Source organism: Kitasatospora sp. NPDC032121 (genome assembly GCF_055580145.1).
Window position 1 is genome coordinate 388,036 of sequence record NZ_JBVILX010000002.1, and the last position, 55,943, is coordinate 443,978.

General features: G+C 73.8%; 49 protein-coding genes, 4 tRNA genes and 1 riboswitch (1 of these 54 running past the window's edge). Of the genes, 27 read left to right on the forward strand and 26 right to left on the reverse strand.

The window, feature by feature from the left end:
* Positions 1-500: 500 nt before the first annotated feature.
* Entirely contained in the window at positions 501-1,163 is a 663-nt protein-coding gene (locus ACZ5OX_RS07585) for a response regulator (protein WP_449787783.1), read from the reverse strand.
* A 97-nt stretch (positions 1,164-1,260) separates the two neighbouring features.
* Complete coding sequence (locus ACZ5OX_RS07590) at positions 1,261-2,595, reverse strand: sensor histidine kinase (RefSeq protein ID WP_465629135.1); 1,335 nt, start codon at positions 2,593-2,595, stop codon at positions 1,261-1,263.
* 328 nt (positions 2,596-2,923) lie between these two features.
* Here ACZ5OX_RS07590 and ACZ5OX_RS07595 point away from each other — a divergent pair, with 328 nt between their 5' ends.
* The 7 genes from ACZ5OX_RS07595 (at position 2,924) to ACZ5OX_RS07625 (ending at position 9,727) form a co-directional block, all read left to right on the forward strand.
* Positions 2,924-3,484: a GlcG/HbpS family heme-binding protein gene (locus ACZ5OX_RS07595; RefSeq protein ID WP_392868506.1), complete on the forward strand. Its 561-nt coding sequence runs from the start codon at positions 2,924-2,926 to the stop codon at positions 3,482-3,484.
* Between the two features lie 158 nt (positions 3,485-3,642).
* On the forward strand, positions 3,643-4,098 hold the full coding sequence (locus tag ACZ5OX_RS07600) for a YunG family protein (RefSeq protein WP_449787780.1): 456 nt from the start codon (positions 3,643-3,645) through the stop codon (positions 4,096-4,098).
* Between the two features lie 141 nt (positions 4,099-4,239).
* On the forward strand, positions 4,240-5,124 hold the full coding sequence (locus ACZ5OX_RS07605) for an NAD(P)-dependent oxidoreductase (RefSeq protein WP_465629136.1): 885 nt from the start codon (positions 4,240-4,242) through the stop codon (positions 5,122-5,124).
* A 123-nt stretch (positions 5,125-5,247) separates the two neighbouring features.
* On the forward strand, positions 5,248-5,832 hold the full coding sequence (locus tag ACZ5OX_RS07610; RefSeq protein WP_465629137.1) for a flavodoxin family protein: 585 nt from the start codon (positions 5,248-5,250) through the stop codon (positions 5,830-5,832).
* A gap of 388 nt (positions 5,833-6,220) precedes the next feature.
* The gene (locus tag ACZ5OX_RS07615) at positions 6,221-7,360 is read left to right on the forward strand and encodes an LPXTG cell wall anchor domain-containing protein (protein WP_465629138.1); all 1,140 of its coding nucleotides are present in this window, start codon (positions 6,221-6,223) and stop codon (positions 7,358-7,360) included.
* Between the two features lie 255 nt (positions 7,361-7,615).
* Positions 7,616-8,878 carry a hypothetical protein gene (locus tag ACZ5OX_RS07620; protein WP_465629139.1) on the forward strand — a complete coding sequence of 421 codons (1,263 nt, stop codon included), beginning with the start codon at positions 7,616-7,618 and terminating at the stop codon, positions 8,876-8,878.
* Positions 8,879-8,932: 54 nt separating this feature from the next.
* Positions 8,933-9,727, forward strand: coding sequence for a MerR family transcriptional regulator (locus ACZ5OX_RS07625; RefSeq protein WP_465629140.1), 795 nt, complete (start codon positions 8,933-8,935; stop codon positions 9,725-9,727).
* A gap of 66 nt (positions 9,728-9,793) precedes the next feature.
* Here the strand turns inward: ACZ5OX_RS07625 and ACZ5OX_RS07630 are convergent, their stop codons facing one another.
* Entirely contained in the window at positions 9,794-10,801 is a 1,008-nt protein-coding gene (locus ACZ5OX_RS07630; protein WP_465629610.1) for a helix-turn-helix domain-containing protein, read from the reverse strand.
* A gap of 359 nt (positions 10,802-11,160) precedes the next feature.
* Here ACZ5OX_RS07630 and ACZ5OX_RS07635 point away from each other — a divergent pair, with 359 nt between their 5' ends.
* From ACZ5OX_RS07635 to ACZ5OX_RS07645, 3 genes are all read left to right on the forward strand, one after another.
* A complete protein-coding gene (locus tag ACZ5OX_RS07635) occupies positions 11,161-11,838 on the forward strand; it encodes an RNA polymerase sigma factor (RefSeq protein ID WP_449808681.1) in 678 nt (225 codons plus the stop codon).
* On the forward strand, positions 11,835-13,280 hold the full coding sequence (locus ACZ5OX_RS07640; protein WP_465629141.1) for a hypothetical protein: 1,446 nt from the start codon (positions 11,835-11,837) through the stop codon (positions 13,278-13,280). The genes ACZ5OX_RS07635 and ACZ5OX_RS07640 overlap by 4 nt, the downstream gene beginning before the upstream one ends.
* Before the next feature lie 276 nt (positions 13,281-13,556).
* Complete coding sequence (locus tag ACZ5OX_RS07645) at positions 13,557-14,756, forward strand: hypothetical protein (RefSeq protein WP_465629142.1); 1,200 nt, start codon at positions 13,557-13,559, stop codon at positions 14,754-14,756.
* A gap of 76 nt (positions 14,757-14,832) precedes the next feature.
* Here ACZ5OX_RS07645 and ACZ5OX_RS07650 read toward each other — a convergent pair whose 3' ends face one another.
* Together ACZ5OX_RS07650 and ACZ5OX_RS07655 are read right to left on the reverse strand one after the other, a co-directional pair.
* Entirely contained in the window at positions 14,833-16,332 is a 1,500-nt protein-coding gene (locus ACZ5OX_RS07650) for an aminopeptidase P family protein (RefSeq protein ID WP_449788529.1), read from the reverse strand.
* A 158-nt stretch (positions 16,333-16,490) separates the two neighbouring features.
* Entirely contained in the window at positions 16,491-17,942 is a 1,452-nt protein-coding gene (locus ACZ5OX_RS07655) for a PP2C family protein-serine/threonine phosphatase (RefSeq protein ID WP_465629143.1), read from the reverse strand.
* A 612-nt stretch (positions 17,943-18,554) separates the two neighbouring features.
* On the opposite strand from ACZ5OX_RS07655, the gene ACZ5OX_RS07660 reads away from it, so the two are divergent.
* On the forward strand, positions 18,555-19,217 hold the full coding sequence (locus ACZ5OX_RS07660) for a bifunctional DNA primase/polymerase (RefSeq protein ID WP_465629144.1): 663 nt from the start codon (positions 18,555-18,557) through the stop codon (positions 19,215-19,217).
* A gap of 231 nt (positions 19,218-19,448) precedes the next feature.
* On the opposite strand, the gene ACZ5OX_RS07665 is transcribed toward ACZ5OX_RS07660, so the two are convergent.
* From ACZ5OX_RS07665 to ACZ5OX_RS07680, 4 genes are all read right to left on the reverse strand, one after another.
* Positions 19,449-20,432: a DUF5926 family protein gene (locus tag ACZ5OX_RS07665; protein ID WP_465629145.1), complete on the reverse strand. Its 984-nt coding sequence runs from the start codon at positions 20,430-20,432 to the stop codon at positions 19,449-19,451.
* Positions 20,433-20,501: 69 nt separating this feature from the next.
* Complete coding sequence (locus ACZ5OX_RS07670) at positions 20,502-21,077, reverse strand: ATP-binding protein (RefSeq protein WP_449788535.1); 576 nt, start codon at positions 21,075-21,077, stop codon at positions 20,502-20,504.
* Between the two features lie 327 nt (positions 21,078-21,404).
* Positions 21,405-22,229, reverse strand: coding sequence for a glycerophosphodiester phosphodiesterase (locus ACZ5OX_RS07675; RefSeq protein WP_465629146.1), 825 nt, complete (start codon positions 22,227-22,229; stop codon positions 21,405-21,407).
* Positions 22,230-22,391: 162 nt separating this feature from the next.
* The gene (locus ACZ5OX_RS07680; protein WP_465629147.1) at positions 22,392-23,810 is read right to left on the reverse strand and encodes a purine-cytosine permease family protein; all 1,419 of its coding nucleotides are present in this window, start codon (positions 23,808-23,810) and stop codon (positions 22,392-22,394) included.
* Positions 23,803-23,947, reverse strand: a riboswitch (TPP riboswitch). (Overlaps the previous gene by 8 nt.)
* A 220-nt stretch (positions 23,948-24,167) precedes the next feature.
* Here ACZ5OX_RS07680 and ACZ5OX_RS07685 point away from each other — a divergent pair.
* Entirely contained in the window at positions 24,168-26,000 is a 1,833-nt protein-coding gene (locus tag ACZ5OX_RS07685; protein WP_465629148.1) for a S1C family serine protease, read from the forward strand.
* A 64-nt stretch (positions 26,001-26,064) separates the two neighbouring features.
* Positions 26,065-26,152 (forward strand) — tRNA-Ser (locus ACZ5OX_RS07690).
* Between the two features lie 159 nt (positions 26,153-26,311).
* On the opposite strand, the gene ACZ5OX_RS07695 is transcribed toward ACZ5OX_RS07690, so the two are convergent.
* From ACZ5OX_RS07695 to ACZ5OX_RS07765, 15 genes are all read right to left on the reverse strand, one after another.
* Entirely contained in the window at positions 26,312-27,679 is a 1,368-nt protein-coding gene (locus tag ACZ5OX_RS07695) for a tyrosine-type recombinase/integrase (protein WP_465629149.1), read from the reverse strand.
* Between the two features lie 61 nt (positions 27,680-27,740).
* Positions 27,741-27,935: a helix-turn-helix transcriptional regulator gene (locus ACZ5OX_RS07700; protein ID WP_465629150.1), complete on the reverse strand. Its 195-nt coding sequence runs from the start codon at positions 27,933-27,935 to the stop codon at positions 27,741-27,743.
* A 441-nt stretch (positions 27,936-28,376) separates the two neighbouring features.
* Positions 28,377-29,852, reverse strand: coding sequence for an ATP-binding protein (locus tag ACZ5OX_RS07705; protein WP_465629151.1), 1,476 nt, complete (start codon positions 29,850-29,852; stop codon positions 28,377-28,379).
* 2 nt (positions 29,853-29,854) lie between these two features.
* On the reverse strand, positions 29,855-30,709 hold the full coding sequence (locus ACZ5OX_RS07710; protein ID WP_465629152.1) for a bifunctional DNA primase/polymerase: 855 nt from the start codon (positions 30,707-30,709) through the stop codon (positions 29,855-29,857).
* Between the two features lie 224 nt (positions 30,710-30,933).
* The gene (locus tag ACZ5OX_RS07715; RefSeq protein WP_465629153.1) at positions 30,934-31,932 is read right to left on the reverse strand and encodes a DNA cytosine methyltransferase; all 999 of its coding nucleotides are present in this window, start codon (positions 31,930-31,932) and stop codon (positions 30,934-30,936) included.
* A complete protein-coding gene (locus tag ACZ5OX_RS07720; RefSeq protein WP_465629154.1) occupies positions 31,922-32,209 on the reverse strand; it encodes a hypothetical protein in 288 nt (95 codons plus the stop codon). The genes ACZ5OX_RS07715 and ACZ5OX_RS07720 overlap by 11 nt, the downstream gene beginning before the upstream one ends.
* The gene (locus tag ACZ5OX_RS07725) at positions 32,206-32,412 is read right to left on the reverse strand and encodes a hypothetical protein (RefSeq protein WP_465629155.1); all 207 of its coding nucleotides are present in this window, start codon (positions 32,410-32,412) and stop codon (positions 32,206-32,208) included. Before ACZ5OX_RS07725 ends, ACZ5OX_RS07720 begins: the two co-directional genes overlap by 4 nt.
* 150 nt (positions 32,413-32,562) lie before the next feature.
* Positions 32,563-34,620 (reverse strand): plasmid transfer protein TraB, encoded by a 2,058-nt coding sequence (gene traB, locus ACZ5OX_RS07730; RefSeq protein WP_465629156.1) that lies wholly within the window; start codon positions 34,618-34,620, stop codon positions 32,563-32,565.
* Positions 34,621-34,634: 14 nt separating this feature from the next.
* A complete protein-coding gene (gene traA / locus ACZ5OX_RS07735) occupies positions 34,635-35,180 on the reverse strand; it encodes a plasmid transfer protein TraA (protein WP_465629157.1) in 546 nt (181 codons plus the stop codon).
* 91 nt (positions 35,181-35,271) lie between these two features.
* The gene (locus ACZ5OX_RS07740) at positions 35,272-35,721 is read right to left on the reverse strand and encodes a hypothetical protein (RefSeq protein ID WP_465629158.1); all 450 of its coding nucleotides are present in this window, start codon (positions 35,719-35,721) and stop codon (positions 35,272-35,274) included.
* 44 nt (positions 35,722-35,765) lie between these two features.
* On the reverse strand, positions 35,766-36,077 hold the full coding sequence (locus ACZ5OX_RS07745; protein ID WP_465629611.1) for an RRQRL motif-containing zinc-binding protein: 312 nt from the start codon (positions 36,075-36,077) through the stop codon (positions 35,766-35,768).
* A 65-nt stretch (positions 36,078-36,142) separates the two neighbouring features.
* Positions 36,143-36,514, reverse strand: a complete 372-nt coding sequence (locus ACZ5OX_RS07750) for a hypothetical protein (RefSeq protein WP_465629159.1) — start codon at positions 36,512-36,514, stop codon at positions 36,143-36,145.
* The gene (locus ACZ5OX_RS07755; RefSeq protein ID WP_465629160.1) at positions 36,511-36,648 is read right to left on the reverse strand and encodes a hypothetical protein; all 138 of its coding nucleotides are present in this window, start codon (positions 36,646-36,648) and stop codon (positions 36,511-36,513) included. Before ACZ5OX_RS07755 ends, ACZ5OX_RS07750 begins: the two co-directional genes overlap by 4 nt.
* Positions 36,645-37,682 (reverse strand): hypothetical protein, encoded by a 1,038-nt coding sequence (locus ACZ5OX_RS07760; RefSeq protein WP_465629161.1) that lies wholly within the window; start codon positions 37,680-37,682, stop codon positions 36,645-36,647. The genes ACZ5OX_RS07755 and ACZ5OX_RS07760 overlap by 4 nt, the downstream gene beginning before the upstream one ends.
* Positions 37,679-37,957 carry a hypothetical protein gene (locus ACZ5OX_RS07765; protein WP_465629162.1) on the reverse strand — a complete coding sequence of 93 codons (279 nt, stop codon included), beginning with the start codon at positions 37,955-37,957 and terminating at the stop codon, positions 37,679-37,681. The genes ACZ5OX_RS07760 and ACZ5OX_RS07765 overlap by 4 nt, the downstream gene beginning before the upstream one ends.
* 454 nt (positions 37,958-38,411) lie before the next feature.
* Between ACZ5OX_RS07765 and ACZ5OX_RS07770 the strand changes: the two genes are divergently transcribed.
* The 7 genes from ACZ5OX_RS07770 to ACZ5OX_RS07800 all read left to right on the forward strand — a co-directional run bounded on the left by ACZ5OX_RS07770 (position 38,412) and on the right by ACZ5OX_RS07800 (position 45,660).
* Entirely contained in the window at positions 38,412-39,167 is a 756-nt protein-coding gene (locus ACZ5OX_RS07770; protein WP_465629163.1) for a GntR family transcriptional regulator, read from the forward strand.
* A gap of 40 nt (positions 39,168-39,207) precedes the next feature.
* Positions 39,208-39,675, forward strand: a complete 468-nt coding sequence (locus ACZ5OX_RS07775; protein ID WP_465629164.1) for a GNAT family N-acetyltransferase — start codon at positions 39,208-39,210, stop codon at positions 39,673-39,675.
* A 280-nt stretch (positions 39,676-39,955) separates the two neighbouring features.
* Positions 39,956-40,783, forward strand: a complete 828-nt coding sequence (locus tag ACZ5OX_RS07780; RefSeq protein ID WP_465629165.1) for a MerR family transcriptional regulator — start codon at positions 39,956-39,958, stop codon at positions 40,781-40,783.
* A 78-nt stretch (positions 40,784-40,861) separates the two neighbouring features.
* Positions 40,862-42,070 (forward strand): MFS transporter, encoded by a 1,209-nt coding sequence (locus ACZ5OX_RS07785; RefSeq protein WP_465629166.1) that lies wholly within the window; start codon positions 40,862-40,864, stop codon positions 42,068-42,070.
* A gap of 273 nt (positions 42,071-42,343) precedes the next feature.
* Positions 42,344-43,708, forward strand: coding sequence for an FAD-binding oxidoreductase (locus tag ACZ5OX_RS07790; protein ID WP_465629167.1), 1,365 nt, complete (start codon positions 42,344-42,346; stop codon positions 43,706-43,708).
* Positions 43,709-44,181: 473 nt separating this feature from the next.
* Positions 44,182-44,373 (forward strand): hypothetical protein, encoded by a 192-nt coding sequence (locus ACZ5OX_RS07795; protein ID WP_449788519.1) that lies wholly within the window; start codon positions 44,182-44,184, stop codon positions 44,371-44,373.
* Positions 44,374-44,862: 489 nt separating this feature from the next.
* Positions 44,863-45,660, forward strand: a complete 798-nt coding sequence (locus tag ACZ5OX_RS07800; protein ID WP_465629168.1) for a pyridoxine/pyridoxamine 5'-phosphate oxidase — start codon at positions 44,863-44,865, stop codon at positions 45,658-45,660.
* 49 nt (positions 45,661-45,709) lie between these two features.
* Here ACZ5OX_RS07800 and ACZ5OX_RS07805 read toward each other — a convergent pair whose 3' ends face one another.
* Positions 45,710-46,777, reverse strand: a complete 1,068-nt coding sequence (locus ACZ5OX_RS07805) for an EamA family transporter (RefSeq protein WP_465629169.1) — start codon at positions 46,775-46,777, stop codon at positions 45,710-45,712.
* Between the two features lie 152 nt (positions 46,778-46,929).
* Between ACZ5OX_RS07805 and ACZ5OX_RS07810 the strand changes: the two genes are divergently transcribed.
* From ACZ5OX_RS07810 to ACZ5OX_RS07820, 3 genes are all read left to right on the forward strand, one after another.
* Positions 46,930-47,802, forward strand: a complete 873-nt coding sequence (locus tag ACZ5OX_RS07810; RefSeq protein ID WP_465629170.1) for a DUF1906 domain-containing protein — start codon at positions 46,930-46,932, stop codon at positions 47,800-47,802.
* Between the two features lie 45 nt (positions 47,803-47,847).
* On the forward strand, positions 47,848-49,044 hold the full coding sequence (locus ACZ5OX_RS07815) for a hypothetical protein (RefSeq protein WP_465629171.1): 1,197 nt from the start codon (positions 47,848-47,850) through the stop codon (positions 49,042-49,044).
* 171 nt (positions 49,045-49,215) lie between these two features.
* The gene (locus tag ACZ5OX_RS07820; RefSeq protein ID WP_465629172.1) at positions 49,216-50,877 is read left to right on the forward strand and encodes a long-chain fatty acid--CoA ligase; all 1,662 of its coding nucleotides are present in this window, start codon (positions 49,216-49,218) and stop codon (positions 50,875-50,877) included.
* Between the two features lie 112 nt (positions 50,878-50,989).
* Here the strand turns inward: ACZ5OX_RS07820 and ACZ5OX_RS07825 are convergent, their stop codons facing one another.
* Positions 50,990-54,484: a hybrid sensor histidine kinase/response regulator gene (locus tag ACZ5OX_RS07825; RefSeq protein ID WP_465629173.1), complete on the reverse strand. Its 3,495-nt coding sequence runs from the start codon at positions 54,482-54,484 to the stop codon at positions 50,990-50,992.
* Positions 54,485-54,661: 177 nt separating this feature from the next.
* Here ACZ5OX_RS07825 and ACZ5OX_RS07830 point away from each other — a divergent pair.
* The 4 genes from ACZ5OX_RS07830 to ACZ5OX_RS07845 form a co-directional block, all read left to right on the forward strand.
* Positions 54,662-54,755: transfer RNA gene (locus ACZ5OX_RS07830), tRNA-Ser, on the forward strand.
* A gap of 253 nt (positions 54,756-55,008) precedes the next feature.
* Positions 55,009-55,084, forward strand: a tRNA-Arg gene (locus ACZ5OX_RS07835).
* 31 nt (positions 55,085-55,115) lie between these two features.
* Positions 55,116-55,191: transfer RNA gene (locus ACZ5OX_RS07840), tRNA-Arg, on the forward strand.
* A 352-nt stretch (positions 55,192-55,543) separates the two neighbouring features.
* A protein-coding gene (locus ACZ5OX_RS07845) for a hypothetical protein (RefSeq protein WP_465629174.1) crosses the window boundary here: on the forward strand, positions 55,544-55,943 show its 5' portion. The gene runs 65 nt beyond the window's last position; 400 of the gene's 465 nt are visible here — the first part of the coding sequence; the start codon lies at positions 55,544-55,546; its stop codon lies beyond the right edge, outside the window.

Consider the following 55,943-nt stretch of genomic DNA (forward strand, 5'->3'; position numbering starts at 1 on the left):
GTCTTGGGGGGGGGAGGTGAGCCGCCTGGCGGGGCGGTGGGGGTGGTGGGGGGGGGGGGGGGGGGACCCCCCCCCCCCCCCCCCCCCCCACGCCGCCTCACCGCGCGGCTTCGGCGCTGCCGCTCCCCCCGACACCCCGGCAAACCCGCCGATCCCCCCTGGCCACACCCTCCGGCGAGAGTGGTCCGCACAGGCCCCGGCGAGCCCCCACCCCGGGGACGTCGTGATCTCACGCTAACAAACCGCGTGGTTGGTTTGTCAATAGTGAAATCCATGAAACATCCACATTGTGACGAAGGGCTCCGCAGCGGCCGGATAGGCCTCGTACCAGGGATTTGTGGCCGTGCCGGGGTGGTCCGCCCGTACTCGACCGCCCGCGCCGGGCAGGGGTGGGCGGAGGTGCGCACCGGACGGAATCCGACATTCCGAGCATCATGGCAGTACGCAGTGACACCGGACGGGCGCCCAGCGCAGCCGGGGGAGGGGCGGAGCGGGCGGGCTCAGCGGAGCAGCCGGCGCTCCTTCGCCACCGCCACCGCGCCCGCCCGGGTGTCCACGCCCAACTTGTCGTAGATCCGGCCGAGGTGAGTCTTCACGGTGGCCTCGCTGATGAACAGCGCCCGGGCGATCTCCCGGTTGCCCAGCCCCTGAGCCAGCTGTTCGAGGATGTCCTGCTCGCGCTCGGTCAGCTGCGGCGAGGGTGCCCGCATCTGTGCCATCACCCGTGAGGCGACCGGCGGGGAGAGCACCGTCCGGCCCTGTGCGGCCGCGTGCACGGCGGCGAAGAGTTCCTCCGGGCGCTCGGCCTTCAGCAGGTAGCCGGTGGCACCGGCGGCGATGGCCCGGGTGATGTCGGCGTCAGTGTCGTAGGTGGTGAGCACCAGGACGTGCGGCCCGCCCGGGGCGGCGGTGATCCGCCGGGTGGCCTCCACCCCGTCGATGCCGTCGCCGAGTTGGAGGTCCATCAGCACGACCTGGGGCGCCAGCCGGGCGGCCAGCGCGACGGCCTCCTCGCCGGTGCTCGCCTCGCCGACCACCTCGATGTCGCCGGCGCTCGCCAGCAGTGCCAACAGGCCGGCCCGCACCACGGCGTGGTCGTCGCAGACCAGCAGCCGGACGGGAGCCGTCCGGGCGGGAGTCGTGCGGGCGGGACTCGTGCTCATGGCTGCTCCAGGGTCATCGCTGTTCCGGACCGGTCGGTGCTCCGGGCTGATCGCCGCTTTGGGCTCATCGCCGCCCCGGGATCATGCCGCTCCGGGCTCACCGCTGCTCCAGGGGCACCGCGGCGGAGACGACGGTGCCCTCACCGGGCGTGCTCTCCACGGTCAGCCTGCCACCCAACTGCCGCAGTCGGGCACGCATGGCCGGCAGGCCGTAGCCGCGCCGGCTCCCGCTCGCGCCCCCGGTCTCGGCCCCGCTCTCGCCCCCGCCCCCGCCCCCGGTGCCGACCGCGTCCGGGTCGAAGCCCCGCCCGTCGTCGGCGACGTCCAGCACGGCCTGGTCGCCGAGGAAGGACAGCGTGATCGCGGCGGCCGACGCCCCGGCGTGCTCGCGGACGTTGGCCAGCGCGCCCTGGGCGATCCGCAGCAGCGCGGACTGTGCGGCGGTGGGCAGCGGCACCGGCGTGCCGTCCAGGTGGAAGCGGACCGGCAGCCCGCTCTCGGCGGACTCCCGTTCGGCCAGCGCCCGCAGCGCCCGGTCGAGGGTGCGGCCGTCCGACAGCTCCACCGGGGCGAGGTCATGGACGAAGCGGCGGGCCTCGGCCAGGTTCCGGGCGGCCACCTCGGCGGCGGTGCGGACGTGGGTGCGGGCGGTCGCCGGGTGGGTGTCCCAGGTGCGCTCGGCGGCCTGGAGCAGCATCTGCTGGCTGGACAGGCCCTGCGCCAGGGTGTCGTGGATCTCCATCGCCAGTCGCGCGCGTTCGGCCAGGGTGCCCTCCCGCCGCTCGGTGGCGGCGAGTTCGCGCCGGGTGCGGACCAGGTCGGCGATCAGCGCGCGTTGCCGGGCGGCCTGCCGGGCCATGAAGAGGAAGACACCGGTGGCGAGCGCGGCCACCGCGGGCGGCAGCAGGACGAGGGTGGCGTCGACGCCGCCGGGCAGCCGGATCTCGGCGATCACCACCAGCAGGGTCAGCGCGCCGACCAGCGGGATGGCCGCCTTCGCGGGCAGCGCCCGCAGCGCGGTGTAGATGAGCGGGACGGCGCACCAGGCGAAGCTCGGCGCGAGCAGCACCAGCACCACCCAGAGCGCCACCACCAGGGCCAGCGGCCACCGGCGGCGCCGGCCCGGGGAGGTCGGCCGGTGGTGGTCGAGCCAGGACCCGGCCGGTCGGGCGACCGCGAGGGCCGCGCTCAGCCCGATCACCCAGGGCGCCTGGGCGTTGCCGGAGTGGTGGCTGAGGTAGCGGTTGAGCGAGGCGGCGAGCAGCAGCAGGAAGGCGGAGTCCAGCAGCAGCGCGAGCCGGCCCGCGTCCGGATCGCCGGCGTCGGGCCCGAGGACGCCGCGAAGGCCGGCACCGGTACGGTCCGCAGCGCGGCGGCCGGCGGTCGGGCGGGGCTGCTGCACGGGTGGCTCCTGGCTGAACGGGTGGTGCATGCGCGGCCGGTGGGGTCCGCACCGACCGAGGGACGGCCGTGCCGGTCGGCGCCGGCCCGGACCGCTCGGAGCAGGCCCGGACCGGCCCGTCCGGAACCGCACTGACCTGCGTCGATCCCTCGATGGTGACCCGTCCGGCCCGGGCCCGCATCAGCCGATCGGTTGACGCCGCCGTCCACCATCATGCCCGGACGCCCGCGCCGGACCGTCGATGTGGCGGCCCCTGCCCCGGCCGGAGGATCGAAGCACGCCGCCGGACGATCCCCCCGACGGTCCGGCGGCCCCCGAACCCCCACCCGACCCCGCAGATCCGCTGAGGAGCTGGACCATGAAGAAGACTTCCGTGCGCACCCGGGTGCTGACCGGCACCGTCGTCGCCGCCGCGGTCGCCGCCGCCACCGTCGGCGCCGTCTCGGCCAGCGCCGAGTCCACCGACACCCCGGCCGTCCCGGCCGCGGCGAAGGCCGACACCCAGAACAAGAACCTGGCCCCGAGCAGCGGTCTGACCATCGACGCCGCCACCCGCGCCGCCCAGGCCGCCCTGGACGCGGCCACCAAGGCCGGCCAGCACGTGTCGGTCGCGGTCGTCGACCGTGACGGTGTCACCCGGGTGCTGCTGAAGGGCGACGGCGCCGGCCCGCAGGCCCCGGTCTCGGCCGAGCGCAAGGCCTTCACCGCGGTGTCCTGGAACGCCCCGACCTCGGAGCTGGCCAAGCGCCTGGCCCAGGCCCCGAACCTGAAGGACATCCCGGGCACCCTGTTCCTGGCCGGCGGTGCCCCGATCCAGTCGAAGGGCGCTCCGATCGCGGCCGTCGGTGTCGCGGGCGCGCCCAGCGGGGACCTGGACGAGCAGTTCGCGCAGGCGGGCGTCGCCGAGCTGGCGAAGTGACGCGAGCCCGGCCGGCGGCCCGCCCCGCGCGGGGGCAGGGGCCGCCCGGCCGGGCCGGGGCCTCGTTCGGGTGAACACAGGGAGGGTCGCCGCAGAACACGGGATGACCCTTCGAAAAGCCGGTGCCACTGTCAGTGGCGCGTGGCAGGCTTCCCGGTATGACGGCGTGGACCCTCAACGACATCGAACGTGCGATCCGCTCCTCCTGGGGTGTCGACACCTGTGCGCCCGAGGATCTGGCCCACTGGCGTCCCGACAATCCCGCCCGCGGCCAGTGCGGGGTGACGGCGATGGTGGTGCACGACCTGCTCGGCGGCGAGCTCATGATGGGCGAGGTGTACGTCGACGGGGTGCGGACGGATCTCCACTGGTGGAACCGTTTCGCCACCGGCTTCGAGATCGACCTCACCCGCGAGCAGTTCGGGCCGGACGAGCTGGTCGGCCCCGGCCGTCCGGTCGCCCGCCCGGCCCGCCCCGGCCGCCTCCAGGCCCAGTACGAGCTGCTGCGCGGCCGGGTGGTCGCCGAGTTGGAGCGCGGCGCCGCCGCCGACCGCACGCGGGTGCCGGCCCGGGCCGCCCGGGCCGCCGCCACCCGGGCCCGTGCCTGCGCCTGAGCCGCGCCCCGGCCACGGGTGCGCCGAGGGGTTCGGCACCCGGGTCGGTAGCGGGTTCGGCAGCCGGTGTCGTCCGGCCCGCAAGGCCCCCTGACGTACAGTCGGTCGCATACGAGCAGTGGCGACCAGGGGAGTGCGCGGATGAGCGGGCGGACGATCGGCTTCGTCGGGCTGGGCGGGATGGGGCGCGGCATGGCCGGCAGCCTGCTGCGGGCCGGTCACACGGTACGGGTCTGGAACCGCTCGCCCGAGCCGGTGGCCGCGATGGTGGCCGAGGGCGCGCAGGCGGCCGACTCGCTCGCCGAGGTGTTCGCCGCCGACACGGTGGTCTCCATGCTCGCCAACGACGCGGCGGTCGAGCAGCTGCTGCTCGACCCCGCGCTGCTGGCCGGCGCCGAGGCGACCCTGCACGTCAACATGGCCACCGTCTCGCTCGCCCTCGCCGAACGGGCCGAGGCGCTGCACGGCGAGCACGGCATCGGCTACGTCGCCGCCCCGGTGCTCGGCCGGCCGCCGGTCGCGGCGGCCGGGCGGCTGAACATCCTGGCCGCGGGCGCGCCCGACCTGCTGGAGCGGGCCGAGCCGCTGTTCGCCGCGATGGGCGAGCGCACCTGGTACTTCGGGGACAGCCCCCGGCAGGCCAACACGGCCAAGATCAGCACCAACTTCCTGATCGCCTGCGCGATCGAGTCGATGGCCGAGGCGTGCAGCCTGGCCGACGCGAACGGCGTCCGGCCGACCGAGCTGGTCGAGATGCTCACCGCCACGCTCTTCCCCGGGCCGATCTACGGCGGCTACGGCGCGATGGTGGCCGAACGCCGCTACGAGCCGGCCGGGTTCCGGCTGCCGCTCGGGCTCAAGGACGTCGGCCTCGCGCTGGAGGCGGGCGCCTCGCGCAACGTCCCGCTCCCGTTCGGCAGCATCCTGCGGGACGCCTTCCTGGACGCGCTCGCCCACGGCGACGGGGAGAAGGACTGGGCGGCCGTCGCCGCCGTCGCCCGCCGCCGGGCCGGACTGCCCGCCTGACCGCCGTCCGGTCGTCCGCGCCAAACCCAGCGCGCTGCAAGGGGGTTGGCGCGGGCACGGAATAAACGGGCCTTCGACGGCCGCTCTCTCCTCCGTCCGTACCGCATTCACGACGGGGGAGTCATGATGGCCGATCAGCCGTCCGGCGCCGCGGCGCCGCGTCGTTTCCTGTTCCTCGACGCCAGCGCGCGCACCGACGGGAACTCCGTCCGGCTGGCCCGGCTGGCCGCCGAGTCGAGCCTGCCGCCCGGCGCCGAGCAGCACTGGCTGCGGCTGGAGGACCACCCGCTGCCGCCCTTCCGGGACCTGCGGCACACCGGCGACGGCCGCTACCCCGAGCCGGTCGGCCACGAGCGGGCCCTGCTGGACGCCACGCTCGCGGCCACCGACCTGGTCTTCGTCGCGCCGCTGTACTGGTACTCGCTGCCGACCAGTGCCAAGCTCTACCTCGACCACTGGTCGGCCTGGCTGCGGCTGCCCGGGGTGGACTTCCGCGCCCGGATGGGCGGCCGCACGCTCTGGGGCGTCACCGCACTCGCCGCCACCGAGGAGGACAAGGCCGAACCGCTGGTCGGCACCCTCCGGCTGACCGCCGAGTACATGGCGATGCGCTGGGGCGGAGCGCTGATCGGCAGCGGCAACCGCCCGGGCGAGGTGCTGGACGACGAGCGGGCGGTGATCGCGGCCAAGTCCTTCTTCGCGGGCTGAGTTCGGGCTCGGCCCGGCCCGAGCGCCCGGCCCGAGCCCCGGCGTACACCACGGGCCGACCGCCGGCGGGCCGGGCACGGCAGGCCCCGGCCGGACGCCCATGCGCGTTCGCCCCCCGCCGGAGGAGGCCCTGCGGTACCGTCCTACGGGCGTGTACCCGTCACCGCGGGTCGACTTCAGGCGAGGTGCAAAAGCCTTACAAGTGGCCAGAGTTGGGCGATTCGGGCATCGATTTCCCCGGTCCTGGGCGCAGCGTGCCACCCGGCTTCCGGACCGGTCGGATCGTTCGGTACTCTCCGTCGGACTTTCAGCTTCGCGGGGGGTACTGCGGCGTCTGCGGCCGCCCCCTCGCGCCCGGGCCTCGCCCGGACACTTCCGTGAGGTCTCCTTGTCCATACGTCGCAGTCTTGCCCTTGCCGGAGCCGCCGCGCTCGCGTCCTCGCTCGTGCTGGCGGGCGCCCAGGGCGCCATGGCCGTCGGCACCCCCGGCACCCCGTCCGCCGTCGCCTCCCAGGCCGACAAGGCGTCGCACGCGAGCCTCGACCTCTCGCTGAACAACGTGCCCGGCACCTTCATCGCCGGCGGTGACGCCCGCGAGTTCACCTTCAAGGTCGACAACCGGACGAAGCACGACTTCGTCTTCATCCCGCTGCTCAAGTTCAAGAGCAAGGCGGGCTCGCTCCAGGCGAAGGACCTCAAGGTCCAGTACCGGCTCCCCGGGGGCGAGTGGCAGACCGCCGTGGTCGCCCCCGACAAGAGCGGGGAGAAGAAGAACGACTCCGTCCTGATGATGCTCGGCACCCTCGACGCCGAAGGCAACCCGGTCGGCGACGACCTGCTCGGGGTGAACCGCGGCAAGAACGTCCCGATCAAGGTCCGGGCGTCCTTCGCCGACGGCTCCCCGCTCGGCCGGGCCGGCGTCGTCCCGGTCGTCTTCGCCGCCCAGCTCGACGACTCCAGCCACCAGCCGGTCGACAACGGCCACCTCAGCTGCGACGGCGGCGTGGGCTTCGTCATCAAGGCGCCGGGCGGCAAGCCGACCCCGACGCCCACCTCGTCGCACACCGGCAAGCCCAGCCCGACGCCGACCCAGACGGGCAAGCCCAGCCCGACCGCGAGCAGCTCCCCGTCGGCCACCGCGACCACCACGCCGACCGAGAAGCCGACCGAGACGCCCACCGGCAAGCCGACCGAGACCCCGACCGAGAAGCCCACCGAGCAGCCGACCACCCCGGCCACCGGTACGCCCTCCGGCTCGGCCACCGCCCCGGCCCCGGCCGAGAGCACCGGCGACACCGCGGGCCCGATCGACTTCCCGGTGGAGCCCCCGGTCATCACCCCGCCGCCGCTGACCCCGGCCGTGGTCGACAAGGCCAAGGCCGCCGCCGACGGCGCCGACAAGGCCCTGGCCCAGACCGGTGGCGGCGACAACACCACGGTCATCGCGGCCACCGGTGGTGCCGTCCTGGTCGCCGGCATCGGCACCCTCGTGGTGCTGCGCCGCCGCAAGTCCGCGCAGCAGGGCTGACCCGAAGCGCTGACCGGGGCGCCGCCCCGAAGCGCCGCCCCGAAGCGCCGCCCCGAAGCGCCGCCCCGAAGCGCCGCCCCGAAGCGCCGCCCCGAAGCGCTGACCCGGGCGCGCCGCCGAGCGCGCAGGCCCGGCCCCGTGCCGCCCGTGCCGCCCGCACCGTCCCGTCGGACGGATCCGCGGGCGGCACGGGCGGTTCTCCTCCGTCACATAGGATGTCCGGCCGGAGGGGGCGGAACGGCTGGGAGAGGACAGGTGCGGGTAGTACGCACGGCACGGACCACCACCGACTACGAGGCGACCACCGGGCGGATCGCCGGACTGCCGCTCCGCAGGCACCACGTCCTGCTGGCCGCCTGGACGGTGCTCTGGTTCCTCCTGGTCGAGCCCAGCGGCGGCTTCTCGTGGCACTACCTGCGCCAGGGCGAGCAGCTGCTCTTCAGTGACCAGCCCGACGGCGGCCTGTCGCTCTACGCCCACCACCCGGAGCTCCAGATCGGCCCGGTCAGTCTGGCCGCGGCCAGGCTCACCGCCCCGTTCGCGCCGCACACCGGCGAGCTGATCGCCGAGGCGGTGAGTGCCGGGCTGGGCCTGGTGATGCTGGTCCTGGTCGGCCGCACCGCCGCCCTGTACTACCTCGGCACCGGGACCAACCACCGGCGCCTCCAGCAGCGGCTGCTGATCGCCGGGCTGGCGTTCATCCCGATGTGGGTCGAGGTCTCGGTCCGCTTCGCGCACCTGGACGACGTCCTGGCGCTGTTCTTCACCACCCTCGCCGCGCACGCCCTGGCCCGCGGCAAACCCGTCCAGGTCGCGGTGTTCCTGGCGCTGGCGGTCGATTCCAAACCCTGGGCGATCGCCTTCGCCCCGCTGATCCTGGCGCTGCCCAGGCCCGCCTGGCTGCGCACCGCGCTCTGGTTCTGCGCCCTGGTGGCGATCGCCTGGCTGCCGTTCTACCTGGGCAACCTGGACACCATGGCGGCCGCCAAGTTCACCATCCCGAACCAGCCCGCCTCCGCGCTGCGCTGGTTCGGGGTCACCGACCCGGCCACCCCCTGGTGGGACCGTCCGACCCAGTTCGCGCTCGGCATCGGGCTCGGCTGCGTCGCCGTCTGGCGCGGCCGCTGGCCCGCCGTGGTGCTGCTGGGCGCGGACGCCCGCATCCTGCTCGACCCGAGCGTCTACACGTACTACACGGCCTCGATCCTGCTCGGCACCCTGCTCTGGGACGCGGTCGGGCAGAAGCGGCTCGTCCCGTGGTGGAGCTGGATAGCGCTGGCCTCGCTGTACGGCGGCACGCTGTTCCTGCCGTCCGACGCGGCCCGCGGCTTCGTCCGGCTCGCCTTCGTGGTGGTCTCCGCCTCGTACGTGCTGCTCTGGCCCACCCAGCGGTCCCGCCGGCAGCGGCCCGGCGCACCGGGCGACGGCGGCGGCCGCAGGGGTGGTCGGCGGCGCGAGCGGGTGCCGGCCGGCGCCGGGGTCCGAGACGGGCGCGCCCGCGCCGGCGCCACGGCTTGACCCTCACGCGACGTGAGAGCCGAGGGTGGTGGTCAGCACCAGGGAGGAACTCCGATGACCAGTGAGGGCTACTCGGTCGGCGCCGTGGCGAAGATCGCCAAGGTGACGGTCCGCACCCTGCACCACTACGACGAGATCGGCCTGCTGTCCCCGGCCGGCCGTACCCGCTCCGGCTACCGCCGCTACGGGGACGCCGACCTCGACCGGCTGCAGCAGATCCTCTTCTACCGAGAACTCGGGTTCCCCCTGGAGGAGATCGCGGCGATCCTGGACGACGACTCGGTCAGCCCGACCGAACACCTCCGGCGGCAGCACCGGCTGCTCACCGACCGGATCAGTCACCTCCAGGAACTCGCCTCAGCCGTCGAACACGCCATGGAGGCACGGAGAATGGGCATTCAGCTGACCCCGGAGGAGAAGTTCGAGATCTTCGGCGAGGGCTACCAGGAGGAGTGGGAGCAGGAGGCCGAGCAGCGCTGGGGCGACACCGAGGCCTGGGCCGAGTCGCAGCGCCGCACCGGCGGCTACTCCAAGGCCGACTGGCAGCGCATCCAGGCCGAGATGACCGGGATCAACGACCGCCTGGCCGAGGCGGTCACCGCCGGCGAGCCCGCCGACGGCCCGGTGGCCACGGACCTCGCCGAGGAGCACCGCCAGCACATCTGCCGGAACTTCTACGACTGCACGTTCACCATCCACCGCGGCCTGGCCGGGCTGTACGTCTCCGACTCGCGCTGGACCGACACCTACGAGAAGCTCGCGCCGGGCCTGGCCCAGTGGCTGCACGACGCCATCCTCGCCAACGCGGACCTGCGCGAGGCCGACCCCGAGGCGAAGCGCGAGGCGTGACAGCGGGCGCGCTCAGGCCACCTCGCGCGCTCAGGCCACCCCGCGCGTTCAGGCCACCCCGCGCGCTCAGGCCGCCCCGCGCCCGAAGGAGCGCCGGTAGGAGGTCGGGGAGGTGCGCATCACCCGACCGAAGTGGTGGCGGAACGTCGCGGCGCTCTCGAAGCCGACCGCCGCGGCGATCTCCTCCACCGTCCCCTCCGGCGACTCCAGTAGCGCCAGACTGGCCGCGATGCGCTGGGTGACGACCCAGCGCATCGGGCTGGTCCCGGTGCGGGCGGTGAAGTGCCGCAGGTACGAGCGGTCCGACATCCGGGCGGCGCGGGCCAGTCGGGAGATGGTCAGCGGGGACGACAGGTGGTCCAGCGCCCACTGCATGCTGCGGGCTATGCCGTCCTCCTCGTCCTCGACCGGGCGGACCGCCGCCTCGACGAACTGGGCCTGCCCGCCGTCCCGGTGCGGCGCCACCACGAAGCGCCTGGCCACCGTGTTCGCCACTTTGGCACCGTGGTCCCGGCGGACCAGGTGCAGGCAGAGGTCGATGCCGGCCGCGCTGCCCGCGCTGGTCAGCACGTCGCCGTTGTCCACGTACAGCACGTCCGGGTTGACCCGCACCGCCGGGTGGCGCTGCTGGAGCAGCTCGGCGTACCGCCAGTGGGTGGTCGCCTCCCGGCCGTCCAGCAGCCCGGCGGCGGCCAGCGCGAAGGCGCCCCCGCAGATCGACACGATCCGGGCGCCGCGACCGTGCGCGGTGCGCAGCGCCTCGACCAGGGCGGGGGAGACGCCCCCGGCACCGCGGCCGGGAGGTGCCCCGACGCCGCCGAACACGTTGGGCACCCCGGGGACGATCACGGTGTCGGCGGCCGCCAGCTCGTCCAGCCCGTACGGGGCGGTCAGCGTGAAGCCGCCCACCGCGTCCAGCGGCATCCCGGGCCGCTCGGCGCACACCTTCAGCCCGTACCAGGGCGCCGCCAGCAGGCCGGCCAGCTCGGGCCGCGCGAGCCCGAACACCTCGACCACCACGCCGAGTTCGAAGGTCGCCATGCCCGGGAAGGCGTACACCGCGACGTCGTGCACGGGCTCCGGGCGCCGGCCGATGGTGACGGACACCGGCCGCGACGCGGTGGCGGCGGCCGCGGCCGCACCCACGGCCGTACCGGTTCCGGCACCGACCGGGCCGTCGACGTTCTGCTCGGCCATGCGAACCCCCTGCTCACGGGTGGCGGAATGCCGGTGAGTGTAGCCGTCCGGACCCCCTCGGAACTTTCTTCGAACCCACCTGCAACCTCCGCTCCCGTCACACGTCCTTGACTACGGGGGGCGGAGGGAGCCCGGCCGAGGGCGGGCTGGGATGATCCCCCCGATCACGATCTTGATCAGGTGACCTGACGGAACGGCGGCCGCCGTCACCGTCCCGGGGGAAAGCGGAAACGCAGATGTCCATGGCCATCGGGCCGACCGCCGTGCAGTCAGGGGGACGCGGCTTCTCCGTCCGAGGAGTGGTCGCCGCGCTGTTCGGTGCGCAGGAGGTCGGCGAGCCGCTCGCCGGCGTCGTCACCGAACAGGACGCGAAGCAGCGCCGTTCCGGCTTCCGCCTGTTGCGCGGCGGCCGCAAGCCCGCCGAGGACCGGCCCACCCTGACCGACCTCTACCACGCCCACCGGCTCGGTCTGGTCCGGATGGCGGTCCTGCTGGTCGACCACCAGGACCTGGCCGAGGACGTCGTCCAGGAGGCCTTCACCCAGCTCTACCAGCGCTACGGCGAGGAACTGGACGACCTCGACAACGCGCTCGGCTACCTGCGCACGTCGGTGGTCAACGGCGCCCGTTCGATGCTGCGCCGCCGCAAGACCGCCCGCGAGTACGTGCCGCCGCACGTGGCCGACGCGCCGTCCGCCGAGGACCACGCGGTGCTCAACGACGAGCACCGCCGGGTGCTGGTGGCCCTGCAGGAGTTGACTCCCCGCCAGCGCGAGGTGCTGGTGCTGCGCTACTGGTCCGACATGTCGGAAGCGCAGATTGCCGAGACCCTGGGGCTGTCCCGGGGTGCCGTGAAGTCCACCGCCAGCCGCGCTCTGGACGCCTTGGAAAAGCACCTGGAGAAGGTTCGATGACCGACAAGCTCCCCCGCCGCACCGGCGGCGACGGCGACGGGCCGGCCGAGACACCCACGGAACGGCTGCTGCGCGAGGCGTTGACGGCCCGGGCCTCCATGGTCACGGCGACCGGCCTGCGCCCGGCCGCTCCCCCGAAGAGCCGGATCCGCCGACTGCGCCCGGTGTACGCCGTCACCCTGCCGCTCGGCCTGGCCGCCGCCATGGCGATCGGCGTGCTCACCTTCCACGGCGAGCCGGTCGCCCAGGACCAGGTCCCGCCGCCGGCCGCCACGCTGACCTCCGTGCCGAGCCCGACGCCCGAGCCGACCGGCGCACCCAGCCCCACGTCCGACGCCACCGACCCGGGCACCCCCACCGGCGCTGCCGAGACCGACGTCCCGCTCGCCGACGGTGCCTCGTCCACGACCCCCACCGCCCCCAACGCCGCGACCGGTGCGGCGAGTTCGTACACCCTTCGAGGGGTCAAGTTCAGGGTTCCGGGAGGCTGGAAGGTCGTGCCGCGCTCGGCGGACCGGGTCTGCGTGCTGAGCCCCGGAGCGCCGACCGAGCCGCAGCAGGGCTGGACGCAGGCGGACTGTGAGCCCTACGGCGTCATGGTCGTGGTCTACAACACCCCGGACGAGACCGAAAGCGGTGCCTGGCCGACGATGAACGACCTCGCCGCCCCCGACGGCTGGGGCCACCAGCCGAACTGCCCGGTCTGGGGCCGGCCCTACTTCCCCGACAGCGGCTACTCCTCGATGGGCGCCCCGGTGCGGACCAAGTCCACGGTGGGCGGCAAGTCGATCGACAAGACCCAGTGGAACGTCACCTGCAAGCCCGGGGACAGCTTCACCGCCCAGCTGTGGGGCATGGGTTCGGACCAGGTCTTCGTGGTGGCGAACGGGCTCAAGAGCGACTACCAGGCGGGCCTGACGTCGATCGTCAACAGCCTGGACGTGAGCGGCCACAAGCCGCCGACCGGGGTCGCGCAGAGCGGCAAGGACATCGCCATCACCGTCGACGGCGGCATCGGCGCGGGGCAGAAGGTGTCCAACGGCGGCACCCCGGTGACCTTCTCGGTGACCTACCGGAACACCAGCCAGAAGAGCTTCGCGAAGGTCCAGCCGCTGGTCTACACGAAGGAGTACGCCGGGACGCCGCCCAGCGAGATGGTCATGATGAACCAGGGCAAGCTGGAGCGCCAGGACGGCGGTGGCTGGACGGCGCTCCCGCTGTCGATGGGCGGCGGCATGGACTACGCGATGGCGGCCGCGAGCGCCGCGTTCTCGCTCGCTCCGGGTGAGAGCAAGAAGGTGACGTACCGGATGACCCTCGACCCGGTGGACGGGCCCGGGACGATGCCGGTGGTCGTCCAGGTGACGCTGCCGTACACCGGCACCGCGCCGCTGAACGTCCTGAACGAGCTGACCGTCCCGGTGACGGTCGTGAAGCAGTAGTCCCAAGCGGGCCGTCAGTCCCAAGCGGGCCGTCGAGGCGCCGTGACCGGGGTTCTCCCCTGGTCACGGCGCCTTTCGGCGTTCCGGGGAGGGTCGCGGGAAATTTCTTCGAACCCGGGTGCAACCCCCCGGCGGGATGGACGTCTATCAGGGTGAGAGGCGGGGAGAGCGAGCCGGCGAAGCCGGGGGGCTCGGGCCGGCTCCTCGGGGCGCGACAGTAGGCGCCCGCTCATCCGATCAAAACCACCATCGCCGTGTCCTTGGGGGGACTGTCACATGAACGCGTCCGTTATCGCCCGTATTGCGAAGATCATCCCGCTGGCCGTCGTCGCCGCCGTCGGTGTCGCCGCCTGCGGCCCGACCAACGGCGGGTCGTCCGTCGCCGCCTCCGCCCCCTCGGCCGGCTCCTCGGCCACCCCCGGCGCGGGTGCCGTTCCGACCACCCCCGCCCCGGCCGCGCCCACCACCGCCGCGCCGGCCGCCACGCCCACGGCCGAGGCCCCGGCGGCGGAGGCCCCCGCCGTCGAGCCCGCCAAGCCCGCCGCGAAGGCCCCGGCCAAGCCGGCCACGAAGGCCCCGGCCAAGCCCGCCGCCGCCAAGCCCGGCGCGCCGAAGCCCGCCGCCCAGTCCGGCGGAAGCGGCATCGGGATCACCTTCAGCGGCCTGAGCGAGGGCGCGCAGATCGAGCTGAACGACCTGGTGACCTTCTCCGTCACCTGGAAGAACAACGACGCCACCGGCACCCGCAGCGTGGCCCCGGTGGTGGCGACCCAGCAGTACGAGGGCGCCCCCTGCGCGCGGGTGTCGGACCTCGCCGACGGCACCCTGGAGCGCAAGGACGCCTCGGGCTGGAAGAAGCTGGACCACCTCAGCCAGGGCACCGGGATGGACTACGTGATGAACCGCAGCGACGGGGCCTTCACGCTCGCCGCCGGCGAGAGCCGGACCATCGAGTACCGGATGCGGCTGTCCACGGCCAACCGTCCGGGCCGGCTCGGGATCGAGGCGGACGCCCCCGTGCCGAACTCCCCGGACTACCAGGGCATCGCGAAGGCCGTGCTGAACGCCTCGGTCGTCGACCACCTCAGCCCGGAGGTGACCGGCGTGTCGAAGACGGGCCTCAAGGCCGGGACGACCCCCGTCGAGTTCGGCTTCGAGGCCAACGCCCCGGGGGGCACCGCGAACCTGCGCCCCGTGGTGGGTGTGTCGAGCGCCTCGTGGCTGGCGGCGGGCGACTTCACGCTGGAGGCGAGGGTCGGCGCTGACTGGAAGCCGGTCGAGGTGCAGCAGGACTGCGACGGTCTGACCGCGGTCCTCCCGACCGGGATGGAGAGCAACCGGTGGGGTGACACGCTCGAGTACACCTTCCGGATCACCATGAAGGAGACCCCGAAGTACCCCGTGGAGGTCCAGGTGGGTGCCCGGTCGAACGGCCACCAGTCCGCCTACTGGGACGTCTTCGGCGACCGGGCCTGACAGCCGGCCCGCACCTGAAGCCGAAGGGCCCGGCCTCCCACTGCTCGGGAGGCCGGGCCCTTCACCGTTCCGCGGCTCAGGCGAGCGAGGCCATCCAGGCCTCGACGTCCTCGGAGCTGCGGGGCAGGCCGGCCGAGAGGTTCTCGTTGCCGTCGGCGGTGACCAGGATGTCGTCCTCGATCCGGACGCCGATGCCGCGGTACTCCTCCGGCACGGTCAGGTCGTCCTGCTGGAAGTACAGGCCCGGCTCGACGGTCAGCACCATGCCCGGGACCAGCAGCGCGTCGACGTGCTCCTCGCGGCGCGAGTGGGCGCAGTCGTGGACGTCCAGGCCGAGCATGTGGCCGGTGCCGTGCAGGGTCCAGCGGCGCTGGAGGCCGAGCTCCAGGACCTTCTCGACGTCGTACACCGAGGCGTCCAGCAGACCCCAGGCGAGCAGCCGCTCGGCGAGGACGCGCTGCGAGGCCTCGTGGAAGTCGCGGAAGCGGGCGCCGGGCTTCACCGCGGCGATTCCGGCCTCCTGGGCGTCGTACACGGCGTCGTAGATCCGGCGCTGCAGCTCGGTGAAGCGGCCGTTGATCGGCAGGCTGCGGGTGACGTCGGCGGTGTAGAGGGTGCTGGTCTCCACGCCCGCGTCCAGCAGCAGCAGCTCGCCGGGGCGCACGTCGCCGTCGTTGCGCACCCAGTGCAGGGTGGTGGCGTGCGGGCCGGCCGCGGCGATGGTGCCGTAGCCGACGTCGTTGCCCTCGACCCGGGCGCGGCGCCAGAAGGTGCCCTCGATCCAGCGCTCCGAGGTGGCGACGGCCTGGCCCAGCTCGCGGACCACGTCGGTGAAGCCCTTGACGGTGGCGTCGCAGGCGGCGCGCAGCTCGCCGATCTCCCACTCGTCCTTGACCAGCCGCAGGCCGCTCAGGAACTCCTTGAACTCGGCGTCCTTGTCGGCGTCCAGGGCGTCGGCCAGCGCGGCCTCCAGGCCGGCGTCGTAGCCGCGGACGATCCGGGTCGGCACGGCGGAGTCCGCGGCCTTCGCGGCCAGCTCCTCGGCGGCCTGGCGCACGTCCCGGGCGGGCAGGCCGAGCAGCTGCTCCTGCTCGCTCAGGCTGTGCCGGCGGCCGACCCACAGCTCGCCGTGGCCGTCCAGCCAGAACTCGCCGTTCTCGCGGTTCGAGCGGGGCAGCAGGTAGAGCGCGAACTCGTGGCCGGTCGCTCCGGTCGGCTCGCCGACCAGCACCGCGTCCTCGGTCTGGTCGCCGGTGAGGTGGACGTACTCGCTGGAGGCGCGGAACGCGTAGTCGGTGTCGTTGGAGCGCACCCGCAGGTTGCCCGCCGGGACGACCAGGCGCTCGCCGGGGTAGGCGGCGGACAGCGCGGCGCGGCGCTCGGCCGCGTACGGGGCCTGGGCGACCGGGACGAGGCCGTGCAGCTCGGTGTCGGCCCAGCCGGACTTCATCGAGGCGGCGAGCTCGTCGGAGATCTCGCCGTAGAGACCGTTCTTGCGGCCCTTGAACTGCTCGGGCTCCTCGCCGCCCTCGGCCTCGGGGTTCTCGGCCACCGCGGGGGTACGGTCCTCGGTCACGTGCAACGCCTCCTTGGGGGTGGTACCGCCGCCCGTCGGGGGAGGTGTCGGATCGCGACACGCGCGGGCGGCCGTGCGTCCATGGTACGGACGTCCGGCCGCCCGTCCTCGCCCAGCCTTCGGCCGGGGGGACCCCCAGGGCCCGAACCGTTCCTCTCCTACTCGAAGCGGGCCGCCAGCAGCATCAGGTCGTCGGTGGCCGTGCCCGGGGTCTCCCGGTCCGGGCAGACCGCCAGGAGGTGGGCGCAGAGCCGGTCCGGGTCGATCCGCACGTCGCGCGGGGCGTCGGCGGCGGCCCGGCGCAGGTTGGCCTGCCCGGCGTGCAGGGTCGGCCCGCAGCGGCGGGCCAGGCCCTCGGTGTAGAGCAGCAGGGTGTCGCCGCGCTCGGCGGTGAACTCCACCCCGGGCGCCTCCCAGCAGGTCAGCATGCCGAGCGGGGCGGAGAGCGAGGTCTCGACGAACTCGGCGCCGTGCCGGCCGACCAGGACCGGCGGGCAGTGCCCGGCGCCGGCCAGGGTGATCCGGCGCTCCTCGGGCTCGACCCAGGCGTAGACGGCGGTCGCGGTGCGGGTCGGCTCGGTGGTCTTGAGCAGCAGTTCCAGGTCCCCCAGGACGGAGACCGGGTCCTCGCCCTCCAGCACCGCGTACGCCCGCAGCGCGGCCCGGACCCGGCCCATCGCGGCGGCCGCGCCGGGGGCGGAGCCGGGGCCCGCCCCGGGGCCGTCACCGGAGACGGATCCGACGGTGAGGCCGATGGTGCCGTCGGGCAGCGGGATCGCGTCGTACCAGTCGCTGCCGCAGGAGAGCTCCAGCCCGGCGGGGACCAGCCGGGCGGCCAGCCGCAGCCCGGCGGCCCGGGGGAGCCGGTCCGGCAGCAGTCCGCGGCGCAGCGCCTCGGTGGTGCGCGAGATCCGGTCCGACTCCAGTTGCTTGGCGAGCAGCGGGGCGGCGATCTCGCAGTAGTGGCGGGCCAGTTCCCGCTGGCAGCCGGTCGGTTCGGCGGGCTCGTCGTAGAACCAGAGGGCGGCGGCGAGCGGGCCGTCCTCGTCGGTGGCGAGCGGCAGGCCGTAGGCGCCGCCGAGGCCGAGGTGGACGGCGAGTTCGCGCAGCCGGGCGCCGATGGCCGGGTCCTCGGCGAGGTCGCGGGAGTGCAGGTGGGCGGGCCGGTCGAGTTCGCGCAGCAGCCGGGCCAGCAGGCTCTGCTCGGTCGGGACGGTCTCCAGGGCGCCGAGGCTGGCGCGGTCGAGGTTGAAGCCGACCGGCTGTCCGGGCCCGCCGCCGGGCCGCCTGGTGACCAGCATGCCGCGCCGGGCGCCGAGCAGGGCGGCCCCGGAGGCGAGGACGGTGTCCAGGGTGGCGGTCAGGCCGCGGGCACGGGCCAGCCGCTCGGTGTGCTCGTGCAGGCTGGTGAAATCGGACAGGCGTCCGGCCAAACGGTCCTGCACCGCGGCGGACGGGGCCGTGCGGTCGTCCGCCGTGCCGTCCGGGGTGTCGACGGGGCCGGGCAGGTCCGGCAGGTCGAGGACGGTGAGCCCGCCTGCGCTGCCGGGTTCACCCGGCTCGGCGGTCGTCGTCGACGGGACGGCCGCCGACGGGTGGGACTCATTCATGCCGTCACTCCTGACGCGGTGCTACGTGCCATGCGAAACCCCCAGCTAAGGCCAATGTGGAGCGAGCACGGCCAAAGGGCGTGTTTCGCCTCGATTCGCTACTACTCGTCATTGATCGACAGCAATGCCACCACTTCTACACAGGCCATTCGGGGCATGTCCAGATCCAGGACGACGCGGTGGCCCGTTCCACATCCAGCGCGACCCGGTCGGGGGGCGTGCGGGGTCCGTACGCGCGCCGTGGAGCCCGCAGGCATGGAGCGGGCCGCGAGCGGGCAGAACCGGGAGGACGGACCCGGGCGGCCGTCCGGATCGTATGTCCGTGCCGCCCGTGAGCCGGGCTGGCCGGAACTCTCTCACTCGTACGGTGGAACCAAGCGCGCCCGGGCGGCGTCCATCCGGTCGCGTACGGGATTCTCGTTCCAAGGGCTGTGCCGGTGCGCGGCCCTTCATGTCGTGCTCCACACGCTCCACGTCGCAGCCGCGTCGTCCGCCCCGCCGCCCGCCCCGCCCCGCGCCGCCCGGGGCCCGCCGCGGCGGCCCGCACGGAGGATCCCGACGGACGCCGGTGGAGCGGAGCGAACCGAGCGGTCAGGGAAAGGAACGAGCGCCATGCGTGAGAACCCGAAGAGCCGGTCGGAGGAGCGTTCCGCCCGGTTGGCCGCGGCCCTGGCGGCCGCCGTCGACCACCGCTGGCCCGTGGTGCCGGGCACCGTGCTGTGCGACGGCCGCTGCTCCTGCGGCGACCCGGACTGCACCGTTCCCGGCGCCCACCCGCACGACCCCTCGCTGCTGGCCGCCACCACGGACGCCCGGATGGTGCGCTGGTGGTGGGAGCGGCGGTGCCCGGACGCGCCGGTGCTGGCCGCCACCGGCCGCACCGTCTCGGCGGTCAGCCTGCCCGCGGAGGCCGGAGCCCGGGCGCTGGTCTACCTGAGCGCGCTGCGCCTGCCGCTCGGACCGGTGCTGGCGATGCCGGGCCGCTACGCGCTGCTGGTGGCTCCGTACTCGCTGGACGCGCTCGGCGACATGCTCGCCCAACTCCCTTGGGTGCCGGGGTCGTTGCGCTACCACGGGCCGGGCGGATTCCTGCCGCTGCCGCCCGGCGGTGCGGCGGTGGGGGTCCCCGCGGCCGGAGGCTGGGGGCGGGTGCGCTGGGTGCTGGCGCCGCGGCCGGGCGCGGGCGGCGGGGTCTGGCTGCCGCAGGTCGGGCCGCTGCTGGGGGAGTTGGTGGAGGCGACGGTCCGACTGGACCGCGGACGCTCGGCCCACTGAGGGCCGGCTCCGCGCGGGCGCTCCATCGGGGTGATCCGTGCGGGCGCTCCGATGGGGCGCTCCGGAAAAACAAAAGATCCGACCGCTGGCGACGGGGGATGCACCAGCGGCCGGACTCTTTAGACAGTAACAAGGATCCGCGCCCGCGCCAATTTCCAAGACGCCCTCCACGCCCGGAAATTGCGCGTTCACCACGACAATGTGACGCGTATCACGCGGATCCCGCGCGCTTTAGTTCAGGGTGACCTGACGGTTCACCAGGTTCGCGCGGGCGCGCCGCTCCTCGGCGGTCAGCGGGGTCCCGTCGGCGAGCACGGAGGCGAGCCGCGCGGCGAACTCGGCGGCCGGCTTCTCGCAGTCGGCGGCGGTCATCTCGAGCGGGAGGTCCCACACCGGGACGGTCAGGCCGTGCGCGCGGAAGGAGCCGACCAGGCGGGTGTCCGGGCCGAGCGAGGCCTCGTCGGCCGCGTTCAGCCGGGCCAGCGCGTCCAGCAGCTGCTCCTCGGGCACGGTCATCACCCAGCGCAGGTGGTTCTTGTCCGGGGTGCCGCACCAGTAGGCGGAGTCCACGCCGGCGAGCTTCTCGGTCGGGATGGCCGAGGCGTTGGCGCGCTCCAGGGAGGCGGCGACCTCGCCGGTGGCGGCCTCGGCGTCCTCCAGCCAGAACTCGAAGCCGGTGTGCACGGTGGGCGTGAACGCGGCGGTGGTGTCCAGCAGGTCCTGCAGGCGGCGCCCGCCCGGGACGGTCCGGCGGGCCGGCACCGGGCTGCCCGGCTCGGTGGCCAGGGCCAGCTCCAGGGCGTCCGCGAGGTCGCGGCTGAGGTCCCCGGAGGCGGACTGGGTCTGCAGGCCGAGCAGGATCGAGCCGTCCTGGCGGCGCAGGGCCGGCCAGGCCAGCGGCAGCACGGTGGCGAGGGTCACCGACGGGATGTCACCGGTAGCGCCCTCGGCCACCCCGGCGGCCAGCGTCAGCGGCACCGTGGCGGCGGGCACCAGCTCGCGCAGCGCCACCCAGTCGGCCTCGCCGGGCAGGCCCTCGAACGGGCGGTGCACCAGCTCCTGGACCGCGTGCGAGGCCTCGCGGCCGTGGCACGCCTTGTACCGGCGGCCCGAGCCGCAGGGGCAGTCCTCGCGGGCCCCGACCACGGGGATCTCGCCCGTGACGGCGGTGGTGGACTGGCGCTGCGGCGCCTTCTTGGCGGCCTTCTTGCCCATGCTGCGGCTCTCCCGGGAACGGTGGTCCTGTGTCCCGGGAAGCCTAACGACACATTCCCCGAGCCCGGCTCATGCGCTACGGGCATCGCCTCCGGTGCGCCGGGCGTGCCGGGCCCGGGCGGGCAGCGCCGCCCAGACCGTGACCTCGCCCGGGGCGTCGCGCACGCCCCAGTCGCTCGCCAGCTGGTCGACGATGCTCAGGCCGCGGCCGCCGCGCGAGGTCAGCGAGGGACTCGCGGGCAGCGGCCGGGTGGCCGCCCCGCCGTCCGTGACCTCCAGGGTGAGCACCCCGTCGGCGTGCATCTGCCAGCGGACCAGCACCCCGCCGTCCGGCTCGTCCGAACCCTCGGCGGACTCCCGGCCGCCCGGCGCGGCGTGCGGCCCGGACGGGACACCGACCAGGACCTGCCCGAGCACCTCGGCCCGGGAGCCGCGCCCCAGCGCCGGCAGCGGGCCGAGCGGACGGGCGTACCGACAGGCGTTGCTCAACAGCTCGGAAAGGATCAGAACAGCATCATCGATGACCGGTTCCGGTATCTGCCGGTCACCCAGATCTCGACGCAGTCGGCGCCGTGCGACCCCGACACTCGCTGGGCCGTGCGGCACTGCCATGGTCGATGAAGTCGGCACTTCACGCGCCACCATCAACGCCACCCCCGGACCTCCTTCAGCGTATGCCGAGGGAGAGATGCCCCTTGGTAATGCGTCGGAAACGAGCACCGGACGATCCCGCCCGCCCATTTCGAGCGCGGCGACCGACGGTCGACATCAGGTCATTCCGTGCTCACCCTCTGTCGCCCGGATGCAAGAATTCCGGCAATTTCGCGCAAGGAAGGTTTGACTGCTGACCAGAAGTGATCGGATCTGACGGTATGGCCCCGGCCGGTCCTCGGTGCGTCGGCGGATCACCAGGCGATCACGGGCGCGATCACCGGGGGATCGCCCGGCGAGCGGCCGGCGATGATCCGGCCGTCAGCGGCCGAGCTGCGCCAGCACCTCCGCGGGCCGGTTGGTGATGATCGCGGACACCCCGAGCTCCAGGCAGAGCTCGACGTCGGCCGGCTCGTCCACCGTCCACACGTGCACCTCGTGCCCCAGCTCCCGCAGCCGGGTCACCAGCTGCGGGCGGGCCCGCACCAGTTCGATGCCCGGGCCGGCGATCCGCGCCCCGCCCGGCAGCGGCGAGCCCGCGCGCAGCCGGCCGAGCAGCGGCAGGGTCCGCTCGAACAGGAAGACCCGCCGGTACTGCGGTGCGGCGGCGCCCACCCGGTCCAGCGCGACCGAGGAGAAGCTCATGATCCGGGCGGACGGGCGGCCGCCGTCCCGGGTCGCGCCGATCTTGAACCGCTCCAGCGTCCGCAGCAGCTCGGCCTCCACCCGGCCGCGGAAGCGCACCGGGTGCTTGGTCTCGATCGCCAGGTCCACCGGGCGGCCGCACTCCACCACCAGCTCCAGCAGCCGCTCCAGCCGCAGCACGCCGCGCAGCTCGGGGTCGGTGCTGGGGCGGCCGGTCTTCCAGGCGCCGAAGTCGTACGCCTCCAGCTCGGCGAGGGTCATGGCCGAGACGGTGCCCCGGCCGTTCGAGACCCGGCCGATCCGGCGGTCGTGCACGCAGACCAGCGCGCCGTCGGCGGTGACCCGGACGTCGCACTCCAGCGCGTCCGCGCCCTCGTCGAGCGCGCGTCGGTAGGCCGCGAGGGTGTGCTCGGGCAGGGCGTGGGAGGAACCGCGGTGGGCGATCACCTGGACGGTCGGCGCGGTGCGCGCCGCCGTCGAGGACAGGTCTGGGCTGGTCACAGGCCCAACGATAGGTGGCGGAAGTGAAGCGCGGACAAAGACGGCCCCAACCGGTGGGGCCGTCTTCGCCGTACTCAGTCGTGCTCAGGCGCGCTCAGGCGTGTCCTGCCGTGTTCCGCCGTGTTCCGCCGGTTCGGCCAGGTCGGGTCAGGTCCGGTGCGGTCAGGGCCGGGCGGCGCGGCGGCCGATCGGGGTGAGCGCCCAGGTGACCAGGGCCGGCACCAGGAAGGCGAACAACGAGGCCGAGGTCCACTCCCGCGGGGTGAAGTGCAGCGCCTCCTGGGCGGAGGTCCAGAAGTCCGTCCACCAGTCGGCCACCTTGGTCGGCGCGATGAACTGGTAGACGGCGAAGCCCAGCGCCCACGGCAGCAGCATCAGCCAGCGGGACGGCGCGTCGGCGGAGAGGTTCCAGCCGCGCCGGCCGGCGCCGAGGAAGTAGTCCACCACGAGCACCGCCAGCAGCGGCACGAACACCGAGCCGATCAGGCCGAGGAAGCCGTAGTAGGTGTCGGTGAACTCGTCGATCTGCAGCGCCAGCACGGTGATCAGCACGCCGATCGCGCCGGAGAGCACCCGGCGGTCCACCTTCGGCAGCAGGTTCTGCACCGACATCGCGGTCGAGTACACGTTGGCGAAGGACTGGTCCGTCTCGCGCAGCACCAGCACCAGCAGGAACAGCCAGCCGGCCCAGACCCCGAGGAAGGAGTCGAAGATCCGGTTCGGGTCGCCGTCCGACTGCAGCAGCGCCATCAGGCCGAGCACGTAGCACCAGACCTGGGCGATCGTGTAGCCGGAGAAGCTGCCCCAGAACGCCGAGCGCGGGGTGCGCGAGTGCCGGGTGTAGTCGGCGGCCAGCGGGACGAAGGAGACCGACACCGCGATCATCGCGTCGGTGGCGCCCAGGAAGCCGTGCCAGTTGCCCGCGCCCGGGTCCGGCACGCCCTGGCGGCCCAGCTGGACGGTGAAGTACACCATCGCCACCGCGACCGCCCCGGCCACGAAGCGGCGCAGCACCGCGATCGAGCCCAGCGGCCAGATGGTCAGCACGGTGGTCAGCGCGCCGGCGAGCAGGACGAACAGCCAGCGGTAGCCGGTGGTGTGGGCGACGGTCTGGGCGCCCGCCGAGATGGTCAGCAGCTCGAACACGCCCCAGCCGATGCACTGCACGATGTTCAGCACCGTCGGCAGGTACGACAGCCGGGTGCCGAACAGCCCGCGCAGGTTCGCCATCGCGGGGGCGCCGGTGCGGGCGCCGATCAGCGAGGCCAGGCCGAGCATCGCGGTGCCGACGACCGTACCGACGGTGATCGCGGTCACCGCGGCGGCCAGCGACAGCTCGCTGCCGGGCGCGCCGAGCACGGTGGCGGCGGTGGAGAAACCGATCAGGCTGACGCCCAGGTTCATCCAGAGCGCGAAGTGGTCCCGGAAGCGCAGCGTGCGCGGCGGCTCGGTGTCGAGCACCAGGGGCGCCTCGACGTGATCGGCCCGCTGGGGGCGGTCCAGGACGGCCGCGGGCGTGGACCCGGAGAAACCCTTGGACTCGGGCGCACCCGAAGAAGAGGATGGCGAAGCAGGCGGCATGGCCGATACTCCCTACGCCGGCATTACCCGGACAGGTTCCGGCGGTCAGCGCCCCCTCGAACGTCCGTCACTCGCGTGGCGTACGGTCGACATGCGCACTCTCAGCCTGGTGGGTCCAAGCTCCCGCGTGTCAGTTGTGAGCGACAGGCTAACCGGCGCGGGGGCCGACACCCAAGGCCGAGGGCGTACGGTCCGCATCGCGGGACGCCCGGCGGGGGGAGGGGAGCCTCGGCCGTCGGTGCCGGCGTCGGTGCCGGCTAAGGATTCTTATGAGTTCTTCAGAGGGGTCCTTACGGCAATCGAATCGGCAGTGCGAAAAACTATGGTCCTTGGTTCTGCCAGCTATGGAGGTCGTCCGTGAGCACCGAGCGCGAGGTTGGGCCCGCCGGGCCGCAGGGGGAGCAGCCCGCCGGCCAGGGGGCGGCCGAGACCGCTCCCGAAGGCCCCGCTCAGGGCGGGCACCAGCCGACCATGGCCTTCCGGCGGGTGCCGGGGCCGGAGGCGGGTGCCGCCGATGCCGCTGCCGTCGAGGCGGCGCCGCCCGTGGACGCCGTCCCGGCCGAGGGCGTTCCGGCCGAGGGGGTCCCGGCCGAGGGTGGGCACAAGCCCACCGTCGCCTTCACCAAGGTGCCGGCGCCGGAGTCCCCTGCCGCGCCTGCCGCGCCTGCCGCGCCTGTGGCGCCCGTCGCGGAGGAGCCGGTCGTCGACCCGGCCACCGGCTACATCGACGCGCCGCCGCCGGTCCTGCCGCCCGCCCCGCCGTCCCCGGTCGCCGCGGCCCCCGCCGCAGCCGCGCCCGCCGCCCCGGCCCTGCCGCCGGCCGGCAACCCGTACGCCACCCCGACCCACGGCGTCCCCGCCGCCGGCGCGCACGAGGGCTTCGGCGCCGCTCCGGCCGCCGCCCCCGCCGCGCACGGCCACCACCCCTTCGGGGCCGGCCAGCCGCTCGGCGGCTGGGGCCCCACCCACGACTCCACCTCCGGCGGCGCCGGCTACCCCGGAGGCCCGGCCGGCCCGCTCGGCTACCCGGCGGACTACCCCGGTGGTCCCGGCGGCCACGGCGGCCCGCGCAAGAAGCGCGGCGGCCTGGTCGCCCTGATCGCGGCCGTCGCGGTGGTCGCCGGCCTGGCCGGCGGCGCGCTCGGCGTGTCCGTCGCCGACCACGTCGACAGCAGCAACGCCGCGAACGACCACCGCAGCACCACCGTCCAGGCCAGCGACACCCAGAAGAACGAGCCCGCCCCCGGCTCGATCGCCGCCATCGCGCAGAAGGCGCTGCCCAGCGTCGTCACCATCAAGGCGCAGGGCAACGGCGAGTCGGGCACCGGCACCGGCTTCGTCTTCGACACCGAGGGCCACATCCTCACCAACAACCACGTGGTCGCGCCGACCCTCAGCGGCGGCAAACTGACCGTCAAGTTCGCCGACGGCACCTCCTACAGCGCCTCGGTGCTGGGCCACGCCGAGGGCTACGACGTCGCCGTGGTCAAGATCGACAACCCGCCCAAGAGCAAGCTGGCCCCGCTGCCGCTGGCCGACTCCGACAAGGTCAACGTCGGCGACGCCACCGTCGCGATCGGCGCGCCGTACGGCCTGGAGTCCACCGTCACCAGCGGCATCATCAGCGCCAAGGACCGCCCGGTGGCCTCCGGCGACGACACCGGCTCGCAGGCCTCGTACATGAACGCCCTCCAGACCGACGCCTCGATCAACCCCGGCAACTCCGGCGGCCCGCTGCTGGACTCCGGCGGCGCGGTGATCGGCATCAACTCGGCGATCCAGTCCAACGCCTCCGCCAACGGCCGGGCCGGCAGCATCGGCCTGGGCTTCGCCATCCCGATCAACCAGGCCAAGTGGGTCGCGGACACCCTGATCAAGACCGGCAAGCCGGTCTACGCCAAGCTCGACGTGCTGCGCAACGACGACTACAAGGGCGACGGCGCGCAGATCCAGACCAAGGACATCCAGGGCCAGCCCGCCGTCACCCCCGGCGGCGCGGCCGACAAGGCCGGCCTCAAGCCGGGCGACGTCATCACCAAGCTCGGCGGCGTCCCGATCGACAACGGCCCCGCCCTGGTCAGCCGGATCTGGACGCACAAGCCCGGCGAGACCGTCGACGTCGAGTACACCCGCAACGGCCAGACCCTCAACACCAAGGTCACCCTCGGCCAGCGCGAGGGCGACCAGTAACCCACGGCCCGCGCGGAAACGTGTGCACCGAACCCCTCCGGACCCGTTAGGCTGACCTCCGCCTGGAGAGCTGCCCGAGCGGCCTAAGGGAACAGTCTTGAAAACTGTCGTGGCGTGACCCGTCACCGTGGGTTCGAATCCCACGCTCTCCGCTGGTGGAGAAAGCCCAGATCAGGGCGGGTATCGGCAAACTGCCGATACCCGCCCTTTTCGATTCCGTCCCGGCCTGTCCCACCCGTGTGCCGCGTTCGGTCAGGGTGTATGGGCCAGCTGTGGGCCAGCATGGAACGCCCGTGGAACGGACTGACGACCTACGTGGTCAGGTCGTGGCCGTCGAGGAATCGTTGGATCAGCGCGTTCGCGTGGTCCTCCCGTCCGGCGATGATCTTTGCGTAGAAGCGGAGCAGGACGGCCACGCTGTGGCCGGCGCGGCGCGCGACCTCCATGGGGTCGACGCCGGCGGCCAGCCAGCCGGATACGGCGGTTGCGCGGCACAGGTACACCACGTTGGCCAGCGGCGACCCGAACTCCTGCGGCGTGAGCGCCAGCTTCCGGGTCTCCTTCCAGACGGCAGACCACTCGTTGCTGAGCAGGCGCCCGCCTCCGGTCGCCCGGAACAGGCGGCCGTCCGGCGCGACTCCGAACTCGGCAATGTGCTCCCGCAGCAGTTGGACGAGCACCGGTGGAATCGGCACCGGACGGGTGGCCTTCCTGGCCCGCCGCTTGAGACCCCGCTCGTCGTGGGTCGACCCGTCGTCCGTCCACCGTGACCCGACCCCGGGCGCGCTTCCGTCGAGCACGATCTCACCCCAGCCCTGCTCCGGCAGGGTGCAGTCCGACTCCAGGATGTCCAGCGCTTCCGACGGGCGGGTCGCCGCGTAGAGGATGCAGCCGTAGAACGCACGGAGGTGCCTGCCCCGGCCCGAGACCCGGCCCGCGGCTTCGAGCAGCGCCCGGCCCTGTGCAGGGCTGGGCACCCACCGGAAGTCGATCTCGTCGTCAGTCTCCGGCGGACTCCAGTCGACGAACTGCAAGGGGTTCGTGGGGAGCTTGCGACGCTCTACGGCGTACTGGAGAGCGTTGTTGAACACCATCCTCTTGCGAGTGATCGTGTTGTCCGCAGCAACTCCGCCGTTAAGGAGCCGTGACAGGGCTTCCAGGGCGAGTCGGACGGTGTCGGAGTCCTCCAACTGGCTGATCTTGACGGACTTCCGCGCCAGCCAGGCCAACGCCTCCGTGACCTCCTCGGGCTGATCCGGCTGGTGCTCCGAGAAGTTGAACGCCCAGCAGCTCAGGGCCCGCCGCAGCAGCTTCGCGTCCGGCGCTTCCCGGCGGTCCGTCACCAGCGCAGGCGTGATGGTTGCGAGCGCGTCGGCGCGGGTCGCGCGACTCTTCGCCGACGACCGCGCCCACTTCATCTGCGCGTATGCGGTCGCGTGGTCGAACCAGGTGCCTTCGGTCTGCTTCCGGAGCTCGGACACCGGCAGGCCGCTCTCTTGGTCGAACTCCTCGCCGTTCTTCATCGCGGTCCGCAGCTCGGCGAGTCGTCCCGTGGCGAGTGTCTTGGTGGCGTAGCTCTTCGAGTGCGGCTTCGAGCCGACCTTCCACCGCAGCTCAAAGGGCAACCGCCGGCCGGGGCGCTGGCGGATGGTGTACAGCTTCACGTCGTACGTCAGCACGTGCTCTCCAAATGGCAGGGCCCCGGCATTGGCTGGGGCCCTGGATGGGGTGGCGGTTGGGTCAGGCGGCTGCGGACTGCTCCTGTGCAGCCCACCAGGCGTCGAGGTCGCTCCGGCGGACGCGAATCTGGCCGTTGGGGAGCTTCATGGTCTTGGGCCCCTTCCCCAGGGCGACCATCCGGTAGTACGCCGAGCGGGACATGTCGATCTCTTCGAGGACGGCGGCGAGCTTGAGCTTCGGGTCCTTGGTGGGCATGCCGGGTCTCCTCCCGGGGCAGCAGGTGGGGTACTTGGCGGTGCGCGCGTGTCCGAGGTGGGGATTTCTGCGTCATCGCGTCATCTGCGTCATTCACGCGTCTGACCTGCGATTTTGTGTGACGCAGCGGGTGGGGTCTGCGTCACCGGTGCGTCATCGGCCGCGTCATCCGATGACGCAGGTGACGCAGGATGACGCAGCGGCCGTCGTCTGCGTCACCGCCTTCGGCGCAGGTCAGGGGCCGTTTCCGGGCCCGTGTGACGCAGGTGACGCAGCGTCTTCCTACTTAGGAAAAGAGGGCGGCTGTTGCTGTAGTTAAGCGCCCTTAGAACGTGAAGAAGGAGCCGCTGCGCGGCACGACCTCTTGGCGGCTTCGCCGAACAGCAAGAAGAGCACCCGTTCGGGACGGAGCCGGGTGCTCTTCTTGCTTGTCCGGAGCGGTCAGAGCAGCCGGGTCTGCTCGTGCTCGACGGGGGCCGCCGGCCGGGCCATTTCGAGGTAGCGGCGCTCCTTCGTACGGCCGGAGTCGATGAGCACGCCCCGGGCCGCAAGGGTGGGCTGCAGCCGCTTGAGCCGGTCAGAGAGGACCTTGCCGGTGGTCGGCCAGCCCTTGGGCAGGGGCCGCAGCTCGTCGCCGCTGTAGAGGCGGCTGAGGCACTGCAGCCACTCCGTGGAGGACATGCGCTGTGCCTGTCCCGGGGCGATGGTCTCGGCGTGCTGCAGGACGGTCTGCGCGAGCAGGTCGCCTTCGATGACGTCGTCGTTGAGGTCGTCCAGGCTGGCCCGGTAGGCGGCCAGCGACCCGAAGCCCGTCGCGGCGTCGAGCTGCGCGCACAGGTGGGCGAAGTCGGCCATGCGCAGGTCGGTCGGGGTCTCGGCCTCGGCGGCCCGGACCTTGACCGTGAGGTCGAGCAGCGACCCGAGGACGACGGGCAGCACCTCGGCGTACTCGGCCCACAGCTCCGCCTCGGTGCGCCGGACGCTGGGGCGCTCCAGGCGCAGGGGCAGGAGGCGTTCGGCGAGGTCGGGCCGGATGACGCCGACGTCGATGCCGGTCAGCAGCAGGGGCCGGCGGTAGGAGGAACGGTGCACGTCCCCGTCGGTGAACAGCGCCCGCTTGACGGACTCGGCGCCGGTGACGATGCAGCACATGGCGTCGGACAGGTCCGGTCCCATGTGGGAGAGGTTGTCCAGGGCGGTGACCCACCCGGCCGCGACCGCCGCGATCAGGTCTTCCTCGCCCTTCGGGGCCCGGCGCAGGTCCCCGCTCATCCCCTCGATGATCCTCGTCAGCATCCGGCCGCCGGTGGACTTCCCTGCGCCCTGCGGACCGGTGAGGAACGGGGCGGGCACGGGCACGGACGGCCCCAGGCACCCGATCAGCCACGCGATCGCGAGGCACTCGGTGGCCGCGTCGGCGAAGTTGGTCAGCCGCAGCAGCAGGTCGATGCCCTTGCCGTCGGTGTCCCGGGCGGGCAGGGGGAGTTCGCCGGTGAGTTGGGTGCGCTTCCAGCAGACCTCCCGGGGGTCGGGGACGGTGATGTCCCAGCCGGTGGGGTGGATGCGCACGGACTGCCCGTCGGCGCGCCCCAGGTCGAGCCAGGTCGCGCCGTCGAACCCGGGGGCGACCCGGATGTGGACGGGCTGGACGTCCTCGGTCAGTGCGAGTGCTTCGATCAAGTCCAGCGCTTCCTTGATGGCGGTGCCGTTGAAGACGCCGCGCCCGTCCTTGAACAGGCTGGCCATGAGTTCCTGGCGGTGGCTGCCGGTGGTGCCCTGGGAGCGGATCGGCCGGGCCACCGGGTGGCCGGTGCGCTGGGCATACACGGCGCCGTCGGCGGTGCGGAAGTACCGGAAGTGCTGGCGGGCGTAGTCGGCGACGACCACGCGCGCCGGGTTCTTCTCGTCCTCGGCCACGGCTACATCCCCAGCCGAACGAGGGCGTTGGCCCAGGCGTCGGCGCAGTGCCGGGGCGATTCACCCCGGGCCTGCGCTGCGGCGAACAGCCGCTCCGTGTGCGCCTCGGTCAGGCAGCCGCACCGGCCGTGCGTGGAGAGCACGGCGAGGAACGTCGCGAACACCGTGGCGTGCACGGCGGCGGCGGCCTCGGTGATGCGCTGTTCGGCCATGGCGATGCCACGGGCGAGGTAGGTCGGGGTGCGGTGGGGGCACGTTCCGCCGCCGACGAGCGCGGGCACCGTGACGGCGGCCGGGCGGACAGCCGCGGGCTTCTTTACGACCAGGGCGCGGACCACGTCCGGCAGGGCCGTCATGGTGCCGGTGCCCGGGCCGAGCCACCGCACGTACTGCATGGACGACTTGACGTCCACGCCGGGCCTCGCAGCGTTGGCGGACGACATGGTGCCCCGGTAGATCCAGTGTTCGCCACGAGTGGTGCGCACGGTCCGGGTGGCGGGCAGGTACTCGTGCGCCCACGCGATGGCGTCCGCGTTGTCGAGGTCGACGACGGTCACCCCGGCGCCGCCGGGGTGGTATCCCGCCGCCACGGCCGCGTGCCACGCGAACGCCCACTCCGGGGAGGTGATGACATCGGGGTCGGTGGTGGCGGCGGCCCAGCCGTGGCAGGGCAGCGGGCAGACGCAGGGCCCGGGGGTCTTCATGTTCGGCCGGCCGCCGCACGCGTTGCCGGCGCAGCGGCGGCAGTTGCCGAACGTCTTCTTCCCGGCCCGCAGGGGCAGCACGGGAACACCGGCGGCGGCGAGAGTGAGCGCGGTGGCCAGGTGCTCGCCCCGGATGGGGGGTTCATGGGTCATGCTGGATTCCTCCAGTTCTGTGCTGGATCGGCGGCGGCCCAACTTCTTGGCGGGAGGGGGCCGCCGTTGTCGTCCGCTGCGTTCTCGGCGCAGACCTTGTGCGAGGGCCTGCGCTGGTCGTCGCGCAACGGGGTAGGGCGACCGCACCAGCGACACGGGCGGTCGCCGGTGCGGTCGAAGTGCCGGGCGTCGCGCCAGTCCAGAAGCACGATGCACCGGCCGGGTCAGGCGACCGCGACGGCGGCGGTGAGGAGGTGGCGGGCGAGTCCGGGCGGGACGGCGTTGCCGATCTGCTGGCCGATGTCGCGCCCGGTCCACGGGTGGTCCGGCGGGAAGGACTGCAGGGCGCCGGCCTCGGCCCAGGTGAACCGGGACTCGGTGCCGTCGTCGGTGAGCACCCGCACGCGGCTGACTTTGCCGGTCACGGTGGCGGACGGTTCGCCGGAGGTGCGCCGTCCTCTGGCCTTGGGGTCGCCGCCGGTGCCGTAGTTGGAGACCACGGTGAACGGGCCGCGCTCGGGCAGGACGTCGCCCATCGCCGTCCACGGCAGCAGCGCCGGGTCCCCGGCGGCGCGGGGCGTGCCCTTGGTGTAGGGCCGGTGGGTGGGCGCGGGCAGGGTGGCGGTGCCGGTGCGGCGGGCGATGAGGACGGCGCGTTTGCGGGTCTGGGGGACGCCGTACTGCTCGGCCCGAACGGTCCCGGCGACGGCGCTGTAGCCCTCGGCGCGCAGGATCGCGGCGTAGGCCTGCCAGACGGGCAGGACGGCCGGGACCTGCTCCAGGACGATCGCCTCGAACGGCCGCCCGGCGTCCATGGCGTCGAGCGCCCAGCGCAGGGGTTCCAGGACGAGGCGGATCAGGTCGTCCGTCTCGGTGGGGCCGTGGCGGGCGACGTCCTGTCGCTCGGAGAGGCGGTGGGCGAGGGCGACGATGTCGGCCAGCGCCCGGCGTCCGGCGCCGGTGCCGGCCGCGCTGAACGGCTGGCAGGGCGGCCCTCCGAGCAGCAGGCGTGCGTCGGGGAAGTCGGCGGGGCCGTAGCGGCGGACGTCGTCCTCGATCGTGTCGAGTCCGGTGGCGCGGCGGGTGGCGCACGCGTCCGGGCTCTTCTCGATCCCGGTGACGTGGATGCCGAGTGCGCGGGCGGGCAGGTCGAGTCCGCCGACACCGGCGAACAGGTCCACGCCCCGCACGGGCCGGAGCTGCACGGTGAGGTCAGGCCGCACGCCGCACCCGCCCCTCGGGGAGCGCGAGGACGGTGGCGAGCCGGGCCGGGGCGACGGTGGCGGCGACCGGGGCGGGGGCGCCCTCGCCGCCGTCGGGCGGGGCCGCTTCGGTGCCGGTGGTGCGGGCGGCGCGTTCGGCGGCCGAGGCGGCGAGGGCCCGGCGGACGGCGGCGCTGTCGGCGGCCGCACCGCGCTGGGAGGCCACGATGGGAAGGCTGAGGAGTGCGCCGGGGCCGATGAGGACGGCGGCGGTGATCAGGTCGCTGGTGGTGCTCATCGGGGGCCTCCCGAGGCGGTGTGGGCGAGGACGTCGAGCAGGTCGGTGCCGAGGGCGGCGAGGCGGTGTTCGATGGCCTGCCAGGAGTCGGCGTCGATGTGCATGAGGGCGGCGAGGGCGGTGGCGGGCTCGCGGTCGGCGGCGGCCTGGAGGGCCTCGCGCAGGTGGGTCGCGGCGAGCGGGCGGATGGTGTTCGGGGGCATGGCAGTGCCTCCCTTCCGGGCGGGCGCTGGGGGCGGCGCGCGGGGTGTCAGGGGCGGGTGTCAGCGGGTGTCAGGGCCGCTGTCAGGGGCCTCTGACACCCGCGTCTGCCTAGGGGAATGGGTGTCAGGGGGTGTCAGGTTTCAGGGGTGTCAGACCAGTGCCGGGGACGGGACGATCCGGTAGCGGCCCTTCTGCGCGGAGGGCACCAGGCGGCCCTCCTCGACGAGGCGGCGGAACTCCCCGGAAACCCACGGGCGGGAGCGGCCGAACTCGGCGGCCTGCGTCATGACGTCCTTGGGGCCGATCACCATCGTCCCGTTCTGCTCGAAGGCGGCGACGATGGCGTCCATGGCGGCGCGGGCCTCCTCGGGGGTGAAGTCCGGGGCGTCGGACTCGGGGCCGAAGGTGAGGCCGGCCATCGTCTCGCGGACCGGCGGGAGTTCGGCCTGCGGGTCCAGGCCCTCGTCCTCCGGGTCCACCCGCCGCTCGACGCCGGTGTCGTCCTGCTCGCCGCCGTCGCCGTCCGCGTACACGCTGTCCCCGCTCTCGTCGGCGTCGGCCTGGTGGCGTTCGGTGTAGGCCTTGCCGGCGACGCTGGCGGCGGCCTTCGCGGTGACGGGGTCGACCTTGGCGCCGTGGCGCACCGCCCACGCGGCGAGCTGTTCCATGACGCGGGCGGCCTGGCCGGTGAAGCGGAACGTGCGGCCGGGCGAGCTGTAGCGCTGCTCTTCGACGCCGGGGGTGACGAGGTAGCAGTAGCCGGGGCGGCGGTTGGCCCACGCGCCGGGGTGGGCGCCGGCGTCGATGACCGGGCCGGGCAGGGCCATGCCCTCGTCCTTGGCGTCCAGGCCGAAGGTCAGCACGGACGGCAGGCTGGCCCGGGTGCTGGTGGACAACTGGTCGTGGCTGGGCCGCTGGAGGCTGATGACCAGGGCGATACCGGCGGAGCGGGCTTCCTGGGCGGCGCCGGTGAACGCCTGGTCGCCCATGAACCGCAGGGTGTTCGCGGCTTCCTCGAACCAGGCGACGAGGAAGGGCATGCCCTCGCAGCCGCAGGCCCGGCCCTTCTGGCAGGAGTGGGCGGGGTCGGTCTGCTGCTCGGCGGCGGCGGGCGTCCACTGGCGGTAGCCGTGGGCGCCGAGCCAGCGGGTGCGGGCGGGGATGGCGGCCTGGAGGGCGGTGACCATGGTCTCGGTGTCGGCGCCGCCTTCCACGGCCCAGTCCAGGCCGGGCCGCAGCGGTCCGAAGTCCTGGAAGGCCTTGGGGTCGGACAGCCAGACGATGACGTCGCGCCGTCCCATGATCTCGGTGAGGATGTTGAGCGCGCCGTCGCCCTTGCCGGAGCCGGACATGCCGCAGATCAGCAAGTGCGTGCTGTTGCGGCCGGTCTGCGGGTCGCCGGGCAGCCAGAGCATGAGCGGGAAGCCGTCGTCGTAGCGGCCGACGACCAGCGGGTCGGCGATCGACCCGCCGACGCCGGTCGGCATCTCCCACTCGACCACCTCGGCGAGCATGTCCCGGGGCACCACGACCAGGTTGCCGCGCCGGGCCGAGTCGGGGTCGGGCATGTACCGAACGGCGGTCTTCGACACGTCGAGGCCGGAGGCGAGGTTCGGCAGCGCCTTCGCCACGTCGTCGTTGGTCAACTCCCCTGCGGGAAGGGTGAGTTCGGCGGTGACCCGGTTCGGCTCCACCTCGGCGCGCCGGATCTTGGCTCCGGCGAGCTTGACCTTCTCCAGCAGCGAGGCGTCCGCGTTGTCGGCGGCGGCCTGGATGGCGTCGGGGTTCCGGCGCAGTATCTGCCGCACGTTCCAGGACAGGGCGAGGATGCTGCCGCCGAGCCAGTACGAGCCGAACGTGAAGTCCGTCCACCCGGCCAGCGCGGTCGCGGTGAACCAGGTGCTCGCGCCCGCGACGGTCACGGCGGAGTGCAGGCGGCGCTGCGGGGAGGTGGACTTGCCCGCCCACGCGGTCGCTGCGGTGAGGCCGACCGAGCCGAGGGTCAGGCCGACCGCGTATCCGGTGGAGTCGTGGGCGGGCACCCACGCGAGCGTGCCGGCCACACCGGTCGCGGCCACCGTGATCCACGGCGGGGTGTAGGGCTTGGCCCGGTGGGCCAGCCACGCGGCGACGCCCTTGCCGGTGCTGGCGCCTTCGAGGTTCTCCCGGTGCTGGACCTCCGGGTCGGTGCCATCCTTCTTCGACATCGGTCGTGCTCCTCTCAGAACTGGAACGGACGGTGCTGCCGCTGGGCGGGGCGGGGGGCCATGACGTCGGCGTACTCGCGCTGGTAGGCGGCCCACGCGGCGGCGGCGTCCTTCGCGGCGTCGGTCAGCGCGTCGGAGGCCTTGGAGAGCTTCTGGGCCACGTCGCGGGCCCGGCGCTTGCGCTGGAACAGGTGGTCGCCCGGGGCGCCCGGGGCCTGCTCCAGCGCGGCCTTGAGGATCTCGGCCGCCACCTCCACCTCGATCGCCGCGTAGGCGCCGAACGCGCGCAGGCCCTCGCAGTAGGAACGCACGTCCTCGGTGGAGTAGAACGCGGGCTCCGGCAGGACCAGGGGCGAGGTGCGGTTCACGCCGGTGCCGGGGTTCGCGGCGGCGCCCATCTGCGGCGCACCGATCCCGCCGCCCGTCCCGCCACCGGGGTTCTTGTTGATGTTGATGTTGAGCCCGGGGGAGAACGTCGCCCCGAAGCTGTTGCGGGTGCTGCTGTTGGTGCCGCCGGCGTTGTTCCCACCGCTGTTCGGCGACGTGGTGTTCATGGTCATCGCAGGCCTCCCAGTGGGCCGGGGCTGTCCCGACTCCCCGCCCCCGCCCGACCCACGAAGGGCCGGGCGAGGACGGGCAATCGGCCAGCACTCAGGCGGAGGCGACCAGGGCGGCGACGGTCTCGGCGGCGTGGTGCCAGGCCTGGTCGAGGGCGTAGGCGCCGTTCATGCCGTGGTCGGCCAGCCGCACGAAGTTGCCCTTGCCGGTGGCGTCGGCGAGACGGCGCAGGGGCTCGCGCCGGTCGGCGACGTAGTGGGTGAGCGCGCTGAGCGCGAGGGCGGCGGCGACGGGGCCGGGCCGCAGGCGGACGCCGAGCAGCCGGGATCCGGCGAGCAGGGCGGCGGCCTGGGTGGCGGTGTAGGTGGCGACGTGGGCGGCGCAGGCGCGGCGGCCGGCCGCGCTGGACTGCCCGTCGGTGTGGTCGTGGTGGCCCTTGGTGGTGGCCTGGTGGTCGGTCTGGATCCAGTGGTCCGCCACGTCACCGGCGGCCCGGAACAGGGCGTAGGCGGCGGCGAAGCGGGCAGCGCGGACGCTGGTCATGGAGCACTCCAAGTCATCTGGTGTGGAGCGAAGTTGGGGGGATGTCAGGCCGCGAGGCCCATGACGTCGGCACAGGGCAGGCAGGTGCCGAGGTGCGCGGGCAGCACGTACCCGACGTCGCGCCTGCACTGCGGGCAGGTGCGGCGGGCGGTGTTCGCGGCGGCCAGCGCCCGGCGGCGCCCCTCGGTCATGGGGCGGACGGGCGCGGCGAGGGTGAGGCGGTAGAGGTAGGCGACCCGCACGCCCGACGTCGAGCGGCGGGAGCGCCACATGAGCTGCGCGGCGACGTCCTGGCCGCCCGGGCGCAGTCCCTTGGCGCGGAGCTGTCGACGGGTGAACAGGCCGTCCGGGGCCATCCCCCACGGATAGGTGGGGGTACCGCCGTGGCGGTCCCCGGAGGGGTCCCAGTGTCGCGGGCGGCTCACCGCTCGCTGTCCCTGACGGCCTCGGGCGGGGTGAAGTGGCCGACCAGCCTGATCGGAGTGCCGGCGTAGGTGGTGGTGACCTCGAGCCAGGCGAAGGTGCCCGTGATGGCGAGGTCGACGTCGGCCGGGTCGAGGTCGAGGCGCTGGCGCCACTGCTCGAAGTCGGCGAGGGCGGTGTCGCGGTGGAAGGCGAGGGCCATGCCCTCGGTGAGGAGGAAGGCGCCCGTGGTGGCGTCGCGCTCGTCGGCGACGACGCGCTCGCTGGTGATCCTCGGCGCGGGCAGGTCGGGGTGGGTGGTGAAGAGGGCGAGCAGGGTGCTGGCCGCGTTGATCTGGGCGCGGGCCGTGGTGATGTCGGTGGTGGTCACGATGCCTGCTCCTCGATGCGGGGTGCGGTGGTGTCTTCGGTGCTGGCGGGGACGGCGTGCAGGGCGGGCCGCTCCGGGTGTGCGGGCATGCCGCCGTGGCGGGCGCCCTCCGAGCCCCGGCGGGGGCGGCTCACGCGGCCACTGCCTCGGCGTCGCCGTCCTGCTCGCTGAGCCGCTTGTAGACGACGCTGACGTAGGCCGGGGAGCGGGTGGAGCGTCGGGCGGCCTCGCGCTGGGAGACGCCGTCGCGCCAGCACTGCTCGATCACGCGGGCGGCCTCGACCCCGTCCAGCCGGGCGGGCTCCTGCGTGTCGGTGTTCACCTCGTCGGCAGGGGCGTTCACCTCGCCCTCGGCGGTGAACGCCTCGGGCTCCGGGATGTTCACCGGGTCCTGTCCGGCCGGGTACACCGGGCCGTCGATCACGTCGTCGGCGGTATCCGGGGCCGTACCGGTGAACGCCTCGGCGGTGTCGGCCGGGGCGGGGTGAACGGGGGTGAGCACCGGGTGAACGGGCTCGGTGTTCACCACCTCCACCGGACCCGCCGGAAGCACCTCCAGCACCTCCGCTCCGAGGCCGGCCGACGGGATCGCGACGGGCTGCGGGGTGGGGGTGAACGGTGCCTGCGGGAGGGTGAACAGCGGGCTGTTCACCACCTGCCGGGCGGCCTTCGGAACCGTGGCCGGACGCTTGCGGAGCGGCGGTTGGGGCCGCTTCGCGAGGCGGGCCAGGGACCTGCGGTAGGCCGGTCCGGCCTCAGCGACGAGCAGCAGCAGAAGCGGCGGGATCAGGTGGATCACCACGCCGACCAGGTCACCTTCCAGCGCGGCGGCCCCGATGTTGAGCCACACGGTCGCCAGCCCGGTGACCCACCGGAAGAGGGCCGGCCAGCGTCCGGGCTTCACGCCGAAGCGGGACAGGACGCTGTCCGCCTGGAGGCTCAGGATGAAGCACCCGTCACCGGCGACCGCCATCACGGGGCCGGTCCCGTAGCCGGGTGAATGGGCGTCGATGAACGGGGCGGCGGTGGACATGCTCACCGCGACCACCGCCCCCGTCAGCACCCACGTACCGGTACTGATCACGAGCGACGTACGGCGGATCTGAGCCTCGGTGGGCACCTCGGTGAGCACCGGGTGAACACCACCGCCGGAACGGTGAACACTCACGCCGCCACCCGCCCGACGCTGGTGGTGCGACGGATGACCGCCGGGCGCCGCAGCGGCACCGGCGCCATGCCCAGCAGCCGCTCGGCGTAGGCCGCCAGCACCGGGTCCTCCCGGCGCAGGTCCGCCAGCACCGCCAGCGCCACGTCCATCCGGGCCTGGTACTCCAGGGCCGATTCACCGGGCACGCCGGTGAACAGCTCCTCGTCCACGCCCAGCGCCAGCTCCGCGAACTCCTCCGAGTCCACGGCGTGCTGGCCTGCAACAATCGACTTCACGGGTCTACCTCTTCCGATAGGGAGGTGGGCCCCAGGGGCCGCCGCGCGCCCGGCCAAGGAAAGCGCGGCGGCCCCGACTTCCGGGCCCAAGCCACTCATCACGAGTAGCCATGACCCCCGACCCGCCACAGGCGGCACGGATCGGGGACCAAAGACACTCGTTCTTGATCAGCACACTGTTGAGTTCTCAAGGAACGGCACGTCATCGACAGTCCGTAGGGCGCGCGGCCAAGCCGCCTTCCCCCGACAACCGCCGGGCGCGTTCGTGCAGGTCAGAGCAACCCAAAGAAGGGCCAAGGGCATTGTCTGCATTGTCTGAACAATGCTGCCCTCGGGAAGACTGTGGCATCCGTCGTGACGCCCCGTCAAGCGCATCGTTCGCATTGACTGGACAATGGACTCCGCTGGGCGGTTTCATGGGGCTATGGCAACCACGCGAGCTGGGCGACCCCCGATGTACCAGCAGATCGCCGACGTCTTCCGGCAGCGGATAGCGAGCGGAGCCCTCGGTGCGGGCGACCGCCTTCCGACCGAGGCCGAGCTGAGCGAGGAGTTCGAGGTCGGCCGAGGCACTGCGCGGCAGGCCCTCGGGATACTCGTCAACGAAGGACTGATCGCCGCCGCACGCCCCCGGGGCTACTTCGTTCGGGAGCGCAGGCCGATGGTCTTCCGGCCGCAGGCCGAGTTCCGGGCCCGGCCGTACTCGGAGGAGATGGACGCCTTCGTTACGGAGCACTCAGCAGATGGGCGGGAGGCCAGCCAGCGCATCGACGTGAGCATCGTGGAGCCGCCGGCCAGCGTCGCCAAACGTCTGAACCTGCAGCCCGGCGAGCTTGCGGCCGTGCGTCAGCGGGTGCGCTGGCTGGACGGGGAGCCGTTCAACCTGAACGACTCCTACTTCCCGCTGAGTATCGTGCAGGGCTCCGAAATCATGCGTCCCGCAGACATCGTGCGCGGCGCCAACAAGGTGCTCGCCGAGCTGGGATACCTCCAGGTCCGCGCCATTGACGAGCTGTACGTGAGGATGCCGACCCCCGAGGAGACCAAGCGCCTTGAGCTGGGCGCCGGGACGCCGGTGGCGGAGCACGTCCGCATCGGATACACGGCCGAAGGCCTGCCCGTCCGGGTGGCCGTTTCGATCCTGCCGGGCGACCGGCACGTGATCACCTACGAGCAGGAACGAGAGCAGCAGGATGCCGACGCTAACTGACCTGGAGATTCGCCCCGCCGGCCGGGATCAGCTCGGCAGGGTGGAGGCACTGCTGATCGAAGCAAGCGAATGGCTTGCCTCTCGGGGCAGTGATCAGTGGCAGTTCCCGCCTCGGCGGGACCGGGTCATCAGTGCCATGGAACGCGGGGAGTGCTTCCTGGCCTATCGCGACGGTGAGCCCATCGCGACCCTGACCGTGGACGAACAGGCCGACCCCGAATTTTGGGAGCCCGGAGACCGGCCCGAGGACGCGCTGTACGTCCACCGCATGGCGGTGGCGCGTAAGGCAGCCGGCCGGGACGTTGGCGGGGAGCTACTGGACTGGGCCGTCGATCGCGCGGCAGCCGCTGGGAAGCAGTTCCTCCGGCTGGACGCCTGGAAGACGAACCCGGGCCTCCACCGCTACTACCTCGGTCAGGGGTTCTCCCTGGTCAGGGTCGTAGATCTGCCTCACCGGCCGTCAGGCGCCCTCTTTGAGCGAGCGGTTCAAGATCGCCCGAGGGGTTGACGTGGGCCAGTCGTGGGCCACGACCCGTCATCGGCAGCGCTGATACGGTGTTGCCCCTGGTCAGGGCCGGTACGGACGGCGCGGCGGAATTGTTCTTGAAAACTGTCGTGCGGTGACCCCGTACCGTGGGTTCGAATCCCACGCTCTCCGCCGGTAGGAGAACCACCTGCTCAGGGCGGGTGCCGACATCGTTCGGCACCCGCCCTTCGCGTTCCCCCGGGGGGTGGTGGGCGAACGGGGTTGACCCTGACACGGTGGCAGGGGATGGAGTGGTCGCACCATGTTGAACATCGGAGACTTCGCCAGCCACGGCCGGGTGTCGGTACGGATGCTGCGCCACTACGACGCGATCGGACTGCTGCGGCCCGCCCGGGTGGACCCGGTCAGCGGGTACCGCTTCTACGAGGCGTCCCAACTCGCCCGGCTCAACCGGGTGATCGCGCTCAAGGAGCTCGGCTTCACGCTGCAGCAGGTACGGGCCGTCCTGGACGAGCGGGTGGACCCGGCCGAACTGCGCGGGATGCTGCGGTTGCGGCGGGCCCAGCTCGCCGAGGCGATCGCGGCCGACGAGCTGCGGCTGGCCCGGGTGGAGGCGAGGCTCCGGACGATCGAGAGCGAGGGGACCATGTCCGCACACGATGTCGTGGTGAAGTCGGTGCCGTCCGTCCGGGTGGCCCAACTGAGCGGTGTGGCAGCGAGTTACGAGCCGGAGGACATCGGACCGGTGATCGGGCCGCTGTTCGGCGAGCTGTGCGGGCGGCTGGCCGAGGCCGGGATCGAGGCGACCGGTCCTTCCGTCGCCCGCTACCAGGACGCACCGGAGGGCAACGGCGCGGTGCTGGTCCTGGTGGGCATCCCGGTCGGTTCGTCGGTGCGCCCGGGTGCGCACGACTTCGAGGTGCTCGACCTGCCGCCGATCGAGGAGGCGGCGACCATCGTGCACCGCGGCTCGATGGACGAGGTGCTGGGCAGCAGCCAGGAACTCGCCCGCTTCATCGAGCAGAACGGCTACCGCTCGGCCGGCTACGCCCGGGAGCTGTACCTGGAGTGCCCGGAGGACCAGGCGGGGTGGGTCACCGAGATCCAGGAGCCGGTGGTCCGCCGGTAGTTCGTCGGTCGTGCGCCGGTGGCGGCGCCCCCGGCGTGCTTGCCCTCGACCTGGTCGAGGGGCCTAGCGTCGCCCGGCATGACCACCACCACCGGCGCACCGGCCCCGGTCGCGCTGCCCCGCCCGTACCTGTTCTGGCTGGCCGGGGTCCAGGCCGGACTGCTGGGCGACGCCGCGCTGTACTTCGCCCTCGGCTGGGCCGCCTCCGCGCACGGCGGCGGCGCGGCCGGGCTGGTCCTGACCGCGATCACGGTGCCGCGCACCGCGCTGGTCCTGCTGGGCGGCGCGGTCGCCGACCGGTTCGGCGCCCGCCGGGTGATGCTCGTCGGGGACACGGTGATGCTGGTCGCGACCGGCGCGCTGGCGCTGGTGGCGGCCGACCGGGGCACGCCGCTGTGGCTGCTGGTCGCGGCGGCGGCCGTGATCGGGACGGTCGACGCCTTCCACCTCCCGGCGAGCGGCTCGATGCCGCGCCGCCTGGTGCCCGCCGACCGGCTGCCCCGGGCGCTCGCCCTGCGGCAGGCCGGCGGGCAGAGCGCCGTCCTGCTCGGGGCACCGCTGGGCGGCCTGCTGGTCGCGGCCGGCGGGCTGTCCGGTGCGGCGCTGGCGGACGCGGCGAGCTTCGGGGTCGTGCTGCTGGTCCTGCTGCGGGTGCGCCCCCGGGAGGACGGGCCGTCCGGCCCGCGGGAGGGACTGCTGCGCGAGGCGGCGTCCGGAGTCCGGCTCGCCCTGGCCGACCCGCTGCTGCGGGCCGCGTTGCTGCTCACCGGCGCGGCGGCCGGGGCGCTGCTGCCGGTGGTGTCGCTGCTCGGCCCGCTGCTCGCCCGGGCCCACGGCTGGTCGGCCGGGACGGCGGGACTGGTGAGCGCCGGGCAGGCGGCCGGGGTGCTCGCGGTGGCCGCCCTGGTCGCCCGGCGGGGCGGGCTGCCCCGGGCCGGTGTGGGGGCGGCGGCCGGGCTCTGTACGGCCTCGGCGGGAACCGTGCTGCTGGCGTTGGCCGGGGAACCGGCGGTGGCGGTGGCCGGCAGTGCGGTGGCGGGCCTCGGCTCGGGGCTCTTCGCCTGCCACCTCGGACCGCTGGTGCTGACCGGCGCGCCGCACAGCCACCTCTCGCGGGTCCAGGCGCTGCTGACGCTCGTGCAGAGCCTGGCCCTGGTGCTAGCGAACGCCCTGCTGGGGCTGCTCGCGGACGCGGCGGGCGCCACCCTGCCCACCCTGCTCTGTGCCCTCGCCACCGCCACCGCGGGCCTCACCGCCCTGGCCACCCCGGCCCTCCGCCGGGCCTGAGCCACCCGGCCCCCGCCCGCCGTCCGGCGCCCTTCCGTCTCGCCGCCCGTCTCCGGCCCCGCCGTCCGCCCCGCCCGTCTCCCCGCCCGCTGTCCGGCTCCCTTCCGTCTCCCCGCCCGTCTCCGGGCCCACTTGCCCGGCCCCGCCCGTCTCAGGGCCCACTTGCCCGGCCCCCGCCCGTCTCCCCGCCCGTCTCTGGGCCCACTTGCCCGGCCCCCGCCGTCCGGGCAGAGTGCGGAGGTGGAGGCGGCCGGACGGCGAGTGGAGGCGGCGATGAGTGATCTGACGGACCGACTGGCGCAGGCCCTCCCGGACGGGGCCGTGGTGGTGGACCCGGACGTGACCGCCGCGTACCGCCACGACATGGCGGGCTTCTGCGCGGCCGGGCAGCCCGCGGTGGTGGTGTTCCCGGAGACGGTCGAGCAGGTGCAGCACGTCATGCGCACCGCGACCGAGCTGCGCGTCCCCGTGGTGCCCCAGGGCGCCCGGACCGGGCTGTCGGGGGCGGCGAACGCGGTGGACGGCTGCGTCGTGCTGTCACTGGTGAAGCTGAACCGGATCCTGGAGATCGACCCGGTGAACCGGATCGCGGTGGTCGAGCCAGGCGTGGTGAACGCCGAACTCTCCCGGGCCGTCGAGGAGTTGGGCCTCGCGTATCCGCCGGACCCGTCCAGCTGGGAGTCCTGCACGATCGGCGGCAACATCGGTACCGGTGCGGGCGGGCTCTGCTGCGTGAAGTACGGCGTCACCAGCGAGTACGTGCTCGGGCTGGACGTGGTGCTGGCGGACGGGCGGCTGCTGTCCACCGGCCGCCGGACCGCGAAGGGCGTGGCCGGGTACGACCTGACCAGGCTGTTCGTCGGTTCGGAGGGGACGCTCGGGGTGGTGGTCCGGGCGGTACTGGCGCTGCGGCCGGCGCCGGCTCCCCAGCTGGCGCTGGCGGCGGAGTTCCCGAGCGCGCAGACGGCCGGGGCGGCGGTCTGCGAGGTGATGGCGCGCGGTCTGACCCCGTCGCTGATGGAGCTGATGGACGCGGTCTCGGTGCGGGCCGTCAACGAGTTGGGGCGGATGGGCCTGCCGGAGTCCACCCAGGCGCTGCTGCTGGTCGCCTTCGACGGGCCGGACCGGGTGGCGGAGCTGGCCCGGGTCGCGCGGCTGTGCCGGGAGGCCGGGGCGACCGAGGTGGTGCCGGCCGAGGACCAGGCGGAGTCCGACCTGCTGCTGGCCGCCCGGCGGATGGCGCTGCCCGCGCTGGACCGGCTGGGCACCACGATGATCGACGACGTGGCCGTGCCGCGCTCCCGGCTGGCGGAGCTGCTGGACGGCGTCGCGGTGATCGCCGAGCGGCACGGACTGACCATCGGCGTGGTCAGTCACGCCGGGGACGGCAACACCCACCCGATCGTCATCTTCGACGCCTCGGACGAGGAGCAGGCGGCCCGCGCCCAGCGCTCCTTCGACGAGATCATGGCGCTCGGGCTGGAGCTGGGCGGCACGATCACCGGGGAGCACGGGGTGGGGCTGCTGAAGCGGGACTGGCTGGCGCGTGAGCTGGGCCCGGTGGCGCTGGACCTGCAGCGGCAGCTGAAGGCGGTCTTCGATCCGCTGGGAATCCTGAATCCCGGCAAGATGATCTGATTTCCATCGGTACATCACATCGGTACATCACACTTGAGCGGCCCCTCGGCGCCCACCTTCCCGCTGTCGAAGTGCGACTTTCCGACGGTCTGCGAATTGCCGGAAAAGTCGACACGGGAGGGTGACCGAACTTTTCAGGGGCGCGTTCATGGTTCGCATGCGCCGGGGTGGTGCGCTCGGCGGGCCGCGTGACGGCCTTGCGCCGCCCTCCCCGGCGTCTCGGTCGACGGCCGTCCGGGCGAAGTGCCCAGCTCGGGCGGGGTGTGTCGCCGCCTGGACCGCTTTCCGGGCCGTTATGCGCGGTCGCACTGATATCACGCGAACGGGCGAAATCAGCCGCATGAGCTAGCGCTTTGTCGATTTGTTGCGGAAGTCTGTCTTCCGGCGCCGCAGTTCGCAGGTGTTCGTCTCGCTGACGAACCTTGCACACCTTGATCGACCACTGCCCGATGAACGGATTCCCGGAGGCACCCATGGCACGCGTCCACACCCGTCGAAAAACCGGGCTGCTCCTGGCCGGGCCACTCGCGGCCGGCCTGCTGCCGGCCGGTGCCGGTGCCTCGAACCAGGACGACACCGTCGCCGTGAAGGACAACGCGGGCACCGTGCAGGGCGGTCAGGGCAACCAGGACGTCACCGTCGTCGTCGCCCCGACCTTCAACTGACCGACCGCACGGCCGAGTGACGGCACCGGGCACCACGGAAGGCGGGGGCGCCTGACGTGGGCGTACGCGGGTGAGCTGAGCAGCCGCGAACGGGCCAGGACCGGATCGGAACGGCCGGAACGGACACCGAGAGCCAGCGCTTCACTGACACCGAGGAGCCGACGCTTCACACCAGAGGGAACAGCGCATTCGACCGGCCCGCGGAAAGGGTCACCGCGAAACCGGTCTCGTGGGCGGTGCCGCCATCGGCACCGCCCACGAGCGTGTCCGGCGCCGGTGCGTCCGCCCCCGGATCGCCCCGCCCGGGCACCCGAGAAGGGCCCCGGAACACCCCGCTGACCGGCCCAGATCCGTTCATCGAGGGCCCGCGCCCGGAGCCGTCGGTCTACGGCGGTACGGTTGCGCTCCGACAGCGCACCCACGTGCCCGGCCCGGAAGGTCCGGCCCGGCCGGGGTGGCGACCGCGGCAATCGGAAGGAAGGGCGCGCGATGGCGGCGGAGGAGGAGGGCCTGACCGGCCCGGACGGGGCCAGGCCCGCGGCGGAGCCCGGGGCGGACCCCGCGGAGGCGCGCCAGGAGCCGTCGGCCGAGCCGGTCCACGAGCACCGGTCCGCCCCCAGGTCCGTCCCCGAACTGCTGCTCGGCCGCCCGCCGATGGCCCGCCCGCTGCCGTCCTTCGACCACGAGGCCGCCCCCGCCGAGCCGGGCCCGCTGTTCGTGGACTGGCTCGAAACCGCGCTGCACGCCGGTGTGCTGGACCCGCAGGCCTTCACCCTCTCGACCGTCGACGCCGACGGCATGCCGGACGCCCGGGTGCTGGTGCTGCGCGACGTCGACGCGGCCGGCACCGGCTGGAACTTCTCCGCGGACGCCGACAGCGTCAAGGGCCGCCAGCTCGCCGCCCACCCGGCCGCCGCGCTGACCGTCTACTGGCCGCAGCTGGGCCGCCAGGTCCGGGTGCGCGGCACCGTCGAGCGGGCCGCCGACCTGGTCGCCGCCGCCGAGTTCGCCACCCGCTCGCCCGCTGCCCGGGTCGTCTCGCTGGTCGGGCGGCAGAGCGAGCCGCTGGGCTCTCTCGACGAGTACGACGAGGCGGTGGCGGTCGCCCGTCGCCGACTGGAGACGCACCCGGACGCGGTGGCGCCCGGCCACGCGGTCTACACCCTGTGGGCGCACGAGGTGGAGTTCTGGCAGGGCGACAGCCAGCGCCGCCACGTCCGGCTGCGCTACACCCGCATCGGCCCGGTCAGCTCCGCGGAGTGGTCGCGCACCCTGCTCTGGCCGTAGGCCGCGCACGGCCCTGCGCGGCCTACGGCCTCCGCAGGTACCCGCGGGGTTACCGCCGCCCGGTCAGCGTGGCGCCCACGCTGGCCGCGACCACGCAGCCGATCCCGGCCAGCTGCGGCGCGCCCAGCAGCTGGCCCAGCACCACCAGCCCGACCAGTGCGCTGACCGCCGGCTCCAGGCTGACCAGCACGCTGAACACCCGCTGCGGCATCCGTCGCAGCGCGGTCATCTCCAGCGCGTACGGGATCACCGGCAGCAGCAGCGACACCCCGGCCACGGCGGCGAGCAGCGCCGGAGCCGAGGCCCCGGGGGCGGTCAGCCCGTGCCAGGCCTGGCCGAGCCCGAACGGCGCCAGCGTGAGCGCGCCGACCGTCATCGACACCGCGAGGCCCTGGAACCCCTGGAAGGTCGCGCCGACCTTGTCGGTGAACAGGATGTACACGGAGTAGCAGGCGGCCGCCCCGAAGGCGTACAGCAGGCCGACCGGGTCGAGCGACCCGCCGCCGTCCCCCTCGCCGAGCAGGGTCAGCAGCACCACGCCCGCGGCCGCGAGCAGCGCCCAGAGCAGGTGGCTGGCCCGCCGGGCGAAGACCAGGGCGACCGCGAGCGGGCCGAGGAACTCGATGGTCGCGGCGGTGCCCATCGGCAGCCGGTCGATGGCCCCGGCGAACAGGAAGGTCATCCCGGCCGAGGCCATGCCGAGCAGTGCGGCCGCGGCGAGGTCGCGCGGGCGCTTGTCGCGCAGCTTCGGCCGGGTCACGGCGAGCAGGATGACGGCGGCGAAGCCGAGCCGCAGGAAGGTCGTGCCGCTGACCCCGAGCGGGCCGAACAGCGGCTTGGACAGCGCGATGCCGGTCTGCACCAGGAACATCGCGGCCAGACAGAGAAGCGGCGCCGGGATCCGCTCCGGGCGCCGCAGGACCTTGCCGAACCGGCCGGGGGATCGGCCGGCGTGGGTTCCGGGTGGCGCCGCGGGGCCGGACGCCCCACCTCGTCGCCAGCTTCCCCGCTCGCCGGCAGGCTCGCCCTTGGGGGCGGGCGGCATGGCAAGGGCCTCGGCGACGGCGGCGGCCGACGACGAGGCGGTGGGGGTTTCGCTGGTATGGGAGGTGGGCATGCTTGTGAGTTTGCCGTAAGGAGTGATGAACGGGCAAGCTCGTTACAAAAATCGGGACGGATCCGGACGGGTGCGTCCGAAAGGGTGGACTCCCGGGGGTGCCGCGGCGTGGTTGCCGCAGCCGTCCGACGGACCGTCAGTAACAAGGCGGGGTGCGCCATCTCCGCCCCGCAGCCCTCCTCGCCGCCGCCCTCGTGCTCCTGCTGGCCACCGACGGGACGGGCGTGAACGCCGAAGCCGCCGCCCGGACCGCCGCCGCCGCTCCCCGCGACCGGGCCGTCACACTGCCCGACCGGTCCGGCCCGCCCCGGATCCGCGACACCTGGAGCGGCCCCGCCTTCGACGCCTGCACCGCACCACCGCTCGACACCCTGAAGGCCTGGCGCGACGCCTCCCCGTACGGGGCGCTCGGCATCTACACCAGCGGCTCCCAGCGCGGCTGCACGCAGCCCCGGCTCACCGCCGAGTGGGTGCGCCAGGCGCGGACGATGGGCTGGCGGTTCCTGCCGGTGCACGTCGGGCTGCAGGCGCCGTGCGCCGACCCGGGCCACAAGCCCAAGCGGATCGACCCGTTGAACGCCGTCGAGCAGGGCCAGGAGGAGGCGGGCGAAGCCGTTCTGGCGCTGCGCGCGCTCGGGCTCGCCCCGGGCAGCCCGGTCTACCTGGACATCGAGGCCTACCCGCCGCGCGACCCGGTCTGCGGCCAGGCGGTGGTCGACTTCACCCTCGGCTGGACCGCCGGCCTGCACGCCGCCGGCTACGGCTCCGGCTTCTACTCCAGCCTCGACTCCGGCATCGCGGACCTCGTCGCCGCCGCCCGGGCCGGCAGCTCCCCGCTGCCCGACGCGCTCTGGTACGCCCGCTGGGACGGCAAGGCCGACACCGACGGCTCCGGCGGCCTCGCCCCCGACCTCTGGAGCTCCCACCAGCGCGTCCACCAGTACAACGGCAACGTCGAGGAGACCTTCGGCGGCGCCACCCTCACCGTCGACCGCAACCACGTGGACGGCCCGACCGCCCTCTGAGACCCGCGGATAGGGTGGCCCCCGATCGAGCGCGGGGGGAACGGCATGACGAACGGCCAGGGGTACGGCGGCACCGGCGGACACGGCGCGCCACCGCCGCCGCAGTACCCGTACGGGCAGGCGTCGTACCGGCAGAACCCGTACGTGCAGAGCCCGTCCCCGCAGAACCCGTCCCCGCAGAACCCGTACGCGCAGCCGGTGCCGCCGTCGCAGCCGTACCCGCCCCAGCAGCCGCACTCGTCCGCCCCGCCGAGGCCCGCGAGCGGGCTTCCCGGCGGCTTCCCCGGTCCCGCGCCGCGCCGCAGCCGCGCGGCGGTGCTGACCCAGTTCCTCCTCCAGTGGATCTACGCACCGCTCTGGATCCTCGGCCTGGTGCTCCTCTTCGTCCTCCTGATCTTCGCCGACAACGTCGGCGGCGGGTCCGGCCCCAGCTCCGACGGCTGGCTGAAGGTCAACCGCAGCTTCCTCCCGCCGCGCCGGCTGCGGGCCGAGCTCACCGGCCGCCCGGAGGACTGGGAGCGCTACGTCGCCCCGATCCTGGCACGCCGGATCGCCGCCGCCGAGGCGGCGTACGCGGCCGGCGACGGCGAGGTGCAGGCGGACCTCGGCCGGGTCGTGCGGGTCGGGCTCGCGCTGCGGCTCTACCGCGGCCTCGGCGCGGCCGGCGTGGTGCGGCTCGCCGAGCGGCACGGCTGGCACGGCGTGGCGGCCGGGACCGACGCCGGGCACGTCCGGCTCGCCCGCCACTTCCCCGCCCCGGCCGTCCCGAACGCCCCCACCCCGCAGGACCCGCCCGCCGCCCCCGGCACCCCGTGGGGCCCGCAGCCGGTCCGCTTCGCGCCGCTGCTGCCGTTCGTCTTCCTGCTCCAGATCGTCTACGTCCCGGTGTACGGCCTGCTCACCTGCTGGGTGAGTCGCCCCGAGCCCGACTACTGGGACCGCTGGGGCGCCCGCTGGACCGTAGGACCGCGCGCCTTCCGCGCCGAGTTCACCCACAGCCCCGCCGCCTGGGACCGCCACATCCGCCGCATCCTCGACCGCGACACCAAGCGCATCAGCACCGCCGCCCGCACCCCCGACGGCCCCCGAGTGGACCGCGTCCACCTCAAGCGCGCCACCTACCGCGGCGCCGGCGCCCACCGGGCCCTGTGCCTCGCCGCCGAACAGGGCTGGACCCTCGACTCCGCCTACACCCCCGACCCCGCCAACTCCCTCCGCCTCACCCGCCCCACCCGCCCCTGACCCACCCGAGAGGGGCCGGGGCGGAACCGGGACGAATCCGTGATCCGTGCAACGGGGTCGGGATACTGACAGCGGGGGGTGGGGGCGGCACAATCGGGCACGTCCGCGCGCATTACCGCCCGGTAGGTGCCGCAGGCGCTGCCGCCAGTGCCGCCAGGTCAAGGAGGACCCGTGTTCAGCACGATGCAGGACGTTCCGCTCACCGTCGCCCGAATCCTGGAGCACGGGGCCACCATCCACGGCCGCTCGACCGTGACCACCTGGGACGGCACCGGGCCGGTCGTCCGCAGCTACGCCGAGGTGGGCGCCCGCGCCGCGCAGCTCGCCTGGGCGCTGCGCGACGAGCTGGGGGTGACCGCCGACGACCGGGTCGCCACCCTGATGTGGAACAACGCCGAGCACCTGGAGGCGTACCTCGCCGTCCCCGCGATGGGGTCCGTGCTGCACACGCTGAACCTGCGACTGCCCTCCCAGCAGCTGTCGTTCATCATCAACCATGCCGCCGACCGCGTGATCGTCGTCAACGGCACCGTCCTGCCGCTGCTCGCCGCCGTCCTCCAGGACCTCGCACCGACCCTCAAGCACATCGTGGTGAGCGGCCCCGGCGACCGCTCGGTGCTGGCCGGCTTCGCGGGCGGCGTGCACGACTACGAGGAGCTGATCGCCGGCCGCCCCACCGAGTACCCGTGGCAGCACGACATCGACGAGCGGCAGGCCGCGGTGCTCTGCTACACCTCCGGGACCACCGGGGACCCGAAGGGCGTGCTCTACAGCCACCGCTCGGTCTACCTGCACTGCCTCCAGGTCAACACCGGTGACAACTTCGCCTTCACCCCGCGCGACACCGCGCTGCCGGTGGTGCCGATGTTCCACGTCCAGGCCTGGGGCATCCCGCACGCGGCCTTCATGTCCGGCGCCAACCTGCTCATGCCGGATCGTTTCCTCCAGCCCAAGCCGATGGCCGAGATGATCGCCGCCGTCCGCCCGACCGTCAGCGCCGCCGTCCCCACCATCTGGGCCGGCCTGCTGGACGAGCTCGACGCGGGCGACTACGACACCTCCAGCCTGCGCATGGTGGTCATCGGCGGCAGCGCCTGCCCGCCCTCCCTGATGAAGGCCTACGAGGAGCGGCACGGCATCCGGGTGCTGCACGCCTGGGGCATGACCGAGACCTCCCCGCTCGGCTGCTTCGCCCAGCCGCCGGGCGGCCTCACCCCCGAGGAGGAGTGGCCGTACCGGGTCACCCAGGGCATCTTCCCGGCCTCCGTCGAGGCCCGGCTGATCGGCCCGGGCGGCGAGCGGATGCCGCACGACGGCGTCTCGGCGGGAGAGTTGGAGGTGCGCGGCCCGTGGATCGCCGGGGCGTACTACGGCGGCGCCGGCCAGGACCCGGTCCGCCCGGAGGACAAGTTCTCCGAGGACGGCTGGCTGCGCACCGGCGACGTCGGCACCATCACCGCCGACGGCTACCTGACCCTCACCGACCGGGCCAAGGACGTCATCAAGTCCGGCGGCGAGTGGATCTCGTCCGTCGAGTTGGAGAACGCCCTGATGGCCCACCCCGACGTGGCCGAGGCCGCCGTGGTCGCCGTCCCGGACGAGAAGTGGGGCGAGCGCCCGCTGGCCACCGTGGTGCTGCGCCCGGGCGCGACCGTCGGGCTGAAGGAGCTGCGGGCCTTCCTGGGCGAGCGGATCGCCTCCTGGCAGCTGCCGGAGCGCTGGTCGATCGTGGAGTCGGTGCCGAAGACCTCGGTCGGCAAGTTCGACAAGAAGGTGATCCGGGCCGGCTACGCGGCCGATGAGCTGGACGTCACGGTGCTCGGCAAGGAGTGACCGGCGAGGAGTGACCGCCCGGTGACGATCGGCGCGGAGCTCCCGGTGGAAGGGCCGGCCGTCCCCGTACCGAACGGGGGCGGCCGGCCCTTCCACGTGCCGAGGAGTCGAGTCAGCCCGCGGCGGCGACGCCCGCCTCGCCCATCGCGCCGATCCGCCCGAGCAGGTCGACGATCCGGGACTGGACGTCCTCGCTGGTCGAGCGCTCGGCGAGGAACAGCACCGTCTCGCCGGTGCGCAGCCGGGGCAGTTCGCGCGGGTCGAGGTCCACCGAGGTGTAGACCACCAGCGGGGTGCGGTGCAGCCGGTCGTTGGCGCGCAGCCAGTCCAGCAGGCCGACCCGGCGGCGGCGGATCTGCAGCAGGTCCATCACCACCAGGTTGGGCTGCACGCTGCTGGCCCGGGCGACCGCGTCGTTCTCGTCCACCGCGTGTTCGACGTGCATGCCGCGCCGCTCCAGGCTGCCGATCATGGCGGCGGCGATGTCCGGGTCGCCCTCGACCAGCAGCACCCGCGGGGCGTGGTGCTCGCCGTCGCGCGGCGCGAGGGCGCGCAGCAGGACGGCCGGGTCGGCCCCGTACGCGGCGTCCCGGGTGGCCTGGCCGAGGCCGGCGGTGACCAGCACCGGGACCCTGCGGTTGAGCGCCGCGGTGCGCAGCGACTGGAGCGCGGTGCGGGTGATCGGACCGGTCAGCGGGTCGACGAAGAGGGCGGCGGGGAAGCCGGCGACCTGGGCGTCCACCTCCTCGCGGGAGCTGACGATCACCGGCAGGTAGCCGCGGGCCTGGAGGGCCTGCTTGGTGGCCGGGTCGGGCTCGGGCCAGACCAGCAGCCGACGGGTGTTGGCCAGCTCGCCGGTCGGGGCCGACGGCTGTCCGGCGGCGGGCTGTCCGGCGGCGGCCGGGAGCTCCGCCATCGGGCGCGGCGCGGTCCGGGCGGCGTCGGCGGGGACGGGCGGCTGCGGCGCGTTGGCGGGCAGCGGAGCGGAGCCGAGCTGGCGCGGCGGGGCGAGCTCGCCCAGGCCGGTGCCGACCGGGCGCGGTCCGGACGGCTCCTCGGCGGCGGCGGGCAGCGCGGCGCGGGCGGGCGCCAGCGCGGTGCCGGGGGAGGGCTGTGCCTGGCCGACCGGACCGGCCGGACCGGAGGCGTTCACCAGCGCGTCCGGTCCCGGCCCCGGCGGGACGGCCAGCCGGCGGCGGCGCCCGGTCGGGGCGGCGGCCGCCGGTTCGGGCAGCACGGGCGCGGGGCCGGTCGGCAGGGCGTGCTCCAGGCCGGGGTAGACCGGGGTCTCGGGTGCTCCGGGCAGGGCGAAGCCGCCGGGGGCCTCGTCGGCCGAGGGCAGTGCGCGCCGGCGCCGGTGCTTGGTCTCGCCCGGGGAGAGCTCCTGGGCGGCCTCGTCGGTCGGGGTGCCGCCGGGCGGGGTGCCGTCGGGGGCGGCGGGCGTGGGCGCCGGGCCGAGCGCGAGCGGCTCGCGTCCGCCGGGGCGGTTCGGCTGCGCCCGGTGGCCCTCGACGGGTACGGCGTAGGCGGGGCCGGAGCGGCCGTCGTCCTTGCCCCACGGGTCGCTCTGGGCGCCGTCCGGGCCGGCCAGGCCCTGGCGGCCGTACGCGGGGTCGTTGCCGGTGCCGTTCCACTGCTCGGGGACAGCTCGCTCGACTCGGGCGGGGGCGTTCGGCCACTGGTCGGCCGGAACCTCGGGGGTGCCGGGGGCCGGGGTCTCGGCGGCCGGTCGGCCACGGCGGCCGCGCCGCTCGGCGGGGGCCTCCTCGGCAGGGGCCCGCTCCGCGTCGGGAGCCGCTGGGGCCGCGGGTGCTCCCGCAGCCTCGGGGTCGGGCCGCTCGCCGGCCGGCGCGGCCTCGGCGGTGTCGGCGGCCTCGCCGCTGCTGGGCAGCTGCGGGATGCCCGGAAGCTCGGGCAGGACGGCGCTGTCGCTCTCCTTGGGCCGGTCGGAGCGGCCTTCGGCGGCCGCGCGCTCGGCGGCGGCCTTGGCGGCGGCCGGGTCCAGCGGCAGCTCGACGACGTACGTGGTGCCGGCCTTGCCGGGCAGCTCGTGCGGCTGGAGCACACCGCCGTGGCGCTCGACCACCGCCTGGGCTATCGGCAGGTGGACGGGGCTGCCGCCGACGCCGGGGCCGCGGATCTCGACCCGGGCGACCTCGCCGCGCTGGGCGGCGGCCAGGACGACGGTCGGCGGCTCGGGAGCGGGCGACAGCGCGGGCGCGGCGCCGTTCAGCCCGGGCACGGCCAGACCGGGGGAGGGGGCGTCGGGGGTGTCCAGCGCCAGCCCGACGCCGCTGACGTCGGCGACCAGGTGGGCCAGCGCCTGCGCCAGCCGCCGCTCGTCGGCGATCACCTCGACCGCGGCGGCGTGCACCGAGAACCGGACCCGACCGGGGCCGACCAGCTCGCCGGCCTCCTCGACGGCCCGGCGGACCACCTTGTCCAGGCCCACCGGCACCCGGGGCGCGGCCTTCCGCCCGCCCTTGCCGTCCTTCGCGTCCTTGGCGTCCTCGCCCGCCTTGGACTCCTTGCCGTCCTTGGCCTCGGCGGCGCCGCTCTCGCCGGCCTCGCAGCGCTGGTGGTCGAGGACCCCGTCGATCAGCTTCCCGAACCGGCGGCACTCGGCGGCCAGCCGGCGCAGCGTCCAGTTGGCCTCCGGCCAGAGCTGGCCGGCCGGGTCGGCGGCGAGCGCGTCGAGCCGCTGGTTCAGCGCGTTCAGCGCGCCGCCCAGCTCGCTCTCCAGGACGGCGGTGAGGTGCTCGTTGCGGGCGACCAGGGCGAGTTCGCGGCTGCGGTCGGTGAAGGTCATCACCGCGCCGACCAGCTGGTCGCCGTCCCGGACCGGGGCGGTGGTGAGGTCGACGGTGACCGGCCGGCCGTCCTTGCGCCACAGCACGGTGCCGCGCACCCGGTGCTTGCGCCCGGAGGTCAGGGTGTCCAGCAGCGCCGACTCCTCCAGCGCCAGCGGGGTGCCGTCGGCCCGGGAGTGCTGGATCAGCGGGTGCAGCTCGCGCCCGCCCAGCTCGCTCGCCCGGTACTCCAGGATGTGCGCCGCGGCCGGGTTGACCAGCACGCAGCGGCCTTCGAGGTCCACTCCGAGCACGCCCTCGGCGGCGGCGCGCAGGATCATCTCGGTCTGCTTGTGCTGGCGGCGCAGCTCGGCCTCGACGCCGAGCCGGCCGGAGAGGTCGCGGACCAGCAGCAGGAGCAGGTCGGAGGAGGAGGGCGAGTTCTCGCGGTACGAGTCGTACGGGGAGCGCGCGTAGCCGCGGCCTTCGCCGTCGTCGGCGAAGTCGTTGCCGGAGACCTCGACCGGGAAGGTGGTGCCGTCGGTGCGGTGGGCGGTCATCCGGACCGGGCGGTCGAGGGCCTCTCCGTCGCGGGTGGCCGGGCGCATCGAGCCGGGGATCCGGCTGGGGTCGAACTCGGGCAGCAGACCCAGCACGCCCATGCCGACCAGCGAGGTGCCCGGTGCCTGCAGCGCCTGGACCGCCGCGCTGTTGGCATCCACGACGGTGCCGTTGCTGTTCACCAGCAGCAGCGCGTCGGGCAGGGCGTCGAGTATGGCGGCGAGGCGAGCAGCGCCTCGGATCGGCCTGCTGCTCACGTGGACAGGTCTCCTCGGCTCGGGGCAGCTCCTCCGGAGACGGCAGTATCTCATTCTTCTTTGCGGTGGGGACGACCCGCCTAGTAACGTTGGCAGCGGTTGGTGCCAAGGCCCACGGTTGTGGCATCATCACTGACACACGGAACGGTTCCGCTCGCGCGGGGACGCTCCTTGTGGGGAGGCTTCGCCTAGTCCGGTCTATGGCGCCGCACTGCTAATGCGGTTTCGGGGTTATTCCTGATCGAGGGTTCAAATCCCTCAGCCTCCGCCAGTCGGGAGCCCCCGTCGACGATCTCGTCGGCGGGGGCTCTTTCGCGTTCCCGGGTACGGACCGGGGGTGGCCCGGAACGGCTTCGGAGCGGGTTCGGAACCCGTTCAGGGCGGTTCGGAGCAGCCCGGAGCGGGTTCGGTGGCGCGGCGGTGGCGGGGCCCCGGACGGGCCCGGATCAACCGATTTCGTCCTACGCCGCAGGTCATGTAATGTTGTCCCCGCAACGCCCCGGAGGCAGAGTTCACCAGGGCGAGCGCTCATAGCTCAACGGATAGAGCACTTGACTACGGATCAAGAGGTTGCAGGTTCGAATCCTGCTGAGCGCACCAAACTCCGCAAGATCGGGTTCGCCCGTTCCTTGCGCTCATAGCTCAACGGATAGAGCACTTGACTACGGATCAAGAGGTTGCAGGTTCGAATCCTGCTGAGCGCACCATCGAGAAACCCCCGGCCACCGGCCGGGGGTTTCTCGCGTTCTCCGGGGTCCCCGCGGGTGATTCGAACGGGGCCGTCGGGTGGGTGGTCCCGTTCCGGGGGCCGGTACCCGCCGGATGGGTCCGGTGCTCCCGTTCCCGCGTCCGTTCGGGTGGCGTCGATTGCCGCCTAATGGATGAAATGCAGCCGTTTCGGGTACATCCCGTCCTGCCGCCCGGATGACCGCCGAACGGGTGGGACACGGTCGAAAGCCCAGGTGTCTCGATATGACCGGCTCAGGATCGTGATTCCTTTTTGTCGGATCTTGTGCAGACTGCCCACCGCCCAGGCAGCCGACCGCGAAGGAGAGCCGGATGAGCCGACAGTTTCCCCGTACGGCTGTCGCCCTGGCCGTCCTCGCGAGCGGGTCGCTGACCGCGTGGAACGCCCCGCTCGCGGCGGCCCTGCGGCACCCCGACGCCTGGCCCTCCGCCGAGGCCCCGGACGCCCCCACGCTCACCGTCCCCGCGGACACCGACGACCCGGGCCTGCGGCTCACCGTCCCCGCCCCATCGGCCACCGCGACCGTCTCCCCGACCCCGACCCGGACTCCGGCCATCGGCCTCGGCGCCTCGCCGGTGCCGGCCGCCGTGGTGGAGCCCGGCGAGCCCGCCGCCCGGCCACCGGCCGCGCCGGTGGTGGCCGCGCAGGGCTGGTCCGGGCGGCCCGGGGCGGACGGCTGGCGCGGTGGACTCGCCGGTGTCCTGCTGGTGC

Excerpts from the sequence above, each read along its gene's own strand:
- ACZ5OX_RS07585 (WP_449787783.1), bottom strand. The coding sequence starts at position 1,163 with ATGAGCACGAGTCCCGCCCGCACGACTCCCGCCCGGACGGCTCCCGTC.
- ACZ5OX_RS07590 (WP_465629135.1), bottom strand. The coding sequence starts at position 2,595 with ATGCACCACCCGTTCAGCCAGGAGCCACCCGTGCAGCAGCCCCGCCCG.
- ACZ5OX_RS07595 (WP_392868506.1), top strand. The coding sequence starts at position 2,924 with ATGAAGAAGACTTCCGTGCGCACCCGGGTGCTGACCGGCACCGTCGTC.
- ACZ5OX_RS07600 (WP_449787780.1), top strand. The coding sequence starts at position 3,643 with ATGACGGCGTGGACCCTCAACGACATCGAACGTGCGATCCGCTCCTCC.
- ACZ5OX_RS07605 (WP_465629136.1), top strand. The coding sequence starts at position 4,240 with ATGAGCGGGCGGACGATCGGCTTCGTCGGGCTGGGCGGGATGGGGCGC.
- ACZ5OX_RS07610 (WP_465629137.1), top strand. The coding sequence starts at position 5,248 with ATGATGGCCGATCAGCCGTCCGGCGCCGCGGCGCCGCGTCGTTTCCTG.
- ACZ5OX_RS07625 (WP_465629140.1), top strand. The coding sequence starts at position 8,933 with ATGACCAGTGAGGGCTACTCGGTCGGCGCCGTGGCGAAGATCGCCAAG.
- ACZ5OX_RS07635 (WP_449808681.1), top strand. The coding sequence starts at position 11,161 with ATGTCCATGGCCATCGGGCCGACCGCCGTGCAGTCAGGGGGACGCGGC.
- ACZ5OX_RS07640 (WP_465629141.1), top strand. The coding sequence starts at position 11,835 with ATGACCGACAAGCTCCCCCGCCGCACCGGCGGCGACGGCGACGGGCCG.
- ACZ5OX_RS07645 (WP_465629142.1), top strand. The coding sequence starts at position 13,557 with ATGAACGCGTCCGTTATCGCCCGTATTGCGAAGATCATCCCGCTGGCC.
- ACZ5OX_RS07655 (WP_465629143.1), bottom strand. The coding sequence starts at position 17,942 with ATGAATGAGTCCCACCCGTCGGCGGCCGTCCCGTCGACGACGACCGCC.
- ACZ5OX_RS07660 (WP_465629144.1), top strand. The coding sequence starts at position 18,555 with ATGCGTGAGAACCCGAAGAGCCGGTCGGAGGAGCGTTCCGCCCGGTTG.
- ACZ5OX_RS07665 (WP_465629145.1), bottom strand. The coding sequence starts at position 20,432 with ATGGGCAAGAAGGCCGCCAAGAAGGCGCCGCAGCGCCAGTCCACCACC.
- ACZ5OX_RS07670 (WP_449788535.1), bottom strand. The coding sequence starts at position 21,077 with ATGGTGGCGCGTGAAGTGCCGACTTCATCGACCATGGCAGTGCCGCAC.
- ACZ5OX_RS07680 (WP_465629147.1), bottom strand. The coding sequence starts at position 23,810 with ATGCCGCCTGCTTCGCCATCCTCTTCTTCGGGTGCGCCCGAGTCCAAG.
- ACZ5OX_RS07700 (WP_465629150.1), bottom strand. The coding sequence starts at position 27,935 with ATGCCCACCAAGGACCCGAAGCTCAAGCTCGCCGCCGTCCTCGAAGAG.
- ACZ5OX_RS07710 (WP_465629152.1), bottom strand. The coding sequence starts at position 30,709 with ATGACCCATGAACCCCCCATCCGGGGCGAGCACCTGGCCACCGCGCTC.
- ACZ5OX_RS07720 (WP_465629154.1), bottom strand. The coding sequence starts at position 32,209 with ATGAGCACCACCAGCGACCTGATCACCGCCGCCGTCCTCATCGGCCCC.
- ACZ5OX_RS07725 (WP_465629155.1), bottom strand. The coding sequence starts at position 32,412 with ATGCCCCCGAACACCATCCGCCCGCTCGCCGCGACCCACCTGCGCGAG.
- traB (WP_465629156.1), bottom strand. The coding sequence starts at position 34,620 with ATGTCGAAGAAGGATGGCACCGACCCGGAGGTCCAGCACCGGGAGAAC.
- traA (WP_465629157.1), bottom strand. The coding sequence starts at position 35,180 with ATGACCATGAACACCACGTCGCCGAACAGCGGTGGGAACAACGCCGGC.
- ACZ5OX_RS07740 (WP_465629158.1), bottom strand. The coding sequence starts at position 35,721 with ATGACCAGCGTCCGCGCTGCCCGCTTCGCCGCCGCCTACGCCCTGTTC.
- ACZ5OX_RS07745 (WP_465629611.1), bottom strand. The coding sequence starts at position 36,077 with ATGGCCCCGGACGGCCTGTTCACCCGTCGACAGCTCCGCGCCAAGGGA.
- ACZ5OX_RS07770 (WP_465629163.1), top strand. The coding sequence starts at position 38,412 with ATGTACCAGCAGATCGCCGACGTCTTCCGGCAGCGGATAGCGAGCGGA.
- ACZ5OX_RS07780 (WP_465629165.1), top strand. The coding sequence starts at position 39,956 with ATGTTGAACATCGGAGACTTCGCCAGCCACGGCCGGGTGTCGGTACGG.
- ACZ5OX_RS07785 (WP_465629166.1), top strand. The coding sequence starts at position 40,862 with ATGACCACCACCACCGGCGCACCGGCCCCGGTCGCGCTGCCCCGCCCG.
- ACZ5OX_RS07790 (WP_465629167.1), top strand. The coding sequence starts at position 42,344 with ATGAGTGATCTGACGGACCGACTGGCGCAGGCCCTCCCGGACGGGGCC.
- ACZ5OX_RS07795 (WP_449788519.1), top strand. The coding sequence starts at position 44,182 with ATGGCACGCGTCCACACCCGTCGAAAAACCGGGCTGCTCCTGGCCGGG.
- ACZ5OX_RS07800 (WP_465629168.1), top strand. The coding sequence starts at position 44,863 with ATGGCGGCGGAGGAGGAGGGCCTGACCGGCCCGGACGGGGCCAGGCCC.
- ACZ5OX_RS07805 (WP_465629169.1), bottom strand. The coding sequence starts at position 46,777 with ATGCCCACCTCCCATACCAGCGAAACCCCCACCGCCTCGTCGTCGGCC.
- ACZ5OX_RS07815 (WP_465629171.1), top strand. The coding sequence starts at position 47,848 with ATGACGAACGGCCAGGGGTACGGCGGCACCGGCGGACACGGCGCGCCA.